The sequence below is a fragment of the Mesorhizobium sp. M0923 genome (assembly GCF_040319365.1).
Lineage (GTDB): Bacteria > Pseudomonadota > Alphaproteobacteria > Rhizobiales > Rhizobiaceae > Mesorhizobium.
Window position 1 is genome coordinate 1 of the sequence record NZ_JAMYNW010000002.1, and the last position, 55,530, is coordinate 55,530.

At 61.2% G+C, this 55,530-nt stretch carries 51 protein-coding genes and 8 pseudogenes (1 of these 59 only partly in view); 26 read left to right on the forward strand and 33 right to left on the reverse strand.

What is annotated here, in order from left to right; translation table 11 throughout:
* A partial coding sequence (locus NKH89_RS03710; protein WP_352908412.1) for a calcium-binding protein occupies nt 1-917 on the forward strand: 917 nt, incomplete at its 5' end.
* A gap of 128 nt (nt 918-1,045) precedes the next feature.
* On the opposite strand, the gene NKH89_RS03715 is transcribed toward NKH89_RS03710, so the two are convergent.
* From NKH89_RS03715 to NKH89_RS03725, 3 genes are all read right to left on the reverse strand, one after another.
* Entirely contained in the window at nt 1,046-1,645 is a 600-nt protein-coding gene (locus NKH89_RS03715; protein WP_352908413.1) for an O-methyltransferase, read from the reverse strand.
* Nucleotides 1,646-2,022: 377 nt separating this feature from the next.
* Nucleotides 2,023-2,280, reverse strand: coding sequence for a hypothetical protein (locus NKH89_RS03720; RefSeq protein WP_352908414.1), 258 nt, complete (start codon nt 2,278-2,280; stop codon nt 2,023-2,025).
* Nucleotides 2,277-3,128 carry a hypothetical protein gene (locus NKH89_RS03725; RefSeq protein ID WP_352908415.1) on the reverse strand — a complete coding sequence of 284 codons (852 nt, stop codon included), beginning with the start codon at nt 3,126-3,128 and terminating at the stop codon, nt 2,277-2,279. Before NKH89_RS03725 ends, NKH89_RS03720 begins: the two co-directional genes overlap by 4 nt.
* A 206-nt stretch (nt 3,129-3,334) precedes the next feature.
* Between NKH89_RS03725 and NKH89_RS03730 the strand changes: the two genes are divergently transcribed.
* Nucleotides 3,335-3,583 carry a helix-turn-helix domain-containing protein gene (locus NKH89_RS03730; protein ID WP_031195030.1) on the forward strand — a complete coding sequence of 83 codons (249 nt, stop codon included), beginning with the start codon at nt 3,335-3,337 and terminating at the stop codon, nt 3,581-3,583.
* Nucleotides 3,584-4,078: 495 nt separating this feature from the next.
* Here NKH89_RS03730 and NKH89_RS03735 read toward each other — a convergent pair.
* Nucleotides 4,079-4,977: pseudogene (locus NKH89_RS03735) on the reverse strand (TIM barrel protein).
* Nucleotides 4,978-5,619: 642 nt separating this feature from the next.
* Here NKH89_RS03735 and NKH89_RS03740 point away from each other — a divergent pair.
* From NKH89_RS03740 to NKH89_RS03770, 7 genes and pseudogenes are all read left to right on the forward strand, one after another.
* Complete coding sequence (locus NKH89_RS03740) at nt 5,620-6,807, forward strand: magnesium transporter (RefSeq protein WP_352908416.1); 1,188 nt, start codon at nt 5,620-5,622, stop codon at nt 6,805-6,807.
* A gap of 485 nt (nt 6,808-7,292) precedes the next feature.
* On the forward strand, nt 7,293-8,564 hold the full coding sequence (locus tag NKH89_RS03745; RefSeq protein WP_352908417.1) for a tetratricopeptide repeat protein: 1,272 nt from the start codon (nt 7,293-7,295) through the stop codon (nt 8,562-8,564).
* 11 nt (nt 8,565-8,575) lie between these two features.
* Nucleotides 8,576-9,388 carry a FecR family protein gene (locus NKH89_RS03750; protein WP_352908418.1) on the forward strand — a complete coding sequence of 271 codons (813 nt, stop codon included), beginning with the start codon at nt 8,576-8,578 and terminating at the stop codon, nt 9,386-9,388.
* 15 nt (nt 9,389-9,403) lie between these two features.
* Nucleotides 9,404-11,449 (forward strand): CHASE2 domain-containing protein, encoded by a 2,046-nt coding sequence (locus NKH89_RS03755; RefSeq protein WP_352908419.1) that lies wholly within the window; start codon nt 9,404-9,406, stop codon nt 11,447-11,449.
* A 744-nt stretch (nt 11,450-12,193) separates the two neighbouring features.
* Complete coding sequence (locus NKH89_RS03760) at nt 12,194-12,439, forward strand: type II toxin-antitoxin system VapB family antitoxin (RefSeq protein WP_023722247.1); 246 nt, start codon at nt 12,194-12,196, stop codon at nt 12,437-12,439.
* Entirely contained in the window at nt 12,439-12,867 is a 429-nt protein-coding gene (locus NKH89_RS03765) for a type II toxin-antitoxin system VapC family toxin (RefSeq protein WP_023722248.1), read from the forward strand. The genes NKH89_RS03760 and NKH89_RS03765 overlap by 1 nt, the downstream gene beginning before the upstream one ends.
* A gap of 157 nt (nt 12,868-13,024) precedes the next feature.
* A pseudogene (locus NKH89_RS03770) lies at nt 13,025-13,691 on the forward strand (IS5 family transposase); the annotation flags it as partial.
* Nucleotides 13,692-13,715: 24 nt separating this feature from the next.
* Here the strand turns inward: NKH89_RS03770 and NKH89_RS03775 are convergent.
* The 7 genes from NKH89_RS03775 to NKH89_RS03805 are packed head-to-tail and all read right to left on the reverse strand — an operon-like array spanning nt 13,716 to nt 19,978.
* Nucleotides 13,716-14,507 carry a sugar isomerase domain-containing protein gene (locus NKH89_RS03775; protein ID WP_023722251.1) on the reverse strand — a complete coding sequence of 264 codons (792 nt, stop codon included), beginning with the start codon at nt 14,505-14,507 and terminating at the stop codon, nt 13,716-13,718.
* Nucleotides 14,508-14,543: 36 nt separating this feature from the next.
* Nucleotides 14,544-15,314, reverse strand: coding sequence for a GntR family transcriptional regulator (locus NKH89_RS03780; RefSeq protein ID WP_031195039.1), 771 nt, complete (start codon nt 15,312-15,314; stop codon nt 14,544-14,546).
* Nucleotides 15,311-16,186, reverse strand: coding sequence for an ROK family protein (locus NKH89_RS03785; RefSeq protein ID WP_352908420.1), 876 nt, complete (start codon nt 16,184-16,186; stop codon nt 15,311-15,313). The genes NKH89_RS03780 and NKH89_RS03785 overlap by 4 nt, the downstream gene beginning before the upstream one ends.
* A complete protein-coding gene (locus NKH89_RS03790; protein ID WP_352908421.1) occupies nt 16,183-16,920 on the reverse strand; it encodes a PIG-L deacetylase family protein in 738 nt (245 codons plus the stop codon). The genes NKH89_RS03785 and NKH89_RS03790 overlap by 4 nt, the downstream gene beginning before the upstream one ends.
* Nucleotides 16,917-17,750: a carbohydrate ABC transporter permease gene (locus NKH89_RS03795; protein WP_352593153.1), complete on the reverse strand. Its 834-nt coding sequence runs from the start codon at nt 17,748-17,750 to the stop codon at nt 16,917-16,919. The genes NKH89_RS03790 and NKH89_RS03795 overlap by 4 nt, the downstream gene beginning before the upstream one ends.
* 2 nt (nt 17,751-17,752) lie before the next feature.
* Nucleotides 17,753-18,685, reverse strand: coding sequence for a carbohydrate ABC transporter permease (locus tag NKH89_RS03800; protein WP_031195041.1), 933 nt, complete (start codon nt 18,683-18,685; stop codon nt 17,753-17,755).
* A 27-nt stretch (nt 18,686-18,712) separates the two neighbouring features.
* Nucleotides 18,713-19,978, reverse strand: coding sequence for an extracellular solute-binding protein (locus NKH89_RS03805; RefSeq protein ID WP_352908422.1), 1,266 nt, complete (start codon nt 19,976-19,978; stop codon nt 18,713-18,715).
* 328 nt (nt 19,979-20,306) lie between these two features.
* Between NKH89_RS03805 and NKH89_RS03810 the strand changes: the two genes are divergently transcribed.
* The 4 genes from NKH89_RS03810 to NKH89_RS03825 all read left to right on the forward strand — a co-directional run bounded on the left by NKH89_RS03810 (nt 20,307) and on the right by NKH89_RS03825 (nt 24,250).
* Nucleotides 20,307-21,599 (forward strand): ABC transporter substrate-binding protein, encoded by a 1,293-nt coding sequence (locus NKH89_RS03810; protein ID WP_352908423.1) that lies wholly within the window; start codon nt 20,307-20,309, stop codon nt 21,597-21,599.
* 43 nt (nt 21,600-21,642) lie between these two features.
* On the forward strand, nt 21,643-22,533 hold the full coding sequence (locus tag NKH89_RS03815; RefSeq protein WP_352484393.1) for a carbohydrate ABC transporter permease: 891 nt from the start codon (nt 21,643-21,645) through the stop codon (nt 22,531-22,533).
* Nucleotides 22,530-23,402, forward strand: coding sequence for a carbohydrate ABC transporter permease (locus NKH89_RS03820; protein ID WP_352908424.1), 873 nt, complete (start codon nt 22,530-22,532; stop codon nt 23,400-23,402). The genes NKH89_RS03815 and NKH89_RS03820 overlap by 4 nt, the downstream gene beginning before the upstream one ends.
* Before the next feature lie 167 nt (nt 23,403-23,569).
* Complete coding sequence (locus tag NKH89_RS03825) at nt 23,570-24,250, forward strand: hypothetical protein (protein ID WP_352908425.1); 681 nt, start codon at nt 23,570-23,572, stop codon at nt 24,248-24,250.
* Nucleotides 24,251-24,290: 40 nt separating this feature from the next.
* Here NKH89_RS03825 and NKH89_RS03830 read toward each other — a convergent pair.
* The 8 genes and pseudogenes from NKH89_RS03830 to NKH89_RS03865 all read right to left on the reverse strand — a co-directional run.
* Nucleotides 24,291-24,804, reverse strand: a pseudogene (locus NKH89_RS03830) (DUF6088 family protein); the annotation flags it as partial.
* Nucleotides 24,805-24,864: 60 nt separating this feature from the next.
* Nucleotides 24,865-25,743 (reverse strand): SMP-30/gluconolactonase/LRE family protein, encoded by an 879-nt coding sequence (locus NKH89_RS03835; protein WP_352549452.1) that lies wholly within the window; start codon nt 25,741-25,743, stop codon nt 24,865-24,867.
* Nucleotides 25,744-25,778: 35 nt separating this feature from the next.
* A complete protein-coding gene (gene kce, locus NKH89_RS03840) occupies nt 25,779-26,741 on the reverse strand; it encodes a 3,5-dioxohexanoate:acetyl-CoA acetone transferase (protein WP_352494302.1) in 963 nt (320 codons plus the stop codon).
* Entirely contained in the window at nt 26,738-27,685 is a 948-nt protein-coding gene (locus NKH89_RS03845) for a 3-hydroxyacyl-CoA dehydrogenase (protein ID WP_352908426.1), read from the reverse strand. The genes kce and NKH89_RS03845 overlap by 4 nt, the downstream gene beginning before the upstream one ends.
* Nucleotides 27,686-27,694: 9 nt before the next feature.
* On the reverse strand, nt 27,695-28,501 hold the full coding sequence (locus NKH89_RS03850; RefSeq protein ID WP_352908427.1) for an SDR family oxidoreductase: 807 nt from the start codon (nt 28,499-28,501) through the stop codon (nt 27,695-27,697).
* A gap of 13 nt (nt 28,502-28,514) precedes the next feature.
* Complete coding sequence (locus tag NKH89_RS03855) at nt 28,515-30,584, reverse strand: ABC transporter permease (RefSeq protein ID WP_352908428.1); 2,070 nt, start codon at nt 30,582-30,584, stop codon at nt 28,515-28,517.
* Nucleotides 30,581-32,119 carry a sugar ABC transporter ATP-binding protein gene (locus NKH89_RS03860; protein ID WP_502895957.1) on the reverse strand — a complete coding sequence of 513 codons (1,539 nt, stop codon included), beginning with the start codon at nt 32,117-32,119 and terminating at the stop codon, nt 30,581-30,583. Before NKH89_RS03860 ends, NKH89_RS03855 begins: the two co-directional genes overlap by 4 nt.
* A gap of 72 nt (nt 32,120-32,191) precedes the next feature.
* On the reverse strand, nt 32,192-33,319 hold the full coding sequence (locus NKH89_RS03865; protein ID WP_023722272.1) for a sugar ABC transporter substrate-binding protein: 1,128 nt from the start codon (nt 33,317-33,319) through the stop codon (nt 32,192-32,194).
* A 232-nt stretch (nt 33,320-33,551) separates the two neighbouring features.
* On the opposite strand from NKH89_RS03865, the gene NKH89_RS03870 reads away from it, so the two are divergent.
* Complete coding sequence (locus NKH89_RS03870; protein ID WP_352484666.1) at nt 33,552-34,232, forward strand: GntR family transcriptional regulator; 681 nt, start codon at nt 33,552-33,554, stop codon at nt 34,230-34,232.
* A 140-nt stretch (nt 34,233-34,372) separates the two neighbouring features.
* Here the strand turns inward: NKH89_RS03870 and panC are convergent, their stop codons facing one another.
* Nucleotides 34,373-35,332 (reverse strand): pantoate--beta-alanine ligase, encoded by a 960-nt coding sequence (gene panC, locus NKH89_RS03875; protein ID WP_352494305.1) that lies wholly within the window; start codon nt 35,330-35,332, stop codon nt 34,373-34,375.
* Nucleotides 35,329-36,165 (reverse strand): 3-methyl-2-oxobutanoate hydroxymethyltransferase, encoded by an 837-nt coding sequence (panB, locus tag NKH89_RS03880; RefSeq protein WP_352484667.1) that lies wholly within the window; start codon nt 36,163-36,165, stop codon nt 35,329-35,331. The genes panC and panB overlap by 4 nt, the downstream gene beginning before the upstream one ends.
* Before the next feature lie 448 nt (nt 36,166-36,613).
* Here panB and NKH89_RS03885 point away from each other — a divergent pair, with 448 nt between their 5' ends.
* Nucleotides 36,614-36,925, forward strand: coding sequence for a hypothetical protein (locus NKH89_RS03885; protein WP_352908429.1), 312 nt, complete (start codon nt 36,614-36,616; stop codon nt 36,923-36,925).
* 815 nt (nt 36,926-37,740) lie between these two features.
* The gene (locus NKH89_RS03890; protein ID WP_352791797.1) at nt 37,741-38,115 is read left to right on the forward strand and encodes an FCD domain-containing protein; all 375 of its coding nucleotides are present in this window, start codon (nt 37,741-37,743) and stop codon (nt 38,113-38,115) included.
* A 41-nt stretch (nt 38,116-38,156) separates the two neighbouring features.
* Here the strand turns inward: NKH89_RS03890 and NKH89_RS03895 are convergent, their stop codons facing one another.
* Both NKH89_RS03895 and NKH89_RS03900 read right to left on the reverse strand, forming a co-directional pair.
* On the reverse strand, nt 38,157-38,573 hold the full coding sequence (locus NKH89_RS03895) for a hypothetical protein (protein ID WP_023722279.1): 417 nt from the start codon (nt 38,571-38,573) through the stop codon (nt 38,157-38,159).
* On the reverse strand, nt 38,570-39,232 hold the full coding sequence (locus NKH89_RS03900; protein ID WP_352791776.1) for a nucleotidyltransferase domain-containing protein: 663 nt from the start codon (nt 39,230-39,232) through the stop codon (nt 38,570-38,572). The genes NKH89_RS03895 and NKH89_RS03900 overlap by 4 nt, the downstream gene beginning before the upstream one ends.
* A 307-nt stretch (nt 39,233-39,539) precedes the next feature.
* Here NKH89_RS03900 and NKH89_RS03905 point away from each other — a divergent pair, with 307 nt between their 5' ends.
* Nucleotides 39,540-39,803, forward strand: a complete 264-nt coding sequence (locus NKH89_RS03905) for a hypothetical protein (protein ID WP_023722282.1) — start codon at nt 39,540-39,542, stop codon at nt 39,801-39,803.
* Between the two features lie 55 nt (nt 39,804-39,858).
* Here the strand turns inward: NKH89_RS03905 and NKH89_RS35735 are convergent, their stop codons facing one another.
* Both NKH89_RS35735 and NKH89_RS03915 read right to left on the reverse strand, forming a co-directional pair.
* Nucleotides 39,859-40,395: a hypothetical protein gene (locus NKH89_RS35735; protein ID WP_502896863.1), complete on the reverse strand. Its 537-nt coding sequence runs from the start codon at nt 40,393-40,395 to the stop codon at nt 39,859-39,861.
* Nucleotides 40,396-40,668: 273 nt separating this feature from the next.
* Nucleotides 40,669-41,082 (reverse strand): Ros/MucR family transcriptional regulator, encoded by a 414-nt coding sequence (locus NKH89_RS03915; RefSeq protein ID WP_023722284.1) that lies wholly within the window; start codon nt 41,080-41,082, stop codon nt 40,669-40,671.
* An 83-nt stretch (nt 41,083-41,165) separates the two neighbouring features.
* Here NKH89_RS03915 and NKH89_RS03920 point away from each other — a divergent pair.
* Nucleotides 41,166-42,025 (forward strand): annotated as a pseudogene (locus NKH89_RS03920) (IS5 family transposase); the annotation flags it as partial.
* Nucleotides 42,026-42,226: 201 nt separating this feature from the next.
* On the opposite strand, the gene NKH89_RS03925 reads toward NKH89_RS03920, so the two are convergent.
* On the reverse strand, nt 42,227-43,759 hold the full coding sequence (locus NKH89_RS03925) for a serine hydrolase (protein WP_051409760.1): 1,533 nt from the start codon (nt 43,757-43,759) through the stop codon (nt 42,227-42,229).
* A gap of 607 nt (nt 43,760-44,366) precedes the next feature.
* Between NKH89_RS03925 and NKH89_RS03930 the strand changes: the two genes are divergently transcribed.
* Complete coding sequence (locus tag NKH89_RS03930) at nt 44,367-44,864, forward strand: alpha/beta fold hydrolase (protein ID WP_352908430.1); 498 nt, start codon at nt 44,367-44,369, stop codon at nt 44,862-44,864.
* Nucleotides 44,865-45,007: 143 nt separating this feature from the next.
* On the opposite strand, the pseudogene NKH89_RS03935 reads toward NKH89_RS03930, so the two are convergent.
* Together NKH89_RS03935 and NKH89_RS35740 are read right to left on the reverse strand one after the other, a co-directional pair.
* Nucleotides 45,008-45,423 (reverse strand): annotated as a pseudogene (locus NKH89_RS03935) (molybdopterin cofactor-binding domain-containing protein); the annotation flags it as partial.
* A pseudogene (locus tag NKH89_RS35740) lies at nt 45,419-45,834 on the reverse strand (DHA2 family efflux MFS transporter permease subunit); the annotation flags it as partial. The pseudogenes NKH89_RS35740 and NKH89_RS03935, both read right to left, overlap by 5 nt.
* Before the next feature lie 228 nt (nt 45,835-46,062).
* Here NKH89_RS35740 and NKH89_RS03940 point away from each other — a divergent pair.
* Both NKH89_RS03940 and NKH89_RS03945 read left to right on the forward strand, forming a co-directional pair.
* The gene (locus NKH89_RS03940; RefSeq protein ID WP_352908431.1) at nt 46,063-47,460 is read left to right on the forward strand and encodes a cytochrome B6; all 1,398 of its coding nucleotides are present in this window, start codon (nt 46,063-46,065) and stop codon (nt 47,458-47,460) included.
* A gap of 56 nt (nt 47,461-47,516) precedes the next feature.
* Entirely contained in the window at nt 47,517-48,119 is a 603-nt protein-coding gene (locus tag NKH89_RS03945) for a DUF4142 domain-containing protein (RefSeq protein ID WP_031193942.1), read from the forward strand.
* A 344-nt stretch (nt 48,120-48,463) separates the two neighbouring features.
* Here NKH89_RS03945 and NKH89_RS03950 read toward each other — a convergent pair whose 3' ends face one another.
* Nucleotides 48,464-49,174, reverse strand: coding sequence for an IS110 family transposase (locus tag NKH89_RS03950; protein WP_502896864.1), 711 nt, complete (start codon nt 49,172-49,174; stop codon nt 48,464-48,466).
* A gap of 514 nt (nt 49,175-49,688) precedes the next feature.
* On the opposite strand from NKH89_RS03950, the gene NKH89_RS03955 reads away from it, so the two are divergent.
* The gene (locus NKH89_RS03955; RefSeq protein ID WP_023718729.1) at nt 49,689-49,877 is read left to right on the forward strand and encodes a hypothetical protein; all 189 of its coding nucleotides are present in this window, start codon (nt 49,689-49,691) and stop codon (nt 49,875-49,877) included.
* 313 nt (nt 49,878-50,190) lie between these two features.
* On the opposite strand, the gene NKH89_RS03960 is transcribed toward NKH89_RS03955, so the two are convergent.
* Nucleotides 50,191-50,409 carry a KTSC domain-containing protein gene (locus NKH89_RS03960; RefSeq protein ID WP_023722567.1) on the reverse strand — a complete coding sequence of 73 codons (219 nt, stop codon included), beginning with the start codon at nt 50,407-50,409 and terminating at the stop codon, nt 50,191-50,193.
* 313 nt (nt 50,410-50,722) lie between these two features.
* On the opposite strand from NKH89_RS03960, the gene NKH89_RS03965 reads away from it, so the two are divergent.
* The 3 genes from NKH89_RS03965 to NKH89_RS03975 all read left to right on the forward strand — a co-directional run bounded on the left by NKH89_RS03965 (nt 50,723) and on the right by NKH89_RS03975 (nt 52,173).
* Nucleotides 50,723-50,932, forward strand: a complete 210-nt coding sequence (locus NKH89_RS03965) for a hypothetical protein (RefSeq protein ID WP_023722566.1) — start codon at nt 50,723-50,725, stop codon at nt 50,930-50,932.
* A 431-nt stretch (nt 50,933-51,363) separates the two neighbouring features.
* Nucleotides 51,364-51,876: a DUF2231 domain-containing protein gene (locus tag NKH89_RS03970; protein WP_023722565.1), complete on the forward strand. Its 513-nt coding sequence runs from the start codon at nt 51,364-51,366 to the stop codon at nt 51,874-51,876.
* A 99-nt stretch (nt 51,877-51,975) separates the two neighbouring features.
* Entirely contained in the window at nt 51,976-52,173 is a 198-nt protein-coding gene (locus tag NKH89_RS03975) for an RNase H family protein (protein WP_084643096.1), read from the forward strand.
* A gap of 95 nt (nt 52,174-52,268) precedes the next feature.
* On the opposite strand, the pseudogene NKH89_RS35745 reads toward NKH89_RS03975, so the two are convergent.
* From NKH89_RS35745 to NKH89_RS03990, 3 genes and pseudogenes are all read right to left on the reverse strand, one after another.
* A pseudogene (locus NKH89_RS35745) lies at nt 52,269-52,473 on the reverse strand (spore coat protein U domain-containing protein); the annotation flags it as partial.
* A gap of 24 nt (nt 52,474-52,497) precedes the next feature.
* Nucleotides 52,498-53,151 (reverse strand): annotated as a pseudogene (locus NKH89_RS03985) (IS110 family transposase); the annotation flags it as partial.
* A gap of 617 nt (nt 53,152-53,768) precedes the next feature.
* Entirely contained in the window at nt 53,769-54,023 is a 255-nt protein-coding gene (locus NKH89_RS03990) for a DUF982 domain-containing protein (protein WP_352484679.1), read from the reverse strand.
* A gap of 847 nt (nt 54,024-54,870) precedes the next feature.
* Here NKH89_RS03990 and NKH89_RS03995 point away from each other — a divergent pair.
* On the forward strand, nt 54,871-55,530 hold the 5' portion of the coding sequence (locus NKH89_RS03995) for an MBL fold metallo-hydrolase (RefSeq protein ID WP_352846253.1). 210 nt of this gene lie beyond the right edge of the window; 660 of the gene's 870 nt are visible here — the first part of the coding sequence; the start codon lies at nt 54,871-54,873; its stop codon lies off the right edge, out of view.

Sequence of the window (55,530 nt, forward strand, 5' to 3'; positions counted from 1 at the left end):
GCAACGAGTTCGCTCAGACCATCCAGGGCAATGCCGGCGCGAACATCATCAATGGTGGCGGAGGTGCCGACAGGATGATCGGCTATGGCGGCAACGACACCTATCATGTCGACAATGCCGGCGACAAAGTGAACGAGGTGGTGGGCGGCGGTACGGACAAAGTGCTCGCTTCGGTGAGTTATGCCCTCGCACCCGGCTCAAGAATCGAGCTTCTCGCCACCTCCAACCCGTCCGGTACGACGGCCATCAATCTCACCGGCAATGAGTTCGCTCAGACCATCCAGGGCAATGCCGGCGCGAACATCATCAATGGTGGCGGAGGTGCCGACAGGATGATCGGCTATGGCGGCAACGACACCTACCATGTCGACAATGCCGGCGATAAAGTGAACGAGCTGGTGGGCGGCGGTACGGACAAAGTGCTCGCTTCGGTGAGTTATGCCCTCGCAGCCGGCTCGCAGATCGAGCTTCTCGCCACCTCCAACGCGTCCGGTACGACGGTCATCAATCTCACCGGCAATGAGTTCGCTCAGACCATCCAGGGCAATGCCGGCGCGAACATCATCAACGGGGGCGGTGGTGCCGACGTCTTGACCGGGAATGGAGGCAACGATGCCTTCGTGTTCAACAGCGCTATTGGAGCCGGTAATATCGACAGGATTACCGACTTCAACAAGCTCCAGGACAAAATCCAGCTCGACAACGCCGTTTTTGCCGGGCTTAAGCTGGGTGGCCTTTCATCCGACGCTTTCTTTGCTGGTACGACCGCGCATGATAGCTCCGACCATATCATCTACAACAGCTCAACCGGAGCACTCTCTTTCGACAGTGACGGGGTCGGCGGCGCAGCTCAAATACAGTTCGCCACTCTCTCTCCAGGTCAGTCGCTTGCAGCAGGTTCGTTCCTTGTGATCTGAACGACCCGAAATGGCGGACCTTCAACTCGAGACGGTCCGCCGCTTTATCTCTCTTCAAGCACCAGATTTTCCAGGCGGGGTGCCAGTTTTGGCCAAGCGCTCTCCCTCATCCTCTATTTGGGGGAGAGTCAATCCACTGCGTCGGCGGGCTTGAAGAAGAACGCCGTGTCATTGACACCGTTCGTAGTCCAGTAGACTCGCCAGTTCGCAGTTCGCGCAATGAACTCATCCCAGACCTTGGATGCCGTCCCATCCGCAATTGATCTACTCCCCGGCGATGTGGGTTTGGGATCTCTGGGCAAAAACCAGTTAACGTTGTCGATAGTGATTATGCCGCCGAGCTTGACCTTGCTCACCATCTCAAGCGCCACTTGATCGCGGAATTTTCCATCAACCAAGGCCGCATCCAGGGAATTGTTTTCTATCTCGCTGGCGATCTCGTACGACTCGAACTTAACCCGGTAATCGACATTGTTCAGGTGGCGGGCTGCTAGCCTGCTGGAGATGATCGAATGCCAGTTCGGGTCGGGTTCGACCGATAGCAAAGACCTCACTCGTTGAGCGATCCATATCGTGCTCCGGCCACTGCCGAACTCGGCGAAGATATCGGTAGGACGAAGCCACTGGTCCAGAAAATCGATGGCGTCTCGGGTCAACCACGGGTCGTCCGGCTTCAGCCTGTGGTCGATGGCTACGTTTATTCTAGACGCCACGTATCGGGGCGTCATGTGTTGGTAGTTCCTCTTGAATGGATTGAGGCTACGGCGAATCATGTTGTTAGCCTTGCGTTACTCATAGCCCACATGTCCCTCTCTCTAATCGCATCGTGCGGCACCATATCTGCCCGCCAGTAAACTGAAAACCCCACAATTTTCGGACCAGCTCGGCACCTGCCGTCCACTACTTCTAAACCTCGCATCCTCGTTTGCGAAACGTCAAGGCGGGCCATAGCAAATCCTGACTTCGAAGATTTGCAATTACCGTGACCTCCTCCCCGCGCTCCACTGGCGGCGCATTCGAACTAATGTTGTGTAAGGATACTCTGGCCGTCGTTGTTGCTTCAAATCATTCTCTCGCAAACCGTCACGTGATCGAGTGGTCGGAACTAGGCCAGGAGACGCTGCTCTGCGCAGGGGCGAAGCATTTCGACGGCGACGCTCTTGGAAGCGACGTGCAGCTTTCTGCGATCATCGGCGCGGGCATCCTTCTGCGCCTTGTCGTCGCTCTGATCCACGATGGAGATGCCAACAGCGTTCCTGAAGGAGTCCTCTGCCGTAAGCTGCGGATCGGAGGCAAGGCAATCCAGATCTCCAATTTTGCCCATTGGCGCGGACAACGCCAATCCTGCTCTGCCGGTTTTCATCGCGTTCCTGCGTTGTCGGTATTCCTCCTGACAGCTGTCCGACTGGCATGGCAGGCCTCCTCGCGCTCTGGTAAACACTCTGTCTTGTTATGTACTGGGTCAGCATCGGCGCTATCAGCATTGCCGGATCGGCGACTATCTGTCCGGACTCGCGGCCGCGTTTCAGCTTGGTCATGATACATCCTTCGGCGCCGCACCCGGTCAGCACCAAAGCCTTCGGCGATGCGCACCAGATCCCTGAGCGCTGAGCGGATTTGCGGCCAAGGAAACTCGGAGCATTCCTCCCAGGCTTCGCCCTCCTGCAATACGGCATCGAGCTTGCCCGCCACACCGGCGAGAGTCGTAGCGGGGGTGGTTGAGAAGGCTTCCAGAAGATCGTTCGCCCGCTCGCCAGCTTCGCGTTCGGCTCTGAGGGCAGCAATGTAACCGGTCTTCTCAGCAGCCGCATCCCAGCGTGCCTGATGCGCAGCAAACTCAGATTCGGCCCTTTCTCGGAGAGCGGCGGTATCCGGCCCGTTCCCGAGCACCTGACCGAGCGCCTCGATCGAGTAGACTGTTAGTTCCTGGCCATCGGGCAGGTGGACGTCCACACAAGGAAAGCCGACGCATTCGACAAGCTTGGTCTCTAGGCGCTGCTGCCTGCGGCAAAGCCGATCGGTTAACCTGTGGGCTGTCTGCCATTCCCGCCGAAGCGCCAGCGCTGGGTCAGAAGGCATATTGGTCCTTCCGGCGTCGCCTGCGGACGCGTTACCTTCAAGTGTCCACGCGGTAGTAGCCGCCACTGTTCCCGCAAGCACTCGCCGGCGGGTGACGAATGGCAGACTCGTGATATTGTCGGAATCAGTCATGATCCGAGCTCCTCAGAAGCTTGGGGTTGTGGTCAGGCCGGGTAAGGTGTTGCACCACCTTATTCGGCCGTTTTACACGGGCTCGTCCTGCCACCGGTCGAGTATTGTCTGGGGCTGAGCGAGCGCAGTATCCACTCTACGGTCTTAAACGAAACCGTCGGCATTTGTCAAGACTTTTAGCATCAAATGATGCGTCAGGTATAATAATGATAACGAGTGAGCAGTTGCGAGCAGCCCGCGCACTTTTGCAATGGGATCAAAAAGCCCTCGCCGCGAAGTCAAAAGTGTCAGTCGCGACCATTAAGCGGCTTGAGCCACTCGCTGGCATGTTGAAGGCCAACCAGGTGACGATCGAAGCACTGAAGCGTGCATTGGAGGCCGGTGGCGTCGAATTCATTCCCGAAAATGGCGGCGGGCCTGGTGTACGGCTGGCACGCCCTCTGGAAAGCAAATAAGTTGTTGCAAACGTGCGGCAAAGGCTTCGTTCATCCATCTCCGGCCAAGTGTCTTCGATGAGGGTTGCGTGTGTCCATCTGCGGCTCAACTTACGATTGTTATTGTTACAGATCGATTGCGCTCACCCGGAATGCGAGAGCATGCCCGCGAAGCTGAGGGCCGAGGTTGTGAGCAGGCAAGCGATTGCAGAGAGCAGAAATCAGTCGAGGGCCGGCTGGCCAAAGGGGGGTGATTGGCACGTTTCCGGCCTGCCCCGCTCGAGCGCCAAAGATAGATCAAGCCAAATGCTGCCCGTCATATCGCAGACCGTTAGGCGCACTCTTCTTACAATCTCACCGAAAACGGGATGAGCAAATCGCGTCACGACCCATCTAGCTATACGGGACGTCTCGATGCTAACGGGTTGGCAGCTCTGGCCGACGTTTGCAGCACCACGCCAGCTCATCGCGACCCTTACTCCGCCGTTCCGCGCTCAGCGCGATTGTTCAAGGCAATCAGGTTTTTGCCCGGGCTGGGCTGCCGGGCTGCTCATTGCGATAACGGGGTCCGATTTCCATGATGAGAACGGTCTCCGGCAAGAAGATCAGCTCGCTGAAGATGTCATCCCATTCAATATCGCCCGAACCGAGGGGTAAGTGCAGGTCGCCCAGACCAAACGCTGCATTCTCCTGCGAGAGGTAGGTTCGATGGAGACCCTGCGGGCGCCCGAAGGAATCATGGACATGAAGGGCCCCGTGACCGGCGCCATAGCCCGCAGCTGCTCATGGAAGTTCAGGCCGCGATGGGTCGATTCAATATAGGCGTGGCTGAAATCGATGAGCGCCACCAGGCTGGCATGGCCGACCGCCTTCACCGTCTGCGCCACCTCGGCCGGGGTCTGCCGGCGCTGACCCGGTTCCATGGCGAAGAGATTCTCGAAGGCGATGCGCACACCATGGGGCTTGCTGAACTCGGCGAGTTCGAACAACGCTTCGCGTTCGCGTTCCTCGGCACCGGCACGATCGAGAAGCTGGTCGGCGCGAAAATGGCCGCTATGCTGGACAAGCACGCGCCGGTCGATCCGGTCGCAGAATTCGTCCAGGGCCTTGGCGGCATCGATCTGGTAGCGGCAGACCGCCGGGTCCATGAGGTTCGATGAGACGACGCCATGAACCGTGTAGCGGAAATCGAATTGACTGGTCAGTTCGATAAGCCTCTCGGCTCTCTCGGGGATGACGCGGCCACCCGCTATGAGATCGAAGGTCGTCAGGCTCAGTTCGACGGCTTCGACGCCGATATCGGCAAAGCTGCGAAAGTCCGCCGCAAGGCTCGCCAACCCGCTATTGGCAAAGATTGAGTTAAAACCTGTGGGATAGTGCTGCTCATAGGCATCACCCGATGATGGGCAAGGAATGCCAGGCCAGTCCGGATCGCCGATCAGGTGAGATGCAACTACCGAACCGATGCCACTCTCGAAACGAGTCTTCGTTCGCCCCCAGGTGCGATCGAGCGGTCTACCGCTATTATCAGTGGGCCTACATTAACTCGGACCGGACCGCGACGACCTCGAGTCTCACAAAGCAGACCGCCTGCCCCCGAACCTGCAAGCTCTAAGAGCACCTCTCGTTCCTGACAGACTTCAGACTGAGAATCCCTTTCAGGCTAAACTTTTACGGTTTCACGCAAATCACCTTGTCATCCTGGCGAATTCATCCGCCTCCAGAGCTGGTGGAACTGGCAAGATGCGCCGGATGAGGCACGCCGGAGGCCCCCGCCTCTGCAGAGTTTCGGGGTTTAAGTTTCATGGTGCGGCGTGCTCGCAGAGCCCAAGAAAAGATCGGTGAAGTTCGCAACACATTGAATTCTCGGCGACACGCAGAGGTTACAGCCCGCCTGTATGCACCCCGCAGTGGCTCAGATTTGTCTGGGTACGGTCTACTCGGCGCCTGGAGAAGGCGAAGATTCCCGGATCGAGCGCTTGGGCACTGCGCCAGCGCAGAGCGATCAGATTCGTGTCATACCGTCAGAGGCAAGACACTAGCAATTGGGGAAGCAGATGAAGGAAGAGAACGACGTTCAGAAGCTGGTGCGCACGCTGCGTGCTCGAGCACCTGATGACGCGGCTGAATTGCTTGCCCGAGAGTCTCCCGAGTTCATCCGGGACACACTAAAATTGTTGCCGGATGGGCACGCCCGCAAAGTGGCGGAGCATTTGCCAGCGCATATGAGGCCTATCAAACCTGATACCGATGGCAAGGATTTCGTGATCCCCGATTCGCTCGTCGAACTGATGGATCCGATTCCCGCCAGCGTTCCTGTCGGGACGACGGTAGCCGCCGCAGTGGAGGCCGTCAGACGTGCCCAGGTGCCGACCGAGCTCACTTATCTCTACGTCACGGACGGGGGGGTTAAATTGGTTGGCCTGGTGGTCCTGCGCGATCTGATGCTGAGCGAACCGGACGCGATTGTCGATCAGATCATGCTGCCCAGGCCGTTCGCCCTTAACGTCGGTCTGTCTTTGAGCGAAGCCTGCAAGGCGGCGGTACGCCGTCACTACCCTGTCTATCCCGTGGTGGACGCGGAGCAGCGGCTGCTCGGGCAGGTTCGCGGCTGGCGCTTGTTCGAGCAGCAAATCATCGAGATTTCCGCCCAGTCTGGCCAGATGGTGGGTGTCCAGAAGGAGGAGCGTTCTTTTACGCCGCTGTTTTCAGCCTTCATGAAGCGTCATCCGTGGCTGCAGCTGAACCTGCTGACGGCCTTCATGGCCGCTTTCGTGGTCAGTTCGTTCACAGGCACAATCGAGAAGATCGTCGCCCTGGCGGCGTTCCTCCCGGTCTTGGCCGGGCAGAGCGGAAACACCGGCTGCCAGGCACTGGCTATGACGCTGCGTGGCCTTGCCCTGGGCGATGTAGACAAACGGCCGAAGCTGCACCTGGTGATGAGGGAGGGCGCGCTCGGGATCGCCAACGGCGTGCTCGTCGGTCTTGTGGCGGCTGCGGCGATGTGGTTCTACGCCTCGCGGCAACCGGAGTCGGCGGCCCAGGCGCCCATGCTGGCACTTGTGATCCTGCTCGCCATGTCCGGATCGTGCCTCATGTCCGGAATCTCCGGCGTGCTGATCCCGCTGGGCCTGCGCCGGGTCGGCGCCGATCCGGCGGTCGCTTCGGCGATCTTCCTCACCACCGTGACCGATATCGTAGGCATGGGTCTGATGCTGGGGCTGGCCACCATGCTCGTTCTGTAGCAAGGCGCGTCCGGTGACGCGTCCCTGGGGAGATGGGGTCCTATAAGCTGACCTCGTCGGCGGTCAACGAAATTGCGAAGGCCAGGCCGCAATCGCGCACACGTCGTGAGAAGCACCTTCCGGCAGCTCTCCGACCCCTTGCGCAACGCGACGGAAGACCTTTGGATGTGGGTGACCTTGAAACCTCATTCGGTGACCAGATACGCGCAGAATCGCGCAAACAATATTAATCTTGTCGGCTGTGCGATCCGCCATTGATGATGATTAGAGTTAGTTGCCGCTGGTGCCGAATACTTCAATTGTTACAGCAACGCTGAGAAGATATTTTGACAACCAGCGCAGCCGAAATACGAATAAACCCGATGGTTTGTTGCGCAGCTGCAACAGCTGCTGAGAGTCGCATGGTCTGGTGACCGTTCAGTCGCCTTTTTCTTGTAGTCGTGCTAAGTCCTTCGCACTAGTCGGGTTTGGGGTGGGTTCTCGGCATGCAATTCTCGTTTCGAACGATCGTCGGCTGCGCCGCAGCGCTGCTTTGTACCGGCGTATTGCCGGCCGGCGCGCAGGGTCTTTTTTCGGCCTATGACGATGCTTTTTCAGCCCGCATCGCCAGTCCGGCCGATAACGGAACGCTTGCCCAGTTCGTCACGGTTGCCGTCAACGCCGGGCAGTACGATCAGGCGATCTCGTCAATCGAGCAGTATCTGATCAAATATCCCCGCGATGCGCGCGCCCGGCTGGCGGCCAGCCGGTTGTACTATCATGTCGGCTCCTATGAATTGGCCCGCCGGCAAGTGCAGTACGGCATCGAAGTCGGCGGCCTGACTGCAAGTGAGCAGCAGGAAGCTGCTCGCCTGCTCGCCCGCATCGATCGCGCGTTGCGCGGCGTCACCTGGGAACTCGCTCTGACCGGCGGCGTGTTCAGCGCATTTACCGATTTTGAGCCCGGCGGGGCGCAAGACGACGACAGCTTCGTCTCGCCCTATGGGCGGGCGGAAGGCTTTGTCCGGTGGGACCTCGGCACGCCAAGCGCCGACGCTCTCGTCGTTTCGGGGGCGTTGACGGCGACACAGCGCTTTTTCACGGAAGACCTGTCGGTTCCGGGTAGCAAGGAGACCTTCATCCACGGCAACGCCGCGATCACCTGGGACAAAGGATTGCCCAACAGTGGGATCGATTCGCTGCGCCTGCTGCTTTCCGCCTTCACAGTTACGGATCGTTTCGACAGCGATATCCAGGAAACCGGCATCGGCGTCAGTGGGCGCTTTCTTGTGCGCCCGACAGTCGAGACGACGCTCTTCGCCGGTGGCGGCTACATCGATCTAAGCGCCTCGCAAGGCATTTTCGCCGATAGCAGGGTTTTTTATGAGGCAGGCGGCAGCTACCGCTTCCGCAATGGCCAGGCGCTCGGACTGCGCTTTGTCGGCTCGAATGACTTCGCCTCCGGATCTGAAATCGGCCGCAGCTATACGGGCGAGGTCCGCTATGGCGGCCTGTTGATGAACGTACCGAATCTTTTCGCATGGTCGCACCAGGTCGCCTTCTCGGCCGGCCATAGCGACGCTCCCGATCTGTCCGTCGGCATCGGGACAAGTATCAAGAGCGACTTCTGGCGCATTGCCTCGGAAAGCGATTTTCAGCTGACGGAGGCGCAGAAGATCAGCGTCGATCTCGCCTATCGCGAAACCAACTTCGACATCGCCAGCCGCGACCGAAAATCGTTCGAAATGCTCATGAGCTACACGTTGACGCTCAATTGAAAGAGGCCGCGATGAGGACCCCGTACCGTCAGATCGCCATTTTTGTCGCCTGCCTTGCCTTCGCGGCACCATCCGCCGCTGAGACGGTCGGGTCGATGACGGCCTACCAGACCAACATCGTCCGCAACAACGGCGGGACTATGAACGTCGGCGCGGGCGTCGAACTCGGCGACCAGCTGCGCAGCAATCCCACTGGTCTTGGAATGCTGGTGTTCCGGGACGAATCGAGCGCCAAGATTGGTCCGAACACCAGCCTGACGATCGATGAATTCGTCTACAATCCGGGCTCCGGATCGGGAAAGATCGACATCGGGATGAACAGCGGCCTGGCCCGGTTCTATGGCGGCCAGGTTTCGAAAGGCGGCGTCATGCAGGTTGCGACGCCCCATATGGTGCTCGGAGCCAGAGGCGGCATCATCGAAGTGCTGGTGGCAGCCGGCCAGACCGTCGGCATTCTGCGCGCCGGCCGCATGACCTGCACGATGAATGGCAAACGGCTGGTCATCACAAACCCGGGCTACGCCTGCACATCGGAAGATGGCAAGCTGCTGACCGGCTACGGCGGAATCGACACCTTCCCGATATTGGACAGCATCGACCGGATTGCCGGCACCGGCCTGCCAGGCGCACCGGGTCCGGGATTGGACGTAAGCGCGCTTTGTGCGTCGGCACTCGGCGGCTCGCTCAAGGTCTGCGAGTCCAGCGATGGCGCATTGCCAGGAGTGGTCATGGAGTTCCCCGACAGCCCAACGCCACCTGCCGGTGGCGGGGTGAAGGATGAGGGCGATGGCGATGGCGAGGGCTGCGACTACTACTGCAATTAGGCCCGGCCGCACGACATGAGCCTTTTGGCCGGTTGGCGCTGGGCTGATTGGCGGCAAGCTGGCAGGCGCAAAATATCCGGCCTTGTGCTCGTGCTCCTGCTGCTCGCTTGCCATTTGGCTTTTGACGGGCCGTTGTCGCGCCTGCGTGAGCGGACGTACGACTTCTACCAGTTTCTCGCCCCACGCCAGGCGACGAGCAATCCTGTCGTGATCGTCTCGATAGACGACGCCAGCCTCAAGGCACATGGGCGATGGCCCTGGAACCGTGGCCTCTTGGCCGATCTGGTCGATGGCATCACCGAATCCGGCGCGGCGGTGGTCGGGCTTGCGCTGGTACTCCCCGAGGCCGACACCTCGCCTGAGGGCATCGCCGGAGACAAGCGCCTGGCAGCGGCGCTGGCCAAAAATCGAACGGCGCTTGCCGTCAGCCTAGGCAATGAGGCGACGGTTTCAGAAGCAGAACCCAAAGCCGGCTGGTCGATCGTCGGGCAGGTACCCGATACACTTCCCGGCTTCACCGGCCTGACCGGCTCGCTTGCCGAATTCTCGAATGCCGCCGCGGGCCTCGGCGTGATTCGCACCTTGCCCGATCCCGACGGCGTACTGCGCCATGTGCCGCTGCTGTGGCTTCGCAATACCGCTCAAGGCGTGCAGCTGTGGCCGTCCTTCGCGCTCGAGCTTCTGCGCGTTTACGCCGGGCAGGACGGCTACATAGCCCGGATGAATGCCGCCGGGTTCGACGCACTCAGGATGGCCGGCGCCATCGTGCCGCTCGAGCCGGAGGGGAGCATCCGCCTCTGGGAAACCGCCACGGATACGCCCCGTATATCTGCCAGCACTATCCTTTCGGGCGGCAGTGATCCGCGGCTGCGGGACGCCATCGCCATTGTCGATCTGTCGGCCGTGGGACTGACGCAGTACCTGCCCACCCCGACACGTCCAGCGCGACCAGGAGCGGACATCCACGCCGATGCAATCGGCCAGATGCTTGCCGGGCGCTACCTGGCAGAGCCAACGCACGCGCGTATGCTCGAGCGGCTCTGGTTTGTCCTCAGTGCCGTCGTTTTCATCGGACTTTCCGGAGTGCTCGCCTGGCGTTTCGTGCTTGGTGCCCTGGCTCTCGTGCTGCTGGCCGTCACGCCGTTCGTGTTCGGCGCTCTCGAATACAGCCTGCAGGGTGCACTCTATGACCCGCTGCAGCCGGCGCTTGCGACGATCCTGGTAGCCGGCTTCGAAGGCTATGTTCTCTACAGGCGCAGCGAGCAGCGCCGGTCCACCCTGGCACGGCAGTTCTCCCAGTATCTGTCGCCTTCCGTGGTGCAGCGCCTCGCAAGCTCGGACACCGAAGCGATCCTGTCCGGCGAGAAGCGCGAGATCACGATCCTGCTCAGCGACATACGCGGCTTCACGACGATGAGCGAACAACTCGATACCCAGGAAATCGCCAAGGTGGTCAATCACTTCCTCGGCATTGCGACCGATGAGATCCTCAAGCGCGACGGCACCATCGACAAGTTCATGGGCGATGCGGTGCTGGCCTTCTGGAACGCGCCGCTTGATCAGCCGGACCATCGCGAGCGCGCGCTCGACGCGGGGCTTGCCCTGATCGAACGGGTGAAGCGTGAAGACGCCGCCTTCACCGCGGACGGCCACCCCTCCATCGCAATCGGCGTCGCCATCGAGACCGGCATCTGCTCGGTAGGCAATTTCGGCTCCGAACGGCGCTTCGATTACACCGCGATCGGCTCCCCGGTGAACCGCACGGCACGGCTCGAGTCGACGACCAAGAAGCTGGGCATCCCCCTGGTGCTTGGTCCCGGCTTTGCGGCAGGAGCATCGATGCCGGTCGTCCAGGCAGGCGCCTTTGAGCTCCAGGGTTTCAAGGGCGAGGTGCCGGTTTTCACCGTTCCGGAGATGCAAGCTGCTCACCAAGGTATGAGCCGCGAAGTAGAGAGCCAACGTGGTGAGCAATCTGGCGCCCCTGCCGTGGTGGTTGGTTCGCCGCCATCCGTGCAAATGGCACCGCCTGATCTTGCACCCCGAACCCGAAGCACACGCTGACCGGATCCAGCGGATGGCAGGGGTGCCGACCTGCTTTGTGAACTAATACTGCTGGGGAGGCCTAGGTGTCATCAAACGGCCCTTTAATTGCGGGTGGCTGTCAATCCGGATCAGCGCGACAGCCGATGAGACGCGGATAGACGGCGAAGGGATCCGTCGAGGTAACCCTGGCAATGATTGTCGAGGCCGCCGAATTTTCGAGCGAGAAGATAGGCCGTGTTATCCAGTTCACCACGAATGGCAGCACGGCTTCGTTGAGTTAGCCGGCGCCATCATGTGGAGGCAGCGCGTGGTTCAGATTGTTTATCCTCGCCGCCGGATCATGCGCTCGGGATGTTCCCAAGAGCATCCAGCCGTAGCACTCCCCGAGCTGCCCTAACGAGAGAGTTCGCTGGGCCGGGATTATGGCCGTTATGAACCTGACGCAATCGATGCAGCGCTGGCCTCGTCGGGCGCGTGGGCGGTTTATCGACATCAATCGGTCGCCGCGGATGTTGGGATGCGCAGGCGTCGGCGTACGTAGCACCGATGCGCCTTGGGCATGTGGGCGTTGACAGTGACATGGCCGCAGCGACGTGTTTCAGACGCCGAGCAATTCCAAGGACTGAGCACCAGAACCGAACCTTCCGACGGATTTTCGCGAGCTGCATTCCTCCCTCCCTCCTTATCAAAACCGCCGCTCGCGAATTCGCTGGCCAGTATATCTGCGATATGATATACATATATCACTCAGAGGATATACAAATGCCGCTCTTCATTCGCGATCCCGACGTCGATGCCATGGCCGTCGAGCTGCAGCAGATTACCAACGCGCGCAGCAAGACCGAGGCCGTCAGAACCGCCTTGCGCCATGAGATCGAGCGCAACCGCGGCAGCGTCCCGCTGCGCGAGAGACTTGCCAAAGTCAAGGAAATGGCGCGGCGGATCGGGCCGGCCAACCCTGATTTCGATATGAAGAAATTCACCGACCAAATGTGGAGCGACGACTGATGTTCGTCGATGCCTCGGTGATCGTTGCCATCCTGAACGAGGAACCTGGCGCGGAAGAACTGGAAAAGCGGCTCGCGGCCGCGACCAAGCCGCTGTATATCTCCCCGCTCGTCCGGTTCGAGGCAGTCCAGGGTCTCGCGCGAGCATCGGCCGAAGCCATCAAAAAGAACGCCAAGCCCACTGCCGACATGCTGGCGCAAGCCCGTGAGACCGTCGACGCCTTTTTGATCGAGATCGCCGGCAAGGAAATCATGATATCCGGCGACATCGGCGACCGGGCGATCGAAGCCAGCATGAAATACGGCAAAGCAGTCGGGCACAAAGCCGATCTCAATTTCGGCGATTGTTTTGCCTACGCTTGCGCGAAGGCTCACCGGCTTGCGCTGCTTTACAAGGGCAATGACTTTTCACAAACTGATCTGGCGTAAGGCTTTCCTGGCCTTGCATCGCGGCGCGAGAGCCGATGGGCCCTTTTGCATGCTTTGGGCGAATCGTCGTCTTTCATAGTTAAACGCAATATTACGAGGAACGTTCGCTGCAGCACTGGTTTTCTTCGGCACGATCACCGTCCAGGCACAGCGGGCAGACGGCATCTTCTGGGTGCTGCGATCGGGTGCGCCATGCCGCGATCTTCCAGGGGGCGATACGGCCCACGCACCACCTGCTACAATCGCTTCGTTCGATGGCGGAAAGCAGGTGTGTGGGACCGCCTCATGCATGGCATCACCAAAGCCCATGATGCAACGGTGCAGATGATCGATACCTCCATTGTTCGCGTCCATCAGCAAGGCGCGACAGCAAAAAGGGGGATCGAGATTATTGTCTCGGTCGTTCCCGATGCGGGCTGACGACCAAAATCCATGCTCTTGTCGACGCCGAAGGCAGGCCGATCAAGCTGACGCTCACGGCAGGTCAAATGAGTGACATTGCCTACGCAGCGGACTTGATCAAGGATTTGCCCGAGGGTGCCATGCTGCTCGCCGACAAGGGCTATGATGCCAACGCCTTGCGCAATGCCGTCACCGAGCAAAAGGCCTGGGCCAACATCCCGCCCAAGGCCAACCGCAAGGACCCGATGTGCTTCAGCCCCTTTCTCTACAAGGCCCGCAACCTCGTCGAACGTTTCTTCAACAAGGCCAAGCAGTTCCGTCGCATCGCAACTCGATATGACAAGCTGGCAGAAAACTACCTTGCTGCCCTGAAACTCGTGTCAACTCGCATCTGGCTACGCGGTGATGAGTCTACGTCCTAGCGTTTTGCGTGCCCTGCCCGGTTGTCATTCGCCGCGCATGGTCGCCTGGAACGTCGGCAGGTGCTTCTTCTGCGCCTCGAGCATTTTCTCGCGATAGACGCCATAGATGACGTCGGTGTCGTGCAGTGTGACGCCGGCAATTGTCGGCGAGGCAAAAACCGGCAGTTCGATGCCGCGTTTCGAAAGCGCCTCGGCGGTGCGCGCGATCAGCTCATGCGCCAGGATCATGGCAAGCACGGTCGACGAACCGGAGACCGGCCGGCTCCAGCCCTCGACCGGCACGATGGCATCCTCGATCGGCGAGCAGGTGTCGATGACAAGGTCGGCGGCATCGGCAAGCCGTTTGCCGGAAGAGTGCGTCGCCGGCTTGTCGAGATTGTTCTTGCTAGTTATCGCAACGACAAAGATGCCGCGTTTTTTCGCATAAAGCGCGGTGTCGATGCCGGACGAATTGCGGCCGCTGTGGCCAAAGATGATGATCGAATCGCCTTTGTTCAGCGGCTGGTGGTCGAGGAATTTCTCGGCGTATTTCTCGGTCCGCTCCAGCCACAGAAGTTCGCGCACGCCGCCGGCGCCGAGCACGTTATGCCACATGACACGCGGGTCGGTCAGCGGATTGAAGCCGACATAGCTGCCGTAGCGCGGAAACACTTCCTGGACCGGCAACACCGAGTGGCCCGAGCCGTAAAGATGAACCAACCCGCCGCTCTCGAGCGTGTCGGCAAAGCGGCTGGCCGCTTCGCCAAAGGCTTCGGCATTGGCTTTCGAGGCCTGTTCGATGAGGGCGGCAAGGCGGGGTATGTAAAGATCGGACACGTCGGTACTCCTGTTATGGGTCGGCTTGGGTATGGCTCAGCTTCTTGCGGTTGGCGCGGCGCGACCGGCACGCAGCGTCGAGCGGATTTCGTAGCGGTCGCCACGCATCACCGAGACGGTGAATTCGAACGGGCCGCGCTCGTCGGTGGTGATGCGCTCGACCACGAAAGCGGGGCTCCCCGCAGGCAGATCGAGCAACTCGGCATCCGCCGCCCCGACGGCGCCGACACGGTAGTTTTCGCGCGCCGCGACCGGCACGATGCCGTAATGGCGTTCCAGCGCTTCGTAGAGCGAGCCTTGCAGCAGGCCGGCATCGAGAAAGCCCGGCACGCGCGCGGCCGAGAGTTGCGCAGTCTGAATACCGATCGGTTCGTTGTTGCCGAGCCTGAGCCGCCGGATGCGCACCACCGGGTCGCCCTCCTCGATCTCCAGCGCTCCGGCCGCGGCGGCATTGGCGGTGGTCAGGCTGCAGTCGAGCAAGCGCGAGCCGGCGACCACGCCCATATTGCCCATTTCCTGCGTGAAGCTGGTGAGTTCGCGGGTGCCGGCGACCAGCGTGGTGGAGCGCACGAAGGTGCCACGGCCATGTTCGCGCCTGAGCAGCCCGTGCTCCTCAAGATTGCGCAAGGCGTGTCGCAGCGTGATGCGGCTCACCCCGAACAAGGCGCACAGTCTGTCTTCGGCCGGAATCTGGTCGCCGGTCGCCCACTCGCCACTCTTGACGATGGCGCGGATGGCCTCTTCCACCTGATACCAGAGCGGCTCGGGCCTTCTGCGGTCGGGCAGATGGAAGCTCGCTTGACTCATCTTATCTGCCTCCACTGTGCTCCGGCGAGACCAGCCAGCGAGGCGCCGACGAGACCGGCGCGGGAGCCGAATTCGCCGGACCGCAGAACGACGTCGCGCAGATGCGGCGGCAACTGACGCCGCAATGCCGCAAGCAGCGGCGGCCCTACCACGTCCAGCGCATCGGCAAGCCCGCCGGAAATCAGGACCGCCTGCGGATCGAGCAGCGCGACCGCACCCGCAAGGACAGTGCCCAGCCGGCGCGCCGGCAGCTCCAAGGCGTCAAGTGCGGCCGTGTTGCCAGCCCGCGCGGCCTCGATCAGCCTGCCGCCATTGGCCAGCCCGATCTGGCGCGCCGCGGCGTCGAACGCCCGCCCGGAAGCGAAGCGCTCCAGCCAGCCGCTGCGGTCCTCGCCTTCATCCTCGATGTCGGCGCAGGCCCAGCCGAATGAGCAGGCGCCGCCACGTGCGCCTGCAACGATGCGGTTGTTGGCCAGAACGGCGGAGCCGATACCGGTGCCGATCGCCAGCAGGATGGCATCGGACAGGCCTTTTGCGGCACCTTCGACCGCTTCGGCCAGCATGGCGACCTGCGCGTCATTGCCAATGGCAACAGGCAGACGAGGAAACAAGGTCGCGATGTCGATGCCGTCGAGATAGGGCAGGTTCGGAATCCAGCGGCAGACCGAGCCCTCGACAAGTCCGGGCACCGCAAGCCCGAGGGCGTCGACCGGACCGGCCTCGGCGCGCAAGGCACCGATACGGGCGACGAAGGCATCCAGGCTTGTCGGCGCAGGCTCGCGGCTCAGCATCTCCAGCCAGCGAACATCGCCGCTATGGATTGCGGCGCGCAAATTGGTGCCGCCAAGATCGATAGCCAGAATGCGTGTCATCGAGAGCCGCTCCGATTGGCCGGCGCGAACAGGCCACTGCCGGCTTGCCAGGACTGCGAGGCCGCCGCAAAACCCTGCGCGTAGCGCGTGCCGCGCAGGCAGCCGCGAAGCCGATAAAGCGCACTGTAATAATCGACGTAGGGGAAACTGCTCAGGCCGCGTGCCAGTTCGTATTCCCGCACCGCCTCGCTCCAGGCCTCGAAGCCGTCGCTGACGTCGACGAGGTGTTCGGGGCGAAAGCCTTCGTCGTCCTCCCAGTTTTCGCCGAACAGCAGCAGTTGCGGTGTGTGTGCAGCATGGTCGCGCTTCAGCGTCGGCAATGCCGCAAAAAAAATACCGGTCTGTGTCAGTCGGGCCGCGGCGCGATGGTCCTTGTGCCAGCTGCCATGCCAGTGAGTGATGACGATTTGCGGCTTCAACTCGCGCACAACATCGCAAACCTTGAGCGCCGTCTCGTCGTCGCAGGGCAGGAAGGCGTCGTGCAGCCCGAGACTGCGCATGGCAACGCCGAGCCTGGCTGCGGCCTTTGCGGCCTCCTCCTGCTTCTGGACGCAATAGTACTCGGGGGCGAGGCTTGGATGGCCCTGCTCGCCCATGCTGAGATGCAGGAAGGTGACTTCGGCACCGCCTTGCACCGCCGCCGCCGCCAGTGGACCGGCAATCATCTCGGCATCGAAGGCATGCGCCCCGACGACCAGAATCGAGCGTGCGGCATAGACCTTGTCCTCGATCATTTCGCGCCTCCCCCGGAGCCGACGCCCTCGCGAATCTGGCGGGCAAGCAGACAGTACATGATCAGGATGGGCGCCATGGAGATGGCAAGCGAGGCGAACACGAGGCCCCAATCCGTGCGGAACTGGCCGACAAACACGCTGATCGCCAGCGGCACGGTCTTGTAGCGGTCGTCGAAGATGAAGATCAGCGGGAAGAAGAAGTCGTTCCACACGGCGATAGCGGTGAAGATGGCGACGATCGATACGGCTGGCTTCACCATTGGCAGCACGATCTGGAACAGAATGCGCGCCTCGCCGGCCCCATCCATGCGCGCAGCCTCGTCGAGCTCGGACGGCAGTACCCGCATGAAATTTGCGAAGATAAAGACGGCGAAGGGAATGCGGATGGCCGAATAGACGAGGATCAGGCCGATCAGCGAATCGAGCAAGCCAAGGTTGCGCATCAGCGTGAACAGCTCCACCGAGGCAAGCCGGATCGGCAGCATGATGCCGGACAGGAACAGGCCCAGCATGATACCGTTCCAGCCCAGCCGATAGCGGCTCAGCGGATAGGCGGCCATTGCCGACACGATAATCGTCAGGATCACCGCACCGCCGGTGACGATCAGGCTGTTGATGAAATTCTGGCCGAGATCGGCGCGCGTCCAGGCCGCAACGAAATTGTCGAAGGCAAAGCTTTGCGGCAGGCCGAGCCTGTTGTCGTAGATCTCCGCCGTGGTCTTGAAACAGGAGACGACGAGAATATAGAGCGGCAGCAGCACCGCTGCGGTCCACAGGACCAGCGCCGTCCAGCCGGGCAGCCGAACAAGCTGTCGAGGGATGGCGAGCATATTCACAGTTGCACCGTGCGGCGGTCGAAGAAGCGCAGCATCACAAGCGTGCCGATGCTGAGGATGAGAAACAGCAGCGTTCCCAGCGCAAGCGCCAGGCCTATATCGGTGATACCGACCGCGCCTTCGGCGCCGAAAGCGAGCCGGTAGAAATAGGTCACCAGCGTGTCTGTGGAATAGCTCGGATTGCCCTGCACGCCTTGCATGACATAGACGATGTCGAACTGGTTGAAGGTGTTGATGAACGACAGCGTCGTCAACGTGCCGACGGCCGGCATCAGCAAAGGCAGGGCAACCGAGACCAGCATGCGGCCGCTGCCGGCGCCATCCAGCCTGGCAGCCTCGAATATCTGGGACGAAATCTGCCTTAGGCCGGCGGTGTAGATCAGCACCGGCAGGCCCATCCAGTTCCAGGCGTCGACGGCGATCAGCATCACGAGTGCCGTGTGGCTGTTGCCGAGAACCGTCAGGCTGCCTTGATGCAGGCCAAGGCCGTTGAGCATCCATTCGATGGTGCCGCCGGGCGCCAGCAGCAGCCGCCACAGGGCGCCGACGATGACCGGGCTCAGCACTGCCGGGAAGAAGAAGACCGACTGGAAGAAGGCCGCCCCTTTGGCGCGCAGGAACAGCAGCCAGGCCAACAGCAGACCAAGGCCGTTCTGGAACAGCATGATGCCGAAGAACCAGGCGACGTTGTGCCAGAGCGCTCCGTAGAGCCGCCCACCGCTCGGGAAAACGAACAGGCGGGTAAAATTCGACAGGCCGGCGAACTCCAGCATGCGCAGGCCCCTCCAGACGAAGAAGCTGCCCCACAGCGACATCAGCAGCGGATAAAGGACAAACAGCGCATAAACGGCCAGTGCCGGCACGATGAACAGCACGGCCATGCGCTGCTGGGTGCGCTGAAGGCTGCTTTTGCGGCGACGGGCGATCATGTGCTGTTTCGCGCAGGGTGTGACGGCCTACTGCTTCGGCTTGAACCAGCTGCTGACGGCGGCCTGCATGTCCGCCGCCAGCTTCTGCGGCGTGATGTTGCCTTCGACCATGTCGATGATCTCGGACTGCAGGATCGAGGAGGCCGTAGGCGTCTGCCAGCGGAAGCCGACAAGCGTCAGATAGGGTGTGGAATTCTTCGACATCTCCATCATCGTGGCGAGTACCGGGTCCTTCACGGTGACGTCGGTACGGGCCGGCGGCCAGCCCAACTCGTCGGCGAAGAGCTGCGCGAACTCGGCCGAAGCCATGAAGTTGAGCACCTTGATCGCTGCCTCCTTGTTGGTGCTTTCAGAGACCAGACCATAGGAGCCGTCTGAAAAGGCCGAGGTGTAGAGCTTGGTGGCAGGATCGTCGGCGGGGAACGGGAAGATCGAGAATTTCAGCTTCGGGTTCTGCGCCTTGAAGCTGCCGTTCTCGAACGAGCCGCCGAAGAACATGGCCGCCTTGCCGCCGATGAATTGCTGTGTCGAGGTGGTGTAATCGACCCCGGCAAAGCCGTCGGAGAAATATGGCTTCAAGTCGGCATAGCGTTTCAGGGCAGCCACGTAGCGCGGATCCTCGAAGGTCGCCTTGCCGCTCATCATTTCGTCGTAGAAGCCCGGGCCATAGATGGTCGGCCCGACAACACCGACGCCGATCTCCAGCGCCCAGGCGGAGCCGTTGGCACCGCCGGCGGCTATTGGCGTCATCCCCGCCCCTTTCAGCCTCTCGCAGGCGGCGACGAAATCTTTGTAGGTCTTGGGAATCTCGATGCCCTGGGCGGCGAAGATGTCTTGATTGTAGAAGACACCCATCATCGGCACCGAATAGGGCACGCCATAGATCTTCCCGTCGGCGCGGCCACGAGCGCCGCCCAGCGCGCTATCGGGCACGCTCTTCAGCTCCGGCACGCTGCCGTCGAGCGCGTCGAGATACCCACCCTCGATGAAGGGCTGCAGTTCGCCGTAAGCCTTGAGCTGGGCGATATCAGGCCCGCGGCCGCCACGCAGCGCCGTGCTCAGCCGGTTCTGGTAGTCGGCGTCAGGGGTGAACTGGACGTTGACCTTGATGCCTGGGGTCTTGGCCTCGAAGGCATCGAAGATGCGGCGCATCGCAGCCTCGTCCTCGGTGCGCCAACTCCACAGGGTCACGGTGTCGTCAGCCTTTGCCGGCAGTGCGGTGAGGACCCCGGTGCAGACTGCGGCAAAGCCGCCGATCAGGCCGAGTGCGGTGCGTCGATGAATTGAAAACATACTCAGTCTCCCATTCTTGTCGATTGTCATTCCCACAGCGGTCTTCAAAAGCCGAGAGGCGGTCATAAGCTTTTCTCATCTCATTATAACGACATGACTTCGACCGCAAGTGCCTTGCAGTATGTTCGGGCATGGTCGGCAGGGAGGACCAGCTCGAACTGTATCACTTAACTTTTTGTTTTCACAATGTAATCTCGCACGCTTTGTGAACCGCAGTAAGAAAACGCCGCAACACCGGCAGGAGCTCACCACGAAGATAGCGCTTGCATGGTTGCTTCATGTTGTCATAACGTCATGGACATCGCTGTGTGGCTATGCGGAGGGTCGGATGTCTTTGGCTTGGATTTCGAAACTGGCACTGGCTGCAGGGTTGTTGGCCTCGCCCACCCTTGGTTGGGCCCAATCGGTCAACATCTCCTATCTGACCCACTGGTCGCCCGAAACGGTCGCTTTGCTGGACGCCGCGGCCAAGGACTACGCCAAGAGCAATCCGGATGTGACCGTCACCATCCGCGCCGTCCCCTTCGGCGACCTCCTGACGACACTGCGTTCCCAGGGCGGCAGTTCCGATGGGCCGACGATCGGCGGCATCTACGATTTGTGGCTGCCCGAACTGGCGCGAGACAAGCTGGTCGCGCCGGCCCCCGACACGGTTGCCGGCGAGGTCAGGAGTGCGTGGCCGGCCGGTGTCGTCAGCGCAGCCTCCGTTGGTGGCACGCTCTACGGCATTCCAAACGAGATCGACGTCTATGCGCTGAACTACAACAAGGAGCTGTTCAAGCAGGCAGGCATTACGGCCGCGCCGAAGACCTGGTCCGAATTGAAGGATGCGGCCCAGAAGCTGACCAGGAAAGATGCCGGCCAGCAAGGTTTCGGCATGATCAATTCCTGGGCGGCGGGCGTCGTCCATCCCTTCGCCTCGCTGCTGGTCTCCAATGGCGGCGAGCTGGTCAAGGGCGGCAAACCGATGCTCGACAGTCCTCAATCCGGTGAGACTTTCCAGCTCTACGAGGATCTGATCAAGTCCGGCGCCAGCGAGCCGGCGATGGCCACCGCCGACGCCAACACAACCGGCCCCTTCCTAGACAATTTCGTCTCCGGCAAGACCGGCATGATCATCATGGCCAACTGGTGGGAAAGCGCATTGAAGAGCGGCATGGGCGACAAGTTCTCCAATATCGCCACCGCACCCATCCCGGTCGGTCCGAGCGGCGACAAGCCGCACTCGATCTCCTATTCATGGATGACCGTCGTCAACGCCAATACCGGTCAGGCCGAACAAAAAGCGGCATGGGATTTCCTGGTATGGCTGAACAGTCCGAAGTCCGGCAAGAACGGCGCATCGGCAATGTCGGATATTCTGATGTCGATGGGCATCCTGCCGACGCGGACCTCCGACATCGAAGCCCATAAGGACAAGCTCGGTTCCGAGTTCCTGTCCGGCTATGTCAGCGTGCTTGCCGACGCCAAGCCCTTCCCTGTCGTCCCGGGCGGCCAGGAGTTCAGCGAATCGCTGCAGCAGACGCTCGAGGCGTTGCAGTATGGGCAGCTCTCGGCCAAGGATGCGCAGGCGAACGCGCAGGCCGATGCCGTCTCGATCCTGGAGCGTGCCGCCAAATAGCGAAGGCGTTGTTTCGAGAGCCCGACGCTTTGGAAGCAGAGCGATGATCAAGACCTATCGTGCCTCGGCGGGCATCATGCTGGCGCCCGCCGTGACACTGATCGGCGTTTTCATCCTGCTGCCGATGCTGCTCACCATCTGGCTGTCATTCCAGGACTGGTCGACGCAAACGCCTTTTTCCAATGCGAGCTTCATCGGCTTCGACAATTTTCGCGAAATATTCGGGCCGACCTCGGTTGGGCGGGATTTCAAGCGAGCACTGCTCAACACCGCGATCTACACGGCATTGTCGGTGATGCTCATCCTGCCCCTTTCGGTCGCGTTCGGTTTGATGGTCTACCAGCGCGATGTCGCAGGCGGCACGGCGCTGCGGACCGTGTTGTTTTCCACCTACATGGTGCCGATGATCGCCGTGACGCTGGTCTGGTCGAAGCTTTATTCGCCGAGCGAAGGGCCGCTCAACCAGATGCTCGGCCTCGCCGGCATCGGCCCGCAACCCTGGCTGTCCTCGCCAAGATCGGCGTTGATCTCGATCGTCGTCCTGAATGTCTGGCAGCAGATCGGCTATTTTACCGTGCTGGCCGTTGCCGGGCTGACCCAGATCCCGGGCAGTCTTTACGAGGCGGCGACTCTGGACGGCGCCACCCGACGCGAACAGTTCCGCTTTATCACGTTGCCGCTGCTGCGGCGCACGCTTCTGTTCAGCGCCGTCATCGCCATCATAAACGCCGTGCAGGTGTTCGAGCCGGTGGCGCTGATCACCCAAGGCGGGCCGGTCGGCTCGACCAATGTGCTGACCTATCACATCCGCCGTGTCGGCATCGAGCGCGCGCAAGGCGGATTGGGCTCGGCCATGGCAGTGATGCTGATGTTGGCGCTGATCGTCGTTGTGTGCGCGCTGTTTGCATTTGCCAACCGGAAGGATGACGAATGAGCGCGCCGGGCCGATCAGCATCGAGCCGGTTGGCGCGCAAACGCCTGGCGGGCCGCAGAGCACTGCTCGCCACGCTGATGCTGCTGGTTGCCGTGGCCTCCGCCTTTCCGCTGTTGTGGATGGTGCTCTCCAGCCTGAAGACGCCGGCCGAAACCATGCAGGTGCCGCCGGCGTGGATACCGCGCACGCCGAGCCTCGAAGCGTATGAGAAAGTGTCCGGCGTCATCAATGTCGGCCGCTCGATGTGGAATTCGCTCGTGATCGCCACGATCACCACCGCCGGCATTCTGGTCACCAGCATGATGGCTGGCTACGTCTTCGCCAAGCATCACTTTCCCGGCCGCTCACTGCTGTTTTCGATGCTGATCGCCACCATGTTCCTGCCGCCGATCGTCACACTGATCCCGCTGTACCGTCTCGTCGGATCAATCGGCCTGAATGCCAGCCTTGCCGGCATCATCGTGCCCAACCTCGCCAATGCCTTCGGCATTTTCCTGATGCGCCAGTTCATCGCCGGCGTGCCGGACGATTTGATCGACGCGGCACGGATGGATGGGGCGTCGGAACTTGTGATCCTGTTCAAGATCGTCGCGCCGAGCGTGGCGCCCGCGACCGCGGCATTGGCGCTGTTTGCCTTCGTCTATCATTGGAACAGCTATCTGTGGCCGCTTACCGTGCTGCAGGGCAATGCGGAAGATTATCCGATCGTCATTAGCCTCAGCCGCCTGCTCAGCTACAACAGAGGTGCGCTCAACACCGGACTGGTCATGGCGGGCGCCACTCTTGCCGTGCTGCCGCCATTGCTGCTGTTCGTCTTCCTGCAGCGCTTCTTCGTGGATTCGATCGTCGGCTCGGCGGTCAAGGGGTAGCGTCGGCGGCACGGCCGGCATCCGCCCGGCTGTCGTCGGAACGCGCCCTGAAAGCTACCAAGCCATCAGCGAACTTGGACGCCAATGCCTACAGCTTAGCTGCAGCTGTGATATCGGTTGTTGTGCTACATATGTAACCATGCTCATCACCCCACGAGCGGGAGATCATGGCACCTACCCATGAGACTATTGAACTGTCGGGATTTGGCGTCCTCACCGGAAGGCCGAAGGAGGTTGGTGACCGACTTGATCGCCTAACTGCCGAGCTGGTCATAGCAGTAACGGTCGAGCATGGGAATGAACCTGCTGTGCGCGGCCTCGCGGACACGCTCGTCAGCATTGCGCCTCTGGTGCGTACGATCCTGATGAGTCGCCAGCGCGAAGCCATAAGCACGATAATCGACGCCCTGGTCCCTGACGTGCCGCCTCCGCAACACATGCTCATAGAAGCGCGGATGGCGGCCGAGGCGAGAAGAGAAGTATTGGAAAGCGGCGATTGGCTGACCGCTCCTCAAGTCGCGACAATGGCAGGGTTCAGCACGAGCAACCCACGTGCGCAGCCAAACAAGTGGAAAAAAGAAGGCCGGATCTTCGCAGTTCGGCATCGGGGCGTAGACTATTTTCCCGGCTACGCTCTGGATATTGCAGCTGGATATCGGCCCGCTAAACCGCTCGCTAAGGTTCTGAGTGTGTTTCGCGGGAAAAAGGATGCCTGGGGGCTCGCCTATTGGTTTGCATCGATCAATAGCTTCCTTGGCGGCAAACGTCCGCAAGATGTGCTCGCCTCGGACCCCGAACGCGTTCTTTCAGCTGCCGAGGATGAGTTAGCACGCGCACCACATGGCTAATCGACGCTGCTTGGCGCGCGAAGCTATGGTGAGCCGCATCCGATGGTGAGTCGCCCATGGCGCATGGTATCGGACGCATCCAGGCCGGCGCCTGTATGGCGGTCGAGACGAGTCTCTTTTTTGTCACTCAGGGACAGTTGGCGCGACGCGATCTGAACGACATCGGCGGCCCGTGATGGCTCGAGATGCCGCAACGCCTGAACGACTGTTCCCGCACCACTCCCCGGTGCTATCAGGTGTTTGGGCGACGCATGGCGCAGGTCGATAACACGCCTTCCGAGCACCACGCGACGGGATGAACCGTCCGTGAGATATGAGATTCGGGCGGGAACTTGGCTGGTCAGACCAAGCGCATTGGCCGCATGCGTCCCGGCGACCTGCACATGAGAGCCCGTCTCCCTGGCCAGACCTGGGCAACATCATCGGGCGACGGGGAAAGCGCCCAAGTTTTGGATGCAGTTTCGGGAAATCGTAAAGTCCGCGGGCGAGACGCCGCAACCTACCTCTTTGATGAGGCGCGAGAGCGCCTGATCGATCGCTGACCGTCCCGCCAGATCTTGCGGAAGGCTGCCCCGGAGGAGGACAGCGACTAAGCGACGGCACGATGCCGAGCTTCACGCAGCAAATCTCGGCTCCGGAACTCCCGTTACTCCGAGGCCGGTGATGGCAAAAAGGCTGCCGCGTAAAACTCCGTCGCCCGGAAAGCGCGGCAGCGGCGGCTTGGCCATCGACGTGACGTAGAGGGTGTCGAGCTTCGGCCCGCCGAACATGACGCTGGTGATCTTCTTGACGGGCATGTCAATGATGCGATCAACGCTGCCGTCGGGCGCGTAACGCACCAGCCTGCCGTCATAGACCAGCGCGTTCCAGAGGAATCCTTCCGAATCGACAGTTGAGCCGTCGGCCGCCCCTCCCCGGCTGGTATCGACGCGCGTGAAAGTGCGCCGGTTATTGGCGGCACCGGTTTCGATATCGTAGTCGTAGGCCCAGATCTCGCCGGTCCAGGTGTCGGCGAAATAGAAGGTGCGGTCGTCTGGACTCCAGCACGGGCCGTTCGAGCAGATGATGCCGGAATCTATCCTGGTCACGGAGAAATCGGGATCGAGCCGGTAGAGCCCTCCGGAGGGTCCCTCTTCCATCGTGTCCATTGAGCCCGCGAAGAAGCGGCCGCGCCGATCGACCTTGCCGTCATTGAGCCGGTTCATCGGCCGGTCCGGCTCCGGATCGTGGATCGGCGTCACCTCGCCAGTGGCGAAATCAAGCAGATGGAAGCCGCGCTGCAGCGACACCACCGCGCCACCGCCGTCCTTGCGCAACGCCATCGAGCCGATCTTCATCGGCACGTCCCAGCAACGGATCTCGCGGCCGTCGGCGGTCGCCCGAAACACGCGCCCATCGAAACTGTCGATCCAGTAGAGGCGCTCCTGTTCAACGTCCCACAGCGGTCCCTCGCCCAGCGTGGTTTTCACGTCCACCACGACCTCGATCTTCATGCCGTCCTCCTCTGTTCGAACCTTGCAGAAACCGGTCAGAACGCGACCTGGTCGCCGCCCTTCAATGACAGGATTTCGCGAGCCTCGTCGGGCGTCGCCACTTCCATGCCGAGGCCTTCGATAATCTTACGGGCAAGCACCACCTGCTCGGCGTTCGATTTGGCAAGCTTGCCCTTGCCGGCCCACAGACTGTCTTCGAGCCCAACGCGAATATTGCCGCCAAGCGCTGCCGATTGCGCGGCAATGCGCAGCTGGCTGGCGCCGGCACCCAGCACCGACCAGCGGTATTGATCGCCGAACAGGCGATCGGCGGTGCGCTTCATATGGGCGACGTCTTCCGGGTGCGTACCGATGCCGCCGAGCAGGCCGAACACGGACTGTACGAAGAACGGCGGTTTCACCAGCCCGCGATCGGCGAAATGCGAGAGGTTATAGAGATGGGCAATGTCGTAGCACTCGAACTCGAAGCGCGTGCCGTTGTCGTAACAGGTCTCCAGTATGTACTCGATGTCCTTGAACGAGTTGCGGAAGACCAGGTCACGCGTCGCTTCCAGGTGCGGCCTTTCCCAGTCGAACTTGAACGTTTCGTATTTGTCTACGAGGTGATAGAGCCCGAAATTGATCGACCCCATGTTGAGCGAGGCGACTTCCGGCTTGAACTGGGCGGCGGGCCGCACACGCTCCTCCACCTTCATGTAAGGACTGCCGCCGGTGGTGATGTTGATGGCGGCATTGGTGCCTTGCTTGACGCGCGGCAGGAAACGCGCGAACGCCTCCGGCGTCTGGTCGGGCTTGCCGGTCTCAGGGTCGCGGGCATGCAGATGCAGGATTGCCGCACCAGCCTCGGCCGCCGCAATCGCCTCCGAGGCGATCTGGTCTGGCGTGATCGGCAGATAAGGCGACATGGTCGGCGTATGGATTGCCCCCGTCACCGCACAGGTGATGATGACCTTGCCCTTGGCCTGCGGGGCGCCGGGCTTGCGGCTTGTTTCCATCATCGTCCAAACTCCCGATCCGATTTTTTCTTGTGCGCCGCCAGCGCCATCAGCCGACGGTCGCGCCAGACCTGCCGTTCGCCGAGTTCTTCCCGCGGCAGGCGCGTGCGGCGCTGGGCCTCGATCGTCTCCATGACCTCGCCGGCCCAGTCGACCCGACGCAGCATCTGCGGGAAGATGTTGGAATAGATCGTCTGGTAGCGCTCTACATAGTCGCGCACACCACCAGGCGCGTTGAGGTCGATCGTTTCGAAGGGACCCATGAACGACCAGCGCAGCGCCAGCCCCTCGCGCAGGCCCGTGTCGACGTCCTCGACACTGGCGTAGCCGTCGGCGACGAGCCGGAACGCCTCCTCCAACAGCGCGCCCTGCAAGCGATTCATGATGAAGCCGTCGAGTTCGCGCTTCATCACCAGCGGCGCGTGGCCCGCTTCGACAAGAAAGGCGCGGGTCCTTTCCACCGTTTCGGCGGAGGTCCATGGCGCCGGCACGACTTCCGCTGCCGGGATGAGATAGGGCGGATTGATTGGATGTACGACGAGGCAGCGATGCCGCGCCTGCAGATGATCGGTGAATTTCGACGGCAACAGCGCCGAGGTGGAACTGGCGATCACCGCCTGCGGACCGGCAAGGGCGTCGATCCGAGAGAATACGTCACGCTTCACCTCCAGGTTTTCCGGTGTGTTCTCCTGGACGTGGACGGCATCGGCCAAGGCTTCTCCAAGCTCCGCCACAATGGTGATGCGGCCAAGCACGGCATCGACCGCCTGTCCCCGCAGCAGATCGTTGGCGGCGAGGTCGCCGAGCACGCCGGCGATATAGTCGCGCGCACCGCTGGTCGCGGCCGCCGCCTGGTCCCACATCCGCACATCATGCCCCGCGCGAGCGAAGCTGATCGCCCACGCTCGCCCGATGAAACCGCTTCCGACAATTGCTACCTTCGCCATGATCGCCCCTCAGAGTGTCTCGACATTGCCGTCGACGCCAAGCGATTGGCCGGAAATGTTGACGCCCGCATCGGAAAGCAGGAAGGCCACCATTGCCGCGACATCGTATGGGCTGGTCATGCGGCGCAGCGAGATGTTCTGCAGATAGCGTTGTGTCATCTCCTCGTTTGACACGCCGAGCTGCCTTGCCCGGTCGGCAATGACCTTGTCGATGCGCGGCCCTTCGATGATACCGGGCAAGATGGCATTGACCCTGATCCCATGCGGTCCGAGTTCCTTGGCGAGGCTCTGGGTCAGGCCGACAACGCCGAACTTGGCAGCCGAATAGGGGGTGCGGAATGCGTAGCCATGGCGGCCGGCGGCCGAAGACATTGAGACGATCGAGCCGCCGCCCGCCGCCTTGATCAGCGGCACGGCACGCCGCGCGCACAGGAACTGGCCGGTCAGGCAGATATCTATGCAACGCCGCCAGTCTGCCGGATCGATCTCGTCGACGCCGCCGGTCGGCCCGGCAATGCCGGCATTGTTGATCAGGGCGTCGAGCCCGCCGAGCTTCTCCTTGACAGTCTCGAACAGCCGGTCGACATCATCATCGCGCGAAACGTCGGCCTTGACTGCGGCTGCGAGCGTAATTCTCTCTGGAGCAGCGGCCAGCGCCTCGTCGGAGATATCGCAGATCACGACACGCGCGCCGAGCCGCGACAGTGTCTCTGCAATGGCAAAGCCGATGCCGCCAGCGCCCGCCGTGACCAGCACACGCTGGCCTTTGAGCCCGGTCAGGAATTCGTCCGCCGATGCCGGTGCGCTTGAGCTCATTGTTCCATCCCTTTCACTGAATCCGCCTTTCGCGCAGCGCCATGACGGCACCGAGCACCACCAGCCCAAACAGGATTGCCCGCGTCGCGTAAGGCAGCGTCGTGCCGGCGAGCAGCATCTGCAACGCGGTCAGGAGCAGCACCCCACCCAGCATGCCGAGATAGTGGCCACGCCCGCCGGTAATCAGCGCACCGCCGACCACGACGACGGCGATGGAGGGCAGTAGATAATCGTCGCCCATGCCGAGGCTGGCCTGGCCGGAAAAGCCGGTCAGCATGATGCCGACGATCGCCGCGCAGACCGCCGACAGGACATAGACGAGGATGAGCGTGCGACCGACCGCGATGCCGGAGAGCTGGGCTGCGCGCAGGCTGTTGCCGATGCCATAGACGCGGCGGCCGAAAGCGGTGCGGCCGAGCAGCAGTACGGCAAATACGACGAAGGCGATCATGAACAGCACCACCGGCGTGATGGCGAATATTTTGCCGGTCATGAACCAGCGCAGCATCGGCGCGGAGAAGCCGGCCGGCGTGCCTTGCGAGTAGAGCAAAGCGAAACCTTGCAGAATGCCGTTGGTGGCCAGCGTCATTACAATTGGCGAAATGCCGAGGAAGACGATGCCGATGCCGTTGGCGAGACCGATCAGGCAAGCGATGAGCAGCACCGCCGGCAGCGCATAGGCAAGTGCAGCATCCGACCCGTTGACCATGCCGGCAAGCAGGATTCCTGACAGGCCGATCGTCCACGGCACCGACAGGTCGAGCCCACCGGTGAGGATTACGCTGCCCTGCCCAAGCGCCAGGATGGCAAGGAAGCTCGACAGCACGAACAGCGAGTTCCAGTAGGTGACGTTGACGATGGCGCGTCCAAGCCAGATCTGGGTGACGATCACGACGACGGCCAGGCAGACATAGGCCGGCAGCGCATAGCGCAGCGTCTCGGCGTTACGGACATGGAAGGCCGGCTGCGGCGCCTGCTGGTCGCCAGCGCTGCCCCGCTTGATTCTCAGCCGCCGGTCGGTGCGATCGATCTGCGAGGGCAGCATTCCGGCGCGCCACGCGGCCAGCCGAGCCCGTAGCGCACGCAGTTGGCGGGCAAGCACGGAGCCATGCGACAGCGAGCCGGCAAGCACGGCAAGGATCAGGATCATGCCCTCGGCGATCGTCGAATAATAGGCCGAGACGTTGAGCACGAGCAGGATGTTGACGACCATCATCAGGATGTAGGCGCCGAAGACGGTGCCGACTGGCCCGCCTTGACCGCCGCCCAGCCTTGTGCCGCCGACGACGACCGCCGCGAACATCGACAGCAACAACGGGTTGCCGACCAGCGGATCGCCGCTGCCGGTCTGGGCGCTGATGAAAACGCCGGCAAGCCCATAGCAGCCGCCGGCAATGACATAGACCAGGAAGCGTACGAGAACGACGCGCACACCGACCGCGGCGGCGGCATCCGGGTCGCTGCCGAGCGCATAAAGCGCCGTCCCGAAGCGTGTTCCTTTGAGCCAGAACCAGCCGAGCAGGACGACGCCGATGACCACCAGCGGCATCGGTATCCAGCCGGCAATGGCATCACCGAGATAGAAGGCGCCAAGATCGGGCGAGACGAAACCGCCCGGCTTGTCCATGACCAGCAGCGTTACCCCCTGCAGGATGAACATGGTCGACAGTGTGACGACGATTGGCTGCATGCGCAGGACGGCGATGAAGAAGCCGTTGAAGGCGCCGACCAGCATGCCGACACCAATTCCGGCCAAGGTCCACAGCGCGACACTCGTGCCGGTTGCCATCGGATCCATGCCTTTTGCCAGAACGACATTGACCAGCGAGATCACCGCGCCCGCGGACAGGTCGAAACCGCCGGACAGGATGACCAGGGTCTGGCCGATCGCCGCCAGTGCCGAGGTGGCGCCGCCGCTCGACAGGAACGAAATATCGAAATAAGTGAGCCGCCCGGCACTTACCAGATCAACGATTAGCAGGAGCACGGCAAAGACCATCGCCGCGATGATCGCGCCGCGATGCCGCGCGAGGAGCCGCGACACTGTTGCGGCCGGTACCGCGGGCGAACTCGTCACGCTCATTCCGCCGCCTCCCGGACCAACTCGCCATGGCCAAGCGCCGGCCGCATGATCGCGCCTTCCGTGATGTCGTTGCCGGCAAGCTCCGCCACCAGGTGACCGTCGTAGAGGACGAGCACCCGGTCGCATTGATGGACCAGCTCGGGAATTTCGGTTGAATGCAGAAGGATCGAGCCGCCGGCCGCCACATAGTCGCGCATCATCACATAGAGCTCGTGCTTGGTGCCGACGTCGATGCCGCGGGTCGGATCGAAAAGCAGCAGGATCCGGCTTTCGGCGACCAGCCATTTGGCAATGGCTATCTTCTGCTGGTTGCCGCCAGAGAACGCCCCTGCCCTCGTCCATAATGCACTGCGGTCGACCTCCACGGTTGAGAAGGCGGACTGCACGGCCTTTGCCTCCTCGTCGTTTCTGATCAGGCCAAATCGGGTAAAGCGTTCGACCACAGGCAGCGATGCATTCTGCCGGCCCGAGAGCTTCAGGAACAGGCCTTCGGTCTTGCGGTCCTCCGGCACCAGCCCGATCGCCATGTTGGGCTTGAGCGCATCGGAGGGCGAGCCGAGCCAGACCTTGCGGCCGTCGACCAGGACATGGCCGCGCTCGATCTCGGCCATGCCGAAGCAGGCGAGGAACAAGTCGAGCTGCCCCATGCCCTGAAGCCCGGCAATGCCGAGAATCTCGCCCTTGCGCAGGTCGAAATCGACGCCGTCGAGCTTCCTCCCCGTCTTGAGATCGCGCACACCGAGCACCGGCGGACCGAAGGCGGCCTCACTTTGAGGTTTCGGCGGGAAGGTCTGGGCGATGCTGCGGCCGATGATCTTTTCGATCACCTCACCATCCGAAACATCGGCAACCGGCGCGGTCACGATGTGGTGGCCGTTCCTGAGAATGGTCAGCGTGTCGCAGAAAGCCCGCACCTCGCGCATGCGATGGGTGATGAACACGACCGTGGTACCGGCCGCTTTCAATTGCGCGATGATGGCGCCCAGCCACTCGACATCGCCACCTGACAGTGTCGAAGTCGGCTCGTCGAGCAGAAGGATGCGCGGCTTGCGATAGAGCGCGCGCGCGATTTCGATCTTCTGGCGGATGGCGAGATCGAGCGTCGCTACCTCGGCATCGAGATCGACCGTAAACCCCAGATCGGAGATGTGCTTGCGGACTGCCTTGCGCGCGCTCAACCGCCTGATCAGGCCGATCGAGCCAACGGGCGCGTAAGGCAGCAACATGTTATCGAGAACGCTGAGATCGCGTACCAGGGTCATTTCCTGGAAGGCTGTCTGCACGCCTTTGGCATGCGCGGCGCGCGGCGAACCGAGTGGCGCCGGTTCGCCTGACACGGTGATTTGCCCATCGTCGGGCCGTACCAGCCCCGACAGCAGCTTAACGAGCGTGGACTTGCCCGCACCGTTCTCGCCAAGCAAGGCATGCACGCTGCCGGAAGCGATCTCGAAGGAAACGCCATCGAGGGCAACTGTTGCGCCAAACGCCTTGCGGACGCCCTCTATGCCGACAGCTGTCGAATGCGCTGACATCATGATCTCAGTCCCAGCCCGCATGAAAGCTGCGTGGAGCGCCTCGAAAGCACCCCACGCCCCACTTCGGAAGGCCTACTCCTCGGGCTGGCCTACAAGGGCGGCCGCGAGACCGATCTCAGGTGTCTGATCGGAGAAGATCGAGGCGAACCAGCCTGGGTTCGAGACCAGCGACGGTTTGAACGCATTGCAACCAGCCTTCATCTCCGCCCAGGTGCCCTCGTCGCAAAGCTTTATCGTCTCGTTGGTGACGACCGGCAGCGGCAGGATCGTCTTCTTGGCAACGTGCTTGCCTTCAAGCGCCTCGACGGCAAGCTTGAGAGCGAGCGCCCCGGAATAAGGCGGCGAGGCGTAGGAAATGCGCGGCGCGCCGAGCGGCGCATAGGGAGAGGTTGCGCCCTCGACCTCCGTGCCCTCCGGCAGCATCTGGATGCGCCCGCCATTGGAGCCCTCGCCGGCGCAAGGCAGGAGTTCGCTGACCTTCTTGCCGGCCTCGAGCTGCATGGAATTGGCAGTGAAGCAGCCTACCTGCATCCACAGCCCATTTATGTCATCCCAGCTGCGCGTCGCCAATATCTTGGACAGTTCGGTACGGGCCACCGCCTGGCTCCACATGCCGACAGCTTCGCCGACGATCTTGATGTCGGGATGCTTGGCAAACACCTCCTTCGCGGCCTTGGTGCGCAGATCATCGACCGACGTGCCGGGAACGCCGGTCACCGCGATGATGTTGCCCTTGCCATTAAGTTTCTTGACCAGCCACTCCGCCGTCACCCGGCCAGCCTCTTCCTGGTCGATATGGACGTTGTAGGCGCAGGGCTCGGTGATCTCGGCATCATAGGCAAACACCTTTACCCCCTTGTCGCAGGCGTTCTTCACCACCTGGTTGAGCGCTGTCGGCGAGATCGGGAAAATCACGATGGCTTCGGCGCCTGCCTGCACCATCGCGTTGATCTGCTGGATCTGGCGCTGTGCGTTCGGCCCCGCCACCTGAACCTGGAGGTCGACCTTGTCGGCCATGCTCTTGTGCGACGCCATCGCCTTGAGCATGTTGGCGGCCTCGGCCTGCCAATCATTGCCGATGAAGCTCATGCTGAGAAATATCTTGTGCTTTCCGGCCGCTTCGGCGGCGGACGTACCACAAACGCAAACAGCCATGCCGGCAAGCAGCGCAAGCCGCCGGGCCTTCGATCCGATACCCATTCGAAACTCCTCCCAGTTCAGACGACCGAATGGCTCCCAAGGGTACGAAACGTACTCCTTGTCATTCGATGCGGCTGACCGTATCATGATTTGATCAAAGATCAATGATGAAATGGCTAAGAGGGAAAAGTCGGAAACGCGGGCGCTTGACGCGGCAATCCGAACCTTGCATTCCGGACACAGGCGCCGGGTATGACAAGAGCGTCGCTCGAATGGGGGAAGGTTGACAGAAATGGCTGGGGCGGCATTCAGGAAGCCGGGCGTCGAGATCACGCCGCTGTCCAGGGAAACCCTGCAGGACAGGGTTTACCGGCACGTTACCGAGTTGATCCTCGACGGCAGCATCGTTCCAGGTGAAATGGTGACGGTGCAGAGCCTCGCAGACGCTTTCGGCGTCAGCCCGATGCCGGTTCGCGAGGCTCTGAGGCGTCTGAGCGCGGCCAACGCCTTGATGGTGGTTTCGGGCCGTTCGATCGGTATCCCGGCATTAAGTCGTGCGCGGCTTATCGATCTCAGGAACGTCAGGTTCGAAATCGAGGCGATCGCCGCCGCATGGGCCGCAGAACGCATTGACGATCACGGCGTGATGCTGCTGGGCCAGCATCTGGAGGCACTCGAGCAGGCCAATGCCGCTGGCGACGTCAAATCCTATCTCAGGGCCAATTACGCCTTTCACTTTTCCATCTACCGGGCCGCGGGCTCGGAAAACATGCTCAGCATCATCGAGAACCTGTGGCTGCAGATCAGCCCCTATTTCAACATGCTGCACGATTCCGGAAACTATTCGACCGCCAACCAGCACCATCAGGAGATGTTTGCAGCGCTGCGAAACCGCAACGCGGAGGCGGTCCGGGCTGCGGTTCGCGCTGACATCGACGCGGCTTTCACTGTCCTGATCAAACTGCTGAAATAGTCGCAGGTCGCCAAGCCCGACATGGCAGGACGGTGATGCTCACCACGAACCGAACCGCCGAGCATCAGCGGGCATTTCCGGCGCCTTGCTGCGGTGATTCATCCAGAGGGGACGATCCAGCGCTCACAGGGCCGAGTTGGTCAGGGGTAGCGCTTGCCAGAGCCTACAAGCTCATCCTTGAATGCTGGCGTTGCGGTGTGACCGTCGGCACGGGTGAAGGCATGCCCGAGCGGCTTGTCAACAAGAACGGGAGACGGCAGTGTTCTGACGTTATCAATGAGCCGCGTTTCGCCGAGCCAGGCCGCTGCAAACAGGCGTGCCGGCCGATCCAGGCTTGCTATCGGTTGCAGATCTGCCTCGCCACGGAGTTCCAGGTACTCGACCTCGCGATAGCCCGCGGACAGGATCGCTGCGCGCGCTTCGGCAAGCGTTGGCAGGACGGGAGAGCCGTTCGAGAGCCCCGCCGCCGTATTGAGTAGGACCGATGCTAGCCTTGGGGCGACGGCGCGCTCTGCCGGCGAGAGCCGGACATTGCGCGATGACAAAGCGAGACCATCGGCTTCCCGGACTGTCGGACAGGGGACGACGGTGATCGGAATATCCAGGTCCCGGACCATGCGCCTGATAAGTTGAAGCTGCTGGAAGTCCTTCTCTCCGAAAAAGGCGAAATCAGCGCCGGTCTGCAGGAAGAGTTTTGCAACGACGGTCGCCACCCCATCGAAATGGCCGGGCCGGAACGCACCGCAAAGGCTTTCACTGACGCCCGACACGGACACGGTCGTGGCGAAGCCGTCAGGATACATCTCAGTCGCATCCGGAACATAAAGCAGGTGGGCGCCCAGCCGCGTGAGCTTTGCAGCGTCTTCGTCTTCCGTGCGGGGATAGGCGGCAAGATCCGCCGCACTGTTGAACTGCTTGGGATTGACGAACAGCGTCACGATCACGCGATCGGCCTTTTGAAGCGCAGAACGCACGAGACTCAAATGCCCTTCATGCAAGGCCCCCATCGTAGGCACCACGGCGATGTTGGCACCAGAACGGCGCCATCCCGCCACAACGGTACGAAGCCCGGCAATGGTGCGGACGATCGGCACGCTCACGCGGATTCTCCGGCCTGCGGCGCGTCGGCGGAGAGATGTTCGGCCGCCGGAAAGCGCCCTCCCCGCACATCAGCCGCATAAGCCGCAATGGCCGCTTCGGCCTCTGAGCCCAGTTCGGCATAGCGCTTGACGAATTTCGGACGAAAACCGGTGAACATGCCCAGAATATCGTCGACGACCAGAACCTGGCCGTCGCAGGCGGCGGAGGCGCCGATCCCGATGGTTGGAATCGTAACCTCCTCGGTTATTCTTCGTGCGAGCGGCTCGGCCACCTTTTCCAGTACAACGGAGAATGAGCCGGATTCGGCAACAGCAACAGCGTCCCGCAAAATCCTGTCGCCGTCTCTGCCCCTGCCCTGGACCTTGTAGCCGCCAAGCACATTGATCGCTTGCGGTGTCAGCCCGACATGGCTCATGACGGGGATGCCGCGGGCAATGAGAAAGCGGATCGTGTCAGCCATGCTCTCGCCGCCCTCCAGCTTGACCGCAGCGCATCCGGTCTCCGCCATCAGCCGGGCGGCGTTGCGAAAGGCCTGTTCGCAGCCCTCCTCATAGGAGCCGAACGGCATGTCGACGACCATCAGCGCCCGTTCAAGACCGCGGCGCACGGCCTTGCCGTGCATGATCATCATCTCCAGCGTAACTCCGAGGGTTGACGTCAGGCCATGAAGCACCATGCCGACGCTGTCGCCGACCAGGACCACGTCGCAATGCCTATCGGCGAGGCGCGCAACGGGCGTTGTATACGCTGTTAAGCAGACAATCGGCATCTTGTGCTTTCGGGCCGCAATGTCCGGCGGCGTCAGCGCCTTTGTTTCGACCGCCACACTCATCGGCACATTCCCTTGGGTCAAGTTCCAGCGGTGACGGTTTTGCATAGTTCTGTGCAGGTGCGAAGGCCAAAACCGCACTGCATCAGAAAAGTTTGTGCGTCGCGAAGCAGGCTCTCCGCAAAGCAAAGACAGAGGGCCAGCGTTTCTCTGCTTCGGTGATCCTGCGCGACAACCGTGTTGCTGATCGGCTGAGCAATCGGGCTCCGGCCGTTTTCAACTCGAACAGTTTAACTGCCGCACGGCGGTTCACGCCAGAAGCGACCTTGGTTGCAAGCCTACCAGAAATGCGTTGTGACGGAAGCATGCGCCCGCACTCCAGACACTACGATTTGAATCAAAATCGCTGGTTCGAATCAGTTCCGAAACAAGGTGCACGCTGGCGGTGTTGGCATCTTCCGCATATTAGCAATCCCTTGACTACCGTCAAAGCCGCTCCAGAATCAGGGGCATGGTTTGGGAAATTGCGGACATCAATATCGGCGATGAGGTGGCGATCACCGTGACGGTGCTGAAGCTCCTGGACGACGGAAGAGCTAGCGTCAGCATCCCCTCCTATGGTTTTCCGCATTCGATCCCTGCTCCTAAAAAGTCCAAACCAGGTGACGAGCTCCAGCTCACTGGCGAGGTCACGCGGGTCGACGAGGAAAATCGAAAGGTGACCGTGAAAGCTGGCGGGCTAATCACCGTCGATGCTGATACGATCATCGACTGGACGCCTGTCCGCCGCAAAAAGATGTCGCTCAGAGATGAGGCGGATTAGCGAACGCAGATCAAACCATCGATGCCGAAGACAAGTCCGCAAGGCCTGGCCGCCCTTGCTCTGGTGCGCGTGGCATCGAGGAGACCTGCCCGGCCGGCGTGCTGCCGATCGAGGCTGTCTTCCTGCTCTTATGGCCAAGAGCCCATGCATGAGGGTGAGGCGCTTGCCAAGGCTATCATTGAAACAGTTGAACGGCTAACTGCTTGCGGAAAGGCAATCGGCCCCAGGTGGCGCACTGTACGAAAATTACCAACTTCGTTAGCCGGGAACAAGCACTCAACATCAAACGTTTTTTTGCGCGAGAACTCTCCTCCGTTCTCCAGTCTGGCTGTAAAGGCCCGCTGCTCTGCACGGGCAGCGGGCCTGAGGGTTCGCACATGCCGCAGCGCCAGCGTACCAATCGCACCTGCCTTAGTCCTCATGATTTGGCTATTTGCCAGCGCGTTTTCGATCGGATTTGCGCAGACGAAGACCTCGACCCTTTAAGCCAACAGGGCAAAATCCTGGCGGAAACGGTAGTGGCGACTTTTCGAAATGCTCACACTGACGAGCGGGAACTGCTGAAGGCAGTCAGGTCTCATCGAGGAAATTGAGCGGCAAAATTTCACCCGACCGACAAGGTCGGGCTTGACCCATTCGGCCTTGTCCCCGGAGCAGGCCCGGGAGCTAACGAGGCCCTAACTGCCAACAAGATAGGCGTCACCGATTGCGGCGTCGCTGTGTTGACGGTCGTTTTGCGCCCTCATCATTCCGCTCTTGCATAGCAGTCCCAGTCTTCAGCCGCTGTTCCCGTAGTCTGGCCGTTTTTGCCTCCCGTGCCGTACGCTCAGTGCGGTCCTTGCTTTCCTGATGAGCAGCCATGCTTCACCTACGTTTTTTGCTGGTGCCCAAACCTTCGTCAAAACCCGCTGTTCCACTCCGGATCCTACCTCAGGGCTAACTACGCCTCTCATTTCTCCATCTATCGAGCCGCGGGCTCGGAAAACATGCTCAACATCATCGAGAACCTGTGGCTGCAGATCAGTCCCTATTTCAACATGCTGCACGATTCCGGAAACTATTCGACCGCCAACCAGCACCACCAGCAGATGTTTGCAGCGCTGCGAGACCGTAACGCGGAAGCGGTCCGCGCCGCGGTTCGCGCTGACATCGACGCGGCTTTCACAGTGCTGATCAAACTGCTGAAGTAACATTCAGGTCGCCGTAAGCGACATGCCGCCTCCATTGCTGATCAGACTTCCAGTTCTTTTTCCGCCCACTCCGCGAACTTTTCCAACTTGTCGAGCAAGCTCTCCGCTTCGGGTAATGATTTTGCCCTGATTCCGTATTGAGTTTCGTCCTTCTCATCGAGGATGCTCCGCAACCTGCTGGCCTGCGCTGCAGGAAGGCGATTTCCAAGCGCGTCGCGCATGGTTTTCACCACGGCCGCATGATCCGCGCGGTTGATCTTTCCTGCAAATCGGGCAGTGAGCGCATCGGCGTATGCTATTGCCGCATTCACGATCTGCGACATAGCCGGATTTCCGATGTCACCCGTTCCGGACATTGCCACCTCTAAACGGGCAGCCTTCAAATATGAGCGGGCGATGCGCAATCGCCCCTCGCCAAAGCCTGTCTCGACTGCTTTCGTCGCACCTCTTCTGGTCATGCCAACGCCTGCCGGCGAGTTTTTGTTGCGAGTTCGTCCGGGCGTGAACCCAAGACGAGCAGGGCATTGGCTTCGACCCCGCCCCACCACGGGTCTCGCGTGCTCGACAGCCTTGCCACATCCTCCGGAGTGAGTCCCACGACCGAGGGATTGAAGCCAAGCTTTTGACCTTGGGTCACCAGTGCCTCACGGATTTCTTGGAGCGCGCTATCTAGCTTTTCGGATGGCGTAACCACTGCGATGTCGAGATCGCTGTCTGGACGGTCCTCGCCCCTCGCTACGCTGCCGTAAATCCAGGCCGCGAGTACTTTCGGCCGAACTGCGGAGACCGCCTCAGTGATTACGGCGCGAATATTGGAATACCGAAGCGCCTCCTGCTCGAAGAGAGCTTCCAGTGATGTCGCCAGCGGATGGCGACCATTCAACCGGTAAAGACGAGCCCTGCCCGTTCCCTCCGAAGATACGATGCCAATCCCTTCCAAGGTTGCGAGAGCAGACCACACGCTTGCCCTTGCAAGCCCGCTACGAGTCGCAAGCAATGGAGAAGAAAGCAAGCCGCCGTGGCGCGACAATTCCCGGAGCAATCTTACGCTTGCTTCGGTGCCGAGCATAATGGTGAGTGGATAGCGCAAAGCGCTTTGAGCGGTCGAGCGTGCCATGCGCAAGTTCCTTCTGCTGTGGACTCATAGCACATCAAATCGTCGGATATCAAATCGGATGTTTTGTTTTCTAAACGAACGTCCTGTTGTCTGAGTCCTGGGCGGTTGCTGCGCCACGTTTGCATCTGGACCTGATGCTGGTCGCCGTCGGCCATCTGTTCAGAGGATATCGGCGGCTTGGGCAACCCGCTCCAAGTGTAGATAGTGTTCCGCGACCTGCACGGGCTCCTCAAAACGGTGGTCTTGCATGCGCACCTCCCGAGTCTCGAACACGACTCAATCCTCGGTCATGTGACAGGTTCCTGCCATGTCTGATCATATTCTGCCCGGTCAAAAGAAGCCCAAGCTAATCGTCGTAGTGGCGTTCGATCGTGGCGAGGACGGCGAACTGTTTCCCGCCTTTGGTCCCGCCGATCAGCAAAGCGAGGAACGCGCAATCCGCACCGGTCAGGCGCTCGCAGGGAAGCACGTTGGCGTAATCGCATGGAGCCGCGACGCCGACCCGGCTATTGGCGACTATGGCCCGCCGACCGTGCTATTCACCTGCGGTGACGTGCCGGATATGGAGTAAATTCAGCCCCGAGATTCCATTTCGCGGCGTTCGGAGAACTCCCCTTCACTGCCCTTCACTGGGTATTTTGTGAATCATTTATTGGGTAACGCCGCTCTTGGCGATGCGCTCTTCGAAACTCGGGGCCGGCCCGACGTGCTGAAGCACTGGCCAGCGTCCATCGCGGCGGCAGCTTCTGGGCTAAGCGGATGCCTTCTGTTACTTGCGGACGTTTGATGTGGCGCAAAGGATCAGCAGAAGCTAACATATCTTGTTCTTGGAGGCTGTCGTGCGTACGAAACGTTTCAGAAAGCCCGTCATCATTCAACCCGGCCGGATCGATCGCGACAGAGTTGTTGCGTCGGTATCCGACGCGGCCGAAGTTCTGCTGAAGGATTGGCCGAGGCCGGAGGGCAAGTCGCGGCGCGCCGCAATCGAAGCATGCCTTGCCGTAATCCGTGGAGAAAAACCACCAAGGATAGCACGCCAGGCGTTCATCGCTGCTGCCAAGGAGGCCAGGATATTGCTCGGGGAAGAAATTTAGGCTTACCCAGCACCCGTATGGCCATGCCGGAGCGCTGCTGGATTCAGCGGCTTTGTTGCTTTGTGGCATCGAGCAGAGCTTGATGTATCGATGTAGTGCGATTTTATCGACATGATTTGATTATCTGTCGAGGGCGACGATGTATCAGCTCGACTTGTCGATCGCACATTGATCGACCTCTCCTGCCCCCGCCAGGATACGAGGACGTGAAGACGCAAGCAGTGCTGAAGCTTGTGTTGTGGCGTGAGCGGCGCTTACTGAACTGCGAAGCCAGGCAGCTCATTCCCAGCCACGCCACCTGGACCATCTAGACCTGATGGCATGGCCCGAATTCGTGCACTGTCAGGCTTTGGCCTTGCGCTTTGCTGGTGCTTTCTTTGGCGGCGTTTTGGCAACCGCCCTGCGGCCGAGACCGGCAGCTTTGGCCAGCGCAGACCGCTGAGCCGCATAGCTTGGCGCTACCATAGGATAGTCCCGCGCCAAACCCCACTTGGCTCTGTACTCATCAGGTGTCATGCCAAGCAAGCCCAGGTGGCGCTTCATCGACTTGAACTTGCGCCCGTTCTCAAGGCTTATAATGTATTCGGGAAAGATCGACTTCTTAGGATTTGCCGCGGGCGTAAGTATTGGCGATGGTGCAGCGACCGGCTCATCCAGGCCAGACAACGCAGAATTAACACTGGCGATCAAATTCGGCAGATCCGCCACGGGCGTTGCGTTGCTCTGGACATAGGCTGCGACGATATCTGCTGTCATCCCTAGCAGGCTGTTGAAAAAGTGGCTCGCAGCGAGGACGTGAGCGTGATTCAGTGTCTCCGGAGAGATTCGGAGAACGAGGCATGCGCGGTGGAGACGAACGGTCTGGCGAACTGTTCAGTTATGTTGATCTCGAGGCTCGGGTGCGGCGCGATCATCCGTTGCGGCGCATTCGGGCGATTGTGAACGAGGCGCTGGCGGCGTTGGAGCGGGGCTTGGCGGCGCTGTATTCGCCGATGGGGCGGCCTTCGATCCCGCCGGAAAAGCTGCTGCGAGCGATGCTGCTACAGGCGTTCTACTCAATCCGCTCGGAGCGGCTTTTGATGGAACGGCTGGAATACGACCTTCTGTTCCGCTGGTTCGTCGGCATCGGCGTCGATGACGCGGCCTGGGACCATTCGGTGTTCTCCAAGAACCGCGACCGGCTGCTGGAGGGCGACATCGCCGCAAAGTTCCTGAGCGCGGTGCTGACGCAGCCCAAGTCAAGAGGCTTCTGTCAACGGATCACTTCTCGGTCGACGGGACGCTGATCGAGGCCTGGGCGTCGATGAAGAGCGTCAAGCCGAAGGACGGCTCGGGCGAGCCGCCGGCTGAAGGGGGCGGGCGAAACGCGGAAGCGGACTTCCATGGCCACAAGCGCTCGAACGACACACATGCCTCGACCACCGATCCGGATGCCCGGCTCTATCGCAAGGGCAAAGGCAAGGAGGCCAAGCTGTGCTTCATGGGACATGGCTTGATGGAGAACCGCCACGGCCTGCTGGTCGACGCCTGCCTGACACTGGCCGACGGACATGCTGAGCGGGTGGCCGCACTGCACATGATCGAACCTCGAGCGGAGCGGCCACAGGCGATCACGCTCGGCGCCGACAAGGCCTACGACGCGGAAGACTTCGTCAATGAGCTGCGCTCGATGAGGGTGACGCCGCATGTAGCGCAGAACAAAGCTCATGGCGGAGACCGGCTGATGGCCAAGGTCAGGGCCACCGCCGGTCGGTGGCCACCACCCAGGGTGGTTTTGATCCCAACGAGACGAGGCGCTTTTTAAGACACTGCGGCTCTGTCTGGCGAGCGCCCACGAGGCTTTGAAGCGTGAGGTCGACCGACGGCATGGGGTGTATGAAGCACCCGACGCCTTCACCCCCTACCTCTGAAAATGCCCCAACTCGTTCTCATTCAGATAGTCCACCGTCATCACCCGCGCGCGAATGCCGCCGGGGGAACCGACGAACTTCACCGATGACAGCGAGCCGGTCGGCGCGTTCTCTCCGCGGGGCGTGAGGGCGTAGGTGTCGCCGTCCCAGTGCTCGAGCGTGAACTGCATGGGCTTGGGGCCGAGTTCGAGCATCAGCTTGTCGCCATCGGCCCGCACGGTGGCGGTGTCGAAATAGTTGCTCGTATATTGGCCCTCGTAGAAGGATGGACTGCGCGCCTTGGCGGGGTTCGTCGGCTTGACCTTGCCGGCGAGGTCGCCCACCGGCTTGTAGTAGCCCATGAACCGCGGCTTCATGTAGGGATACCAGTCGCGGGTGATCTGGCCATATTGCACGATGTCCATGAAGCTGGCGGCGACCGCCTCGGCGGCGCCGACGGGGGAGCCGTTGGTGAGCACGACGATGCCGACGTCGGCCGAGGGCAAGATCTGGAAGGTGGTGCCGGCGCCGAGCAGGAAGCCGCCGGAATGGCCCATGGTGGTGCGCCCATTGGCGTTCACCCCCACATTGAAGCCATAGCCATAGGAGCTGGCCCGCGTATCGGGCGTCTCGCCGCGGTAGGTCACGCTCTGCGGTGTGATGGCGGGCTGCAGGATCTTCGGGTCGATCATGGGCTGGCCGTTATAGGTGCCGTCGCCAAGCAGCAGGATCATCCACTTGGCAAGATCCTGGACGCTGGAGGAGACGCCGCCCGCCGGCGCCTGCTGGTCGGGATCGCGGTCATAGAGCGGCTCGAACACATTCTCCGCCACGCGCGCATGCAGCAGGGCGCGGTTCTTGCCGGCGGCCATGAAGTCCTCGTGCCGATAGCTGCTCGAGCGCATACCGAGCGGATCGAACAACAGGCTCTTGGCCAGCGGCTCCCAAGGCTGTTTCTCGGCGTGGGCCACTGCCTCGGCGCCGATCGTCGTGCCGAAATTGGCGTAGTGATAGGAGATGCGGAAGGGATCGAGCGGCACCATCCACAGGCCGCCGACGATCTGCTTGCGCTGGAAGCCGAGATCCTCGAGCTCATCGCCCGCCGCCATTGGCAGGCCCGAGCGATGGGCGAAGAAATCGCCGATGGTGGCGTTGCCCGAGACATAGTCGAGATTGAGGCGGAAGCCGTCCCAGACCTTGCCGACCGCGGTATCCCAGTCGAAGCTGTGGTCCTTCGTCATGGCGATGGCGGCCACCGTGGCCGAGATCGATTTCGACACCGAGGCGACCTGGAAAATGGTAGTGCTGCTGACCCTAGAAGTGTCGTCCCGGTTGTCGCGAAGGCCATAGCCTTCGTCAAAGATCATTTTGCCGCCCTGCACCACCGCCACGGCGAAGCCGGGAACGTCGGATGCTTCCTTGACTTTCTTGACGATGTCCGACAGGGCGGCCACAGCCTTCTCGACACCGCCGGGATACAGCTGCATAGCATCCTGCGGCGGCGACGGCCCAAGCTCCGGCACGTAGGACTGCGCGGCTGCCATTGGGGCAGCATGGTAACGAGGGAAAGTACCAGGAGAGCAGCGGCCTTCTTCATTGCATGTCCTCAAACTTGCACCGGCAGATGATCGGACCATACGCGGCAAGATGAAAGATGGTTACGGTTATTTTCTACTGATATGTTTAAGTCCAAAGATCAGACAAAGACGGCGGCTGCGCGCATGTGATTTCGGGACCTGGCGAAGTATCCGCGTTACCTACCCGGGCGGCAATTGGATGGGACTGCGCGGGAGAACGTCAAGTTCCAAGGCCGGGCGGCAAATGGCATCCAATCAGGAGTTGTTCGCCAACGGGCTGGCGGCAAACCAGAAAGTCATCGAAGCCAATTATATGGCCCATCGCGAGGCCCTATGGCCTGCTGCATGGGGTCCGATGGCCGAGGGGCCGGGACGCTTCGTCTTCACCGATCTTGCCTGCGGCAGGGGGCCCGTTTGCTGTCCGTCCGGTTATTGCCGCGGGACCAGTTAAAGCCGCCATTCGGCTCACGACCTCTTCTCGGAAATACGTGGCAAGTTCACATCCCGCGGAAGCCGACATTGAACTGCCTCTCCGTTTACACGTTTGGCAAATGTTGCGAATGGAGGGAGTTGCATGTTTGAAGGTTTCTCGCTGGAGCAGATCAAACTTCCGGAAGCGACGCTCAGAGTGCGGGTTGGTGGAAGGGGCCCACCGCTTCTGATGCTGCACGGTCATCCTCGCACCCATGCCACTTGGCATCGCGTGGCGCCGATTTTGGCTGAGGAATACACCGTAATTTGCCTGATCTTCGCGGTTTCGGCCAAGCCCTTTGACATGCCTGACCATTCGGGCTCGTCTAAAAGGTCCAATGCCCGCGATTGCTTAGCCCTTATGTACTATCTGGGCTTCGATCGCTTCGGACTTGCGGGTCAGGACCGTGGGGCGTACACCGCATTTCGGACAGCAATGGATCATCCGGCATCCGTCAGCCGGCAAGCCATTCCGATCGGCATGCGCTGGCGCGATGTGACGCTCGGTTCGCATCGGCTTGGTGGCATTGGTTCTTCTTCGCTCAGCCTGAAAAGCCGGAGCAGGCTATCCTTGCCAATCCAGACGCATGATACGCGGTGATCCCGCGGAGATGGGCGCGGAGGCTTACGCTGATTTCTCGCCTCGATCCACGATCCGGCGACGGTCCACGGCGTGATCGAGGACTACAGGGCCGGGTTAGGCATAGACCGACAACATGACGAGGACGACCGAGCCGCAGGCCACGAGCCGGTCTCGGAATCCACCTCGATATGGCAGATATGGGTGGCGAAGGAGACGCCGGCGCTGTGGGCGACGAGCTCACTGTGGCCGGCGATCGGTCCGCCGGTCTCCCCGACGCGGCGTCCTCCAGCGACAGCGGCGAAAGGTTGCCGTGCGTCGCGCCCCTGGCGATCGCGTGGCCCTTTTCCCAGGCCAGGTCGTCGACCGGGATGTCCCACGTCTGCGTGGCGCGGTCCCGCAGGATCTTGATGGCGCTGCGGGCGGCGGAGATCGCCGCCATCGAAGACGAGAAGGCGCCGCGGCTGCCGTCCGTCATATCGTTGTAGCCGAGGCTGGAGGTATCGGCGACCACCGCCTTGACCTGCTCATAGGGGATACCGAGTTCCTCCGCCGCCACCAGCGAAATCGAGGCGCGAGCCGCCGATGTTGCGGGCGACGTTGATCAGCGCTGACGCCTGATTGGTCTTTGCGCAGGGAGACCGACGTAAGCCGCGGTCGAAATAGGGATGATCAGGAACGCAGTCCGATCATCAGGAAGACGCGCCCAAAAGGCAAAAAGTAGTAGCTGGCGTCGGGGTGAGCGACGTCATATGCCATAGGGCGAACGTAGCCACCACATACCCGCAGCATGGCGATGCCGCCCGGCATAATCGAGAGGCCCGACAGCGTCCCCTGTGTAGGCCAATGCCGTTTGTTGCAGCTGTGGCATGATCTGCGTTGTGCTGAACATGACGGCGCCGACTGCCATCATAACCAAGAAACATGCACCAAATTGGCGAGTGAACAGCAGGCGTATTTCGACGGTCGGATCGCCGCGGCCAATATCCCAGAAATGACTGCAAACGTCGTGATGAAGCTCGACACGAACCAGCCGTTGCGTTGGCCTTGGTCAAGGAGGATTACCGCTCTGCAATTCCAGTCGTCTTAGTATCACGGCGGCTCGCCCGAGCTCATCAACGACGCGGTCCGGTTTGGTTGGAGTCACGGGAACAAACATCGCACGTGGGAGTTGGGGCGGTCTGTTCGTATTGAGACTTTCATAATCTTGGGAGGGGATATGTCACGTGTCTTCAACCTTGGCTTGCCGGCGCTGCTCGGCGCCGCCGCGGTCACGCTTACCGCTGCTTCCGATCCGCTGCCGCCAGATCTGACCTATCGTCCATTGCCAAGCCTGCCCTTTTCTGCGGTGAAGGAGAATGACGAAGCGCAAAAACCCGCCGTGATCGAGCGGCAGCGCAAGTTGCTCGAAAGCCGTTACAACCTGGCGGACCGGCCGATGCGGGGCGTCATGATGTCGGGCGGCCGGAAAGTGGTGCAGGAGGGCGTCAGGGTCAAACTCCCGGCAGGCGAGACCTGGGACAGCCTGGCCGCCAAGACTCCCCAAGAAATCCGCGACCGTGGTTTGTTGCCGAACGGCTTCCTGCCGCTGCCGCACGTCAAGCAGGCGACCGGAGGCCAGGTCTTTCCGGAAAACCAGATCAGAGAGATCGGCGCCGATGAAGGGCGCGATCTGCGGCGCTTCGACGTCGATTTCGACCTGCCCGACTATCTTACGCCGGAATTTCCACCTCCGATATTCCTCACCACGCATCCCGAACTGGGGGATGTGTCGCGCGGTGATCTGCTGACGATCCGCAACTTCTACGAATATATGAACGGCATCATCACACCCGTACAAATGGAAGGACTGCGTCTGCTGCTGACGCCCTTCCCGCAGGAGGAATTCAATCAGACCGAGGACAGAAAGGTCGCGATGCAAAGCATGGGTGTGGCATGCCTCGACTGCCATGCGAATTTCCATACCAACGCAGCCTTTCACCTGACGCCGGACGTCCGGCCACAAGCCGAGCGCTTTCGGCTCGACACAACCAGCCTACGCGGCCTGTTCAATCAGCAGATTCATGGCTCCAAGCGCTCGCTGCGCTCAGTCGAGGACTTCACGGAATTCGAGCAGCGCACCGCCTACTTCAACGGCGATCACGTGAGCGCCACCCGCAAAGGGGTGAATCTGCCCGACCGCACGAACCAGGTGGCGATGATGGCGCAGATGCAGAATATCATCGATTTTCCGCCGGCGCCGAAGCTCGACCCGTTCGGGCGGCTTGACCCGGCCACCGCAAGTGCGCAGGAGCTCAAGGGCGAGCAGGTGTTCATGGGCAAGGGCCGCTGCGCCGAGTGTCATGTTCCAGGGTTGTCATTCATGGACAACAACATGCACGACCTGAAGCTCGAGCGGTTCTACAAGATCGGCGAGACCTTCAACGACCAGGTCGCCATACTGGATGGGCCGATAAAGACCTTCACACTGCGCGGGATCAAGGATTCTCCGCCCTATCTGCATGACGGCCGCCTAATGACGCTTGGCGATACCGTTGAGTTCTTCAACTTGGTGCTCGGAACGAAGCTTGACCAGCCGGAAAAGGATTCACTCGTGGCTTACCTGCTCACTCTCTGAACGAGCGAAAGAGCCGCTGCCGGGGGCCCGCCTTCGGCGCGGAATGGAGGACACTCATGCGTGCTGCCGCAATCACCTTCGCCGTGGGGCTGTCGCCTTGTTGTGCGATGGCGCAGATCGGCAATCCGGCCGGCCTTGCTCCCGACACGAGGATGGAGAAGCCCGGAGTTCCAGCGCCGAACCAGACGAATTATCAGGATCGGCTTTTCGCCCAGCTGGTCACGGCTGGCGGCAGGGCCGAGGTGGAACTGGGTCGGCTCGCGGCCGAAAAGACAAGCCATGATGGGGTGAGCGCATTTGCAAATCGAATGGTCGAAGATCACGACGAGGCAAATAAACAGCTGAAATCCGTCGCGGACAAGAGCGAGATTCCGCTTCCCGAAGAGCTCGACCCTGATCATAAGAAAATCCGCGCTGATCTCGAAAAGCAGGACGGCGTCGCGTTCGATCTTGCTTATCTGGCGGCGCAGATCCTCGACCACCAGAAAACAGCGCAGCTTCTGGCTTGGGAGATTGGCTCCGGCGAAGATCCAGAGCTCCAGCACTTCGCCTCAGACAACCTACCAAAGGTGCTCGAGCACCTCGATATGGCGCGCACGCTGCACGCGGAACTGGCGGGACAAGCCTTGCTCGCAGCGGAAGCGCAAAAGAGCAAATAAACTGCCGGCCACATCTGCAACGTGAACAGTGCTTACGATTGCACGCGAGCCGCCAAACGCGTCAATCTTAGCTGTTGTGGCCATTCGGCGAGCTCCGCCTGTCAGACGGCCCTTTAATTGCGGGTGGTTGTCAATCCGGATCTCGCACTGCCATCGCCGGGGTCATGGTCCTTTCCGAGGTCGAGTGCCTCATGATGATGTTCGGGTCGGGCGCCTCAACGTTTCCAACGAGATGCAGATGAACTGCTGTCAGCCGTTTGACCGAGGTCGCCGCAACCACCGTCCCGGCGGGGGACATCACGAGTTCCGCAAAGGGCCCGCGATTGGGATCGAGTGCGGATCTGTTACGCCATCTTTTCGCTGCCCCACTCGAAGCTGGTGCCGTCGACCCAAATGCAATGAAGCAGAACCGCGATCTTCCGTGCGACCGCCACCTTTGCCTTCTTCAAGCCGATCCGCCTCGACAGACGCATCCCCCAGGCTTTCAGCGTGGACCATTTCTTCGTCCGGTGCAGGAGGACACTGGCTGCTTCGTAGAGATAGGTTCGCAACAGTCGATCGCCCCAGCGTGAGACGCGGCCATTGATATCCGTTTCGCCGTCGTCTTCACGAGCGAGATGCCGGACTTGCCGATCGAGCTTCTCCTGTTCACAGCAGACCTGCTCGTGGACAGATAGAAGGGCCTGAACCAACGACCGAAGCGGATGCCCGTCAGCAACCAGCTCCCAAACCTTTCGCCGGAACTGTGACCCAATCGATCGACTGAACTGCAGCCCGTATTCCTTCAGCATGGACCGTGTCTGGTTTTCGAGATCGCGCCGGATCTCAACAAGTCTTGACCGTGCGACGAGCATGGATCTGGTGGCCTGACTCTCCGCGCTTTTGACCTTCACTTCCCGATACCAACCGACGTGAACCAGCTCGGCCAGGCCGCGGGCATCGTTCTCATCACTTTTGTTCATTCGAACTGAAAGTGCCGCCTTCGCATGCCGAGCATCAATGCAGACGACCGGCAATCCGACCCGCTTGAGCTCATGCCAGAGCCAGCTGGACATGGCCCGTCTCGAATCGGATGCGCTCGGCGTGAGGTGCCCGTTTGCGGAGCAACTCGGTCAGTGCTCCCGGATCGGACTTCACCTTCCCTTGGAAGATAGGCCTTCCAGCATCATCGTCGACGCAAACGCTGGTCTCTCGCTGCGACACATCCAATCCGACATTGCTTCAGCCTTAGGATGGCTGGCGTATATTAGAAGCCTCTTGAAGAAGACACTGCCCGCACCAGAATCCATGGCATGGCTCGGGGAATAGGCATTGGTGACCAAGTGGCGATTACTGCCACGGTTCGAAGGCGGATAACAGAGGACCGCGTAAGCGTCTCTATCCCAGGTTACGAGTTCCCACATTCCATCATCGACCACACCAAGGTGAAGCCGAGGCCAGCAAATTGACCTGAAAGGCGAGGTCACGCGCAGCGACGAGGACACCGACGGTCGACCTCGGGCCACTAGTCACGGTCGACCGTGACAAGCGAGAAATATCGGCCGCCAAAACGACCAAAGGCACTTGTCGATGCCCCGGATTAGAACCGACAACATCGCCACAGGCTATAAGGGCAGGCCGCATGACGGGCCGGTAGAGGACGAATCGAAGCACTTTATCTACTGCCCAGTCTGCGGCCAAACGTTCGACGCGCGCGATCTTGGACAGGTGTTCCACCACGCTGAGCCGCAGCACGAGCCGCTTCCGGTCGAGCAATAGTCCACTAGTTGAGCTCCGGCGGCAAACCGACGTTGAGACCCTTCTGCGCCAGCGACGTACGTTGGATGAGAAAAGGGTGCTGCGTGCACCGCGCCTTCCCCGCGCGCCGATGTTCCACCTGGACCGCAAAAAGTCCCGCCGCACTGCCAGAACGGCGGGACCGATCAAACGCTTTGCACCAGGCGGGGGGATGCGGGGGGGTTGGGCTTGCCAAGTGAGCGCGGACCGTAACCAACCCTAAGCGCAACAGCGGCAACGCGTCCACCAACCGCCGGTTGGAGCGACAGGACGATTGACCCGCCGGCAGGTCAGGTCATCCCGGGTCGCTATCGCTCGCAACCAGACGGTAGCGGAAATTGTTGCGGATGTGGTCGTTGAAATAGCGGCCCTTGGCGAACGCGGCCCGGAACGCGGCAAAGGTTTCCGGCGGTACCCCCTCAAACTCGTACCGTTTACCGCTGGCGACGAACCACACCGAGAGGGTCCTTCTATCCAGATCATATTCCATCTTGCGGATCGAAGTAGATGGCATGAGCACCACAGGCCGAGGCCCGCGCCCTTGCGGGGAGCGCGGGCCGATCGGGATACCGATCTGCAGCAATACCTGGAGGGGAGGGTTCGCTGCGTGCACCGAACTTTCGCGGCGGTCCCGTGTTCCCAATCAAGATACACAAAAAGGTAGCTGCACCTTTCGGCATCACGCGCACGTTGGATTTCTGAGAAAGCGCGAGCGTCAATACTAACAATGCGGCTGGTCTCGAAGAAGCCGCCCATGACATTGCCGCTCGGGCGTCAGCCAAATGGGATTAGTTGCGCAGCATACTCATCCGGCGTGGGAGGGACACATGCCGATCCACCGAAAAGCTGAAGAGGCAGGCGTCTTCAATCCATCCGAACTCGCGTTGCTGGGCCGCGTGTTCGATCGGCTCAAGTTCGAAGGTCAATCTGAACAGCGGCGCGAAGCGCTGGCGTCTCGTATCCTTGCAAACTACACCGCTGGAATTACACACGAGGAAGAACTTGTTTCAACGTCGAAACTACCGCTGGCGCGCTAGGGAGTTGGCTCCGCCATTGTGTGGCGGGCCAGATCCCGCCGCGAAGGTGCGCCTGGCTTTTTGGCGTTTGCGGGCGTGCGCTCGTCAATCTAGAAACGTTGAATGTACCGCCGTCGGGCCTTTGCCCGCACCAGGACAGACCGACGGGAAGACGTATCGGCTTGTAAGCCCAGCGGCCCGCCCTTTTCCACGGCGTCGGCGGCGTCATCGTCGAGACCCACCGCGCGAACGCAGCAAGTTCTGACAGGCCGCAGGATCGGCATTTCCAAGGCCGCCGAGGCCGAATGGCGGTTCGGCTGCGCGGCTCGGAATATTTAAGTCGAAGGTTTTCATCCTGCGCATCGCGCCGCTGAGAACAACTTTCGATAGCGACTGATTGCTGCTGTTCGCGCCGGTCTGGAACCCCCGGGCCGCCTTCAACGTTGTTGGGCATGGCTGACGATCGCGCAAATCATCTGCTGGGCGTTGCAACCACCGCAAAGATCGGCAGCCATCCGATTCACCCCATGCTGATCCCTTTCCCGATCGCATTGCTCGTGTCGGTATTCCTGTCGGATTTAGTGTTCTGGTCGACCGGCAATGCATTCTGGGCCGAAGCATCCTTCTGGCTGCTCGGCTTTGCCCTGTTGATGAGCGCTGCCGCGGCGCTGGCCGGCTTTGCCGATTTTCTTGGAAATTCAAGGGTGCGGTCCATCAATGCCGCGTGGCACCATATGGTCGGCAACGTCGTGGCCGTGGTGCTGGCGCTGGCCAGCTTCATCCTGCGCCTAAGCGCCGGTGCCGCCGAGGGCGCCTTGCCCTGGGGCCTGGCGCTGTCGACGATTGTCGTTCTGCTGCTCCTTTATACCGGCTGGAAAGGCGGGACGCTTGTCTACGAACACAGGGTAGGCGTCCATCCCGAAGAGGGTGAGGACGTCAACTCCCGCCCGGAACTATCCCGATAGGGTTGACGAATGGCCGACCTGCCGGGAGCCGTCGTCGTGGTCACCGGCGTTGTTTCGTGTCTTTGGGATTCGTCAAATACCAGGGAGACACCATGAGTTTTGAGTTGCAGAGCCAAGGGCTGGCGCAAGGCTCAACGCAAGCCAGTTCTAAACCGTAGCCTGTGGGAGGAACTGGAAGCCCTCGTTGCCGGCCGCGATATCACCTGGGAACGGGTGCGTGGCCACAATGGCGATCCATTGAACGAGGAGGTCGACCGGTTAGCCAATGAAGCTGCTCGGTCGGCTAGGTTCTCATAAAATGCTCATTGCTGTCGGATTGGCGTTCGCGTCCATTGTTGCTTTAGCCAGGCTGCCCAAGTAAACATCGCTCCCCGGGCCGCATCGTGTCCCACTCAGTAAGTGACTGTGACGACGACAGTGTCGGTGTAAACACCGGCCGACGGCATGGCCTGCGGAGGCACCCGGCCATAAACGGTCAAGGCTGGGGTGTCCGGTGCCAGTTCCCGTCACCATGCTGCCAGCCATCGACGCATCACCCCAAGGCTGAGTTCGGGCAATGTCCTTGTAGAGCCCGTAAGTCACGGTTCCGCCCCCTTTGACATTTGCGGCTGCGGGGGTGAACCGGCGGTCGAGGCTGCCCAGTTCCGGCATTTCGGCGATCAGGCTGCGGGCAACGACAGGACCGACACCCGGCACGGAGGAAAGCAGCTTTTCGTTGACCCGCCAGACTGGGGACTTGCGGATATGATCGTCCATGCCCGCATCGAGGCTTGCCAGCTCACGCCGAAGCGCGACGAGCAGCCGGTGGATGCTCTTTTGCGCCTGTTTCGCGATGACCGTGCGAGCACGGTTGTCCTCCGCCACAATCATCTGCACGATCTGACGCCGGCGGGCGACGAGCTCGGCCAGGGGCTCGGTTTCGGCGTCGCGCAATGGCCGCAATTGCGGCCTGGTCGCAGCGATGAAAGCGGCAATGACGGCAGCATCGATCGGGTCGGTCTTGGCCCGCTTGCCGAGTGCATTGGCATAGGCGCGCACCTGCGCCGGATTGACCACAACAATCGCCAGGCCGGCGCCTGCCAAGGCGGCGACCGCCAGTCTCTCGAAGCTGCCTGTCGGCTCCAATCCGACAACGGCCGGCGAAAGGGCTGCCAGCCGCCGAACCAGATCCTCCACCCCGGCGTGGTCATTCTCCACCGAGAACGCCTCGCCGGACGGCAAAACATGCACGTCGAGCCGATCCTTGGAAAGGTCGATGCCAACAATGATTTCCATCTTGTCCCATCCTTGCCTAATCGGGCTTCGCTTGCGGCCCAGGCGACTGTTCGGGTTCGATGGAACGGCGGACGAAGACCCTTGCTCTGTCACGGGCTCAAAGGCCCAAAGAGGGGTCGGTCTCCCGTCCGCCACCGCACCTGCCTTCATAGCAGAGTCGGCAAAAAACGATACACGTTGGCCTCCTTGGCAGCCGCCTCAAAGGCTGACGACCTCTTGGGGGAAGACTCTGTCCTCGAACGCGTCCACGCAGGATTGGACCACCTTGGTCCACTTCGGGCCCTTTGTGTCCCACCCATGAGTTCCTCGGCGGCTCCCTCGACGTGGCTGACCCCATTGCGAATGCCCGGACGTTTCGTCTTCACGTAGACCGGTGGAGAGAACCAGAGAGGACCCATAAGGGGGAACTTAGAGCGGCAAGAGCCCGCTGACCAACCCCGCTTTAGCCGCAGCTAAGGGAACGATGTAGGCCCTCGCAGGTTTAGAGGTTGCAGCGGGATTCTTCGTGGATGTGCAGGCGCTGTAGGGGGGTCCGTCGCCTCCCCTTGCTGGCGGCGGGCTCCTTTCGCGAAGGCGGTTTTGGTCAGAGACACCTAGAACCTTATACCGCATCCAATTTAGCTAGTTGTCATTGGGGGGAGTAATGTCCCCTCCTCTTTTGCAGCAGCCAGGAACGCCTTGCGGGCCTCCTCAGGTTCCATCTCGTCGAAAATCACGGCCATGCAAACGCGCACCGCGAGGTCCCAGCAGGGGCCACGCTTGGTCCACTTCATCAGCTCCTCGCCGGCTGTCTCGGCGTTGTTGACGTTGTGGATGATCCCGGGACGCTCGGTCTTGACGGGGACCGGAGGGTTGAACCAGTGGAGAGCCATGCGGTCACTCTTTGTCGACCTTATCAAGTTCCTCCAGCAAATACCTTTGCTCAGCCCGCAGTTCCCGTTCTACATGCAGAGTTAGCAGGTTGCGAAGGTAATTGCGGATTACCTCTGACTGGTGAAAATGGCGCAGGACGGCGCGCTTCCGTTGCGATGCCACAGCGGCTGAAGTTGGCTGACAGCTACTCGCGACAGTCGAAAGCCACGCAGAGGCCCATGGCAGTTGCTGCCTCGACGATCGCCTCGGTTAGTTCTTCGTCGGAGGGCACCAAATAAGGCGCAGTCTCCCGAGCTTCGCGTAGTGCCGCTTTGATCGAGACGGTGTCGCCACGGTCCGTCGCGGATGGTGCGAAGGCCGAGTTCGGCGCAGCCGCGGTAGGCGCCCAGGGCATGCAAATTATGCGAGGTCGCACGAATAAGATCGAGGCGAACCCCGTCCTTGCGCCGGTGCGAGGAGCACTCAAAGCCTGCCATGAAAAAACTGGCGAAGCGCGAAGCTTGCGGAACCGGAGCCTCCACCTGGTGCTCGTCCCTGCGCCCCACTTCGCTCATTCGAAGTCTCCTTTCAGCAGTCGGCTTCGAACTCGGCCGCCTTGTTAGGACCGGGAACCGCGTTGGCGAAATACCGCATCCAATCGGGCGCGCGCCATCTTCGTTGCTCAGTCCAGCTCGTCCTTGCGTGGCCGGGTAATGCCGAACCGATTGGTCGAGCCTTGTTCCTGTGGTGGACCGTCCGGAGCTGGGGGCGAATGAGGAACAAGGAGGGCCGTGCCAAGTTCGGGGCGATGTACCACCGCCGATCGACTCGAGCGGCTGCTCAGCAACAAGAGAGGCACGGGATCACATGACCGTTCAGATTCGACTTTCCGAGATCGACCACGCCAGGCGCGAGGATCGTGGCGACGGCGCTTGGAGCATCGCACCGGACTTGGGCTATTTGCGGCTAGCAATCGTCAATGTCGTGTTCTTCGGCGCACCGGGCAGCGGAGATCGGAACTGGGTGCTGATCGATACCGGGTTGCCGACGTCCCGCAGCAGCATTCTTGCGGTCGCGGAAAGGCGGTTTGGCACGAACGCACGGCCGGCCGCGATCATCCTGACCCACGGCCATTTCGACCATGTGGGAACGGTTCTAGACCTCGCAAATAAATGGGACGTGCCTGTCTTCGCGCATCCACTCGAGCACTCCTATTTGGACGGAACCGCATCCTATCCGCCACCCGATCCCTGGGTCGGGGGTGGACTGATGGCGCTGCTGTCGCCGCTTTTTCCACGCGGGCCAATTGATCTTGGCAACCGTTTGGAACTCTTACCTGCCGACGGATCGATCCCCGGAATGCCCGGATGGCGATGGTTACACACACCCGGGCACGCGCCTGGGCATATCTCGCTCTGGCGCGAGAAGGACCGTTCGCTGATCGTAGGGGACGCTTTCATCACCACCGGTCAGGAGTCAGTCTATGAGGTCGCCGTTCAGGATCTTGAGATGCACGGTCCGCCGCGC

Excerpts from the sequence above, each read along its gene's own strand:
- NKH89_RS03820 (WP_352908424.1), top strand. The coding sequence starts at position 22,530 with ATGAGCGCGCCGGGCCGATCAGCATCGAGCCGGTTGGCGCGCAAACGC.
- NKH89_RS03960 (WP_023722567.1), bottom strand. The coding sequence starts at position 50,409 with ATGCCATCTACTTCGATCCGCAAGATGGAATATGATCTGGATAGAAGG.
- NKH89_RS03715 (WP_352908413.1), bottom strand. The coding sequence starts at position 1,645 with ATGACGCCCCGATACGTGGCGTCTAGAATAAACGTAGCCATCGACCAC.
- NKH89_RS03845 (WP_352908426.1), bottom strand. The coding sequence starts at position 27,685 with ATGGCGAAGGTAGCAATTGTCGGAAGCGGTTTCATCGGGCGAGCGTGG.
- NKH89_RS03780 (WP_031195039.1), bottom strand. The coding sequence starts at position 15,314 with ATGAGTCAAGCGAGCTTCCATCTGCCCGACCGCAGAAGGCCCGAGCCG.
- NKH89_RS03855 (WP_352908428.1), bottom strand. The coding sequence starts at position 30,584 with ATGAGCGTGACGAGTTCGCCCGCGGTACCGGCCGCAACAGTGTCGCGG.
- NKH89_RS03795 (WP_352593153.1), bottom strand. The coding sequence starts at position 17,750 with ATGCTCGCCATCCCTCGACAGCTTGTTCGGCTGCCCGGCTGGACGGCG.
- NKH89_RS03990 (WP_352484679.1), bottom strand. The coding sequence starts at position 54,023 with ATGGCTCTCCACTGGTTCAACCCTCCGGTCCCCGTCAAGACCGAGCGT.
- NKH89_RS03720 (WP_352908414.1), bottom strand. The coding sequence starts at position 2,280 with ATGAAAACCGGCAGAGCAGGATTGGCGTTGTCCGCGCCAATGGGCAAA.
- NKH89_RS03905 (WP_023722282.1), top strand. The coding sequence starts at position 39,540 with ATGTCTGATCATATTCTGCCCGGTCAAAAGAAGCCCAAGCTAATCGTC.
- NKH89_RS03950 (WP_502896864.1), bottom strand. The coding sequence starts at position 49,174 with ATGTCCAGCTGGCTCTGGCATGAGCTCAAGCGGGTCGGATTGCCGGTC.
- NKH89_RS03895 (WP_023722279.1), bottom strand. The coding sequence starts at position 38,573 with ATGACCAGAAGAGGTGCGACGAAAGCAGTCGAGACAGGCTTTGGCGAG.
- NKH89_RS35735 (WP_502896863.1), bottom strand. The coding sequence starts at position 40,395 with ATGCCACAAAGCAACAAAGCCGCTGAATCCAGCAGCGCTCCGGCATGG.
- NKH89_RS03945 (WP_031193942.1), top strand. The coding sequence starts at position 47,517 with ATGCGTGCTGCCGCAATCACCTTCGCCGTGGGGCTGTCGCCTTGTTGT.
- NKH89_RS03745 (WP_352908417.1), top strand. The coding sequence starts at position 7,293 with ATGCAATTCTCGTTTCGAACGATCGTCGGCTGCGCCGCAGCGCTGCTT.
- NKH89_RS03850 (WP_352908427.1), bottom strand. The coding sequence starts at position 28,501 with ATGAGCTCAAGCGCACCGGCATCGGCGGACGAATTCCTGACCGGGCTC.
- NKH89_RS03940 (WP_352908431.1), top strand. The coding sequence starts at position 46,063 with ATGTCACGTGTCTTCAACCTTGGCTTGCCGGCGCTGCTCGGCGCCGCC.
- NKH89_RS03755 (WP_352908419.1), top strand. The coding sequence starts at position 9,404 with ATGAGCCTTTTGGCCGGTTGGCGCTGGGCTGATTGGCGGCAAGCTGGC.
- panB (WP_352484667.1), bottom strand. The coding sequence starts at position 36,165 with ATGAGTGTGGCGGTCGAAACAAAGGCGCTGACGCCGCCGGACATTGCG.
- NKH89_RS03815 (WP_352484393.1), top strand. The coding sequence starts at position 21,643 with ATGATCAAGACCTATCGTGCCTCGGCGGGCATCATGCTGGCGCCCGCC.
- NKH89_RS03790 (WP_352908421.1), bottom strand. The coding sequence starts at position 16,920 with ATGATCGAGGACAAGGTCTATGCCGCACGCTCGATTCTGGTCGTCGGG.
- NKH89_RS03925 (WP_051409760.1), bottom strand. The coding sequence starts at position 43,759 with ATGGCAGCCGCGCAGTCCTACGTGCCGGAGCTTGGGCCGTCGCCGCCG.
- NKH89_RS03730 (WP_031195030.1), top strand. The coding sequence starts at position 3,335 with ATGATAACGAGTGAGCAGTTGCGAGCAGCCCGCGCACTTTTGCAATGG.
- NKH89_RS03870 (WP_352484666.1), top strand. The coding sequence starts at position 33,552 with ATGGCTGGGGCGGCATTCAGGAAGCCGGGCGTCGAGATCACGCCGCTG.
- NKH89_RS03785 (WP_352908420.1), bottom strand. The coding sequence starts at position 16,186 with ATGACACGCATTCTGGCTATCGATCTTGGCGGCACCAATTTGCGCGCC.
- NKH89_RS03915 (WP_023722284.1), bottom strand. The coding sequence starts at position 41,082 with ATGACAGCAGATATCGTCGCAGCCTATGTCCAGAGCAACGCAACGCCC.
- NKH89_RS03810 (WP_352908423.1), top strand. The coding sequence starts at position 20,307 with ATGTCTTTGGCTTGGATTTCGAAACTGGCACTGGCTGCAGGGTTGTTG.
- NKH89_RS03750 (WP_352908418.1), top strand. The coding sequence starts at position 8,576 with ATGAGGACCCCGTACCGTCAGATCGCCATTTTTGTCGCCTGCCTTGCC.
- NKH89_RS03835 (WP_352549452.1), bottom strand. The coding sequence starts at position 25,743 with ATGAAGATCGAGGTCGTGGTGGACGTGAAAACCACGCTGGGCGAGGGA.
- kce (WP_352494302.1), bottom strand. The coding sequence starts at position 26,741 with ATGATGGAAACAAGCCGCAAGCCCGGCGCCCCGCAGGCCAAGGGCAAG.
- NKH89_RS03965 (WP_023722566.1), top strand. The coding sequence starts at position 50,723 with ATGCCGATCCACCGAAAAGCTGAAGAGGCAGGCGTCTTCAATCCATCC.
- NKH89_RS03825 (WP_352908425.1), top strand. The coding sequence starts at position 23,570 with ATGGCACCTACCCATGAGACTATTGAACTGTCGGGATTTGGCGTCCTC.
- NKH89_RS03800 (WP_031195041.1), bottom strand. The coding sequence starts at position 18,685 with ATGATCGCCCGTCGCCGCAAAAGCAGCCTTCAGCGCACCCAGCAGCGC.
- NKH89_RS03805 (WP_352908422.1), bottom strand. The coding sequence starts at position 19,978 with ATGTTTTCAATTCATCGACGCACCGCACTCGGCCTGATCGGCGGCTTT.
- NKH89_RS03740 (WP_352908416.1), top strand. The coding sequence starts at position 5,620 with ATGAAGGAAGAGAACGACGTTCAGAAGCTGGTGCGCACGCTGCGTGCT.
- NKH89_RS03860 (WP_502895957.1), bottom strand. The coding sequence starts at position 32,119 with ATGATGTCAGCGCATTCGACAGCTGTCGGCATAGAGGGCGTCCGCAAG.
- NKH89_RS03865 (WP_023722272.1), bottom strand. The coding sequence starts at position 33,319 with ATGGGTATCGGATCGAAGGCCCGGCGGCTTGCGCTGCTTGCCGGCATG.
- NKH89_RS03900 (WP_352791776.1), bottom strand. The coding sequence starts at position 39,232 with ATGGCACGCTCGACCGCTCAAAGCGCTTTGCGCTATCCACTCACCATT.
- NKH89_RS03885 (WP_352908429.1), top strand. The coding sequence starts at position 36,614 with ATGGTTTGGGAAATTGCGGACATCAATATCGGCGATGAGGTGGCGATC.
- NKH89_RS03765 (WP_023722248.1), top strand. The coding sequence starts at position 12,439 with ATGTTCGTCGATGCCTCGGTGATCGTTGCCATCCTGAACGAGGAACCT.
- NKH89_RS03725 (WP_352908415.1), bottom strand. The coding sequence starts at position 3,128 with ATGACTGATTCCGACAATATCACGAGTCTGCCATTCGTCACCCGCCGG.
- NKH89_RS03970 (WP_023722565.1), top strand. The coding sequence starts at position 51,364 with ATGGCTGACGATCGCGCAAATCATCTGCTGGGCGTTGCAACCACCGCA.
- NKH89_RS03955 (WP_023718729.1), top strand. The coding sequence starts at position 49,689 with ATGCCCCGGATTAGAACCGACAACATCGCCACAGGCTATAAGGGCAGG.
- NKH89_RS03760 (WP_023722247.1), top strand. The coding sequence starts at position 12,194 with ATGCCGCTCTTCATTCGCGATCCCGACGTCGATGCCATGGCCGTCGAG.
- NKH89_RS03930 (WP_352908430.1), top strand. The coding sequence starts at position 44,367 with ATGTTTGAAGGTTTCTCGCTGGAGCAGATCAAACTTCCGGAAGCGACG.